Below are 57,671 nucleotides of genomic sequence, written 5' to 3'. Positions count from 1 at the left end.
ATCACTATCATAATCACATCCAGAAAGTTTATTTTGGATATTGTGATCGATAGCATTTACACAGATGATATTGTCACTGAGATTGAAATAATTCTTAATTGCTTCATTATGTACTGACTTTCCTACAAACACATTTGATGGAGCAGTGTGCGGGTTACGAAATCCTACATATTCTTTACCAGTTGGAAATAATGTAGTGTAGATTTCATTGTCGTGTAATTCTAATGACTTTGGTTCATCAATATCAAACTTAGATAGGGCATGGTATAAATATTCGACTGGATTCCCTAAAAGTGTCAAGTAATCTGCATTTACCAAAACCTTACCTTTCTGTACATGTTTCTTTTGTTTGTTGATTTCTTCACGTCTGAATTTCTTAAACTCTTCTGTATTAACAATTGCTTCATTTACATTGTAAATAGCAGAAAGCATTTCATTACTGTTCAAGTTATTTGCTTTATCTTGAATATGTTTGATAAATGTAGCATCATCATTCTTTAAATTCATGATATAACCTTGTTCATTTTCAACTAATTCATCAACTTTTTTCTGACTTAAAGGTAAACTGTTCAAATGTTGATAAGATGTCTGATGAAGAATTTCACCATTTTCACCACGTTCAAATTTTGAACTTTTTTCTGCTTTACACACACCAAACTTTGATCCTTCTGCATCTACTAACCTTCTCCAATAATCATACATGTCAGCTTTACTACCTTTAACATAACTGAATTTTAGAGCTTTCAGCGAACTAGGCGTATAAATGAATTTTACGTTTGATAGTAAGACAGGATTGCCAAATAGGTCTTTCACTTCCCACTCATCATAATTCACTGGAATAGATGAATCATAGTTCTCATTCTTAGGATTAGTCATAGCTTTATGTTGATCAGTGAAGAATTTTTGAATGTTAGTGTTAAATGCTGCACTCTTAAACATATGTTGACGAAGTAATAACATTGATTTACCTTCAGGGAAAAACTCTGCATCTAATAATGATTCACCATCAAATAAACTATTGCTTACTTCTACTGTTTCTGGAAAACTGTCTAATAGTCCAGTTTGTTCATTCTTACGTACCACTGAACATAATTCAGGGAATTTAGAATCAACATCATCAATGATTAGCATATTTTCAGTATTGATTGTTACCATACCTTCTAAACTACTTGTCACAAGAGATTCATAGGCTAAAAGTGAAGCTAAATCATGCTTTTTAGTTAGGGCAAACTTTAATCCCATACGTGACCAATTTTGCATTTTAGCTTTCAACTTCTTATTCACAAAAAGACATTGACCTGTGCGAGACTTCGAAGCACTTCTCTTGTACACTTCAAAATGAATTGGTTTAGTCTTCTTAGTTTTCTTATTGTACTTGTAAATAGTGAACCCTTCTTCATACAATTTGTATCGAAGGTCCTCACTCTTAATTTCTTTCCATTCTGCATTATCCTTATTTGATTGGATATGTTCTTTACGTTCGTTCATTTCTGCTAATTTATCATTTAGCTTTTCTAACTTCTTCTTATCAGTTTCATTCTTAATTGCTTCACTTACATTGTTGATATTTTCATTAAGATTAATTAATAGTTCATCTGCATCGCGAACCTTCTTGTTAAACTTAACATTAATCAAATCATCACTAGTCCATTTAGCTTCTTTAGACTTCTTAACTTTCATTCCTTCTCGTTCAAGTTGGATACTCTCTAAGCTATATGGTAACATTCCTAAATATTCATTTGTGATTCCATGACCTCTATTCATATGAGAGAATAAATCTGCTGCTTCAACTGATTTGAAATATACTGCATTACCTTTTTCCATTTTCGCTACATTTGTTAAGTTTGTCATAATTAATTACCGTCCTTTAGATTAATTGGATTTAGTTTTAATGAACGCTTAATATGTAAAACTGAATAACACTCGAATATGTAAGAAAAAATTAAATTAAAAAATGATAAATCCGTTCTTTGATTTATCATTTTTCAAATACTGTATCTGAATTATGTATCTAGTTATGTATCTAATTATGTATCTAATAGTTAATCTATATAGGGTGTAAATTATCCCCGATAGTTTGATTTTTATCTCCGATGAATTGGTTTATTATCTCCGACATTTTGACAATCATCTCCGATGAATTGGACTTAGTTAGAAATGCTGATCTAATAGGTTTTCTCAAGCTAGCGCTGTTACCTTCCTTTTTATGTATAAACACACTTTTTCCTCGGATAAATATACATGATTATTGTACTTGGTAAATTTCAGACTTTCATTTACGTTACCTTTTTTAACCTCCCATTCACCCGTCTCTTCAAGTTTGTGTTTCTCGATTTTGATGAACCTATGTTTTTTAAGCATGTCGTTGTGCTTTATAACTGTGTTTTTAGTAACTCCAGATTCTTTAGCAATTGTTTCTTCACTTGCAAATGAGTAATGTCTACTTAAATTTGTGTAATTAATATGCGATTGATAGACGTACAACATTCGAATACCTGTATATCCAATTGCATCAATTATGTTGGGGTGTACTACATCACTCGCAAACTGCGTAAACCATTTTACATTTTGATTCTTTGGTATGTACTTTTCATTAATAGTCATTAAAGTTGAAGCTTTTCGTGGAAGCTTATCTAATTTATTTAACATGTACCCCTTCTCATAAAGTTTGTTGTAGGATTTCTTCAATGTGTCATTATCCTTAATCCTCAAGATACTTTTAAGCTTAGAATGATCAATTTTCATTTCCTTTTCTTTGGTATAAGTGTGATGACTAACCAACCTAGCGTATAAAACGAAATCTAATGGTTTTAAATCCGTATCCCTTACAATTTCTGTTGCAATTTGAATCCTGCTAATCTGCTTTGCCATTATGTTATCCTCCGCTTATTTATAGTTTAATTTCGCGTATGTATTAATTGTTTATTTTTTATTTCTTCATTTTTAAGTATGTATTGACTGTGGATAGTACATAAGTGTTGTTAGGAAAGAAGTAAACAAACCTATTTGTACTATTGTTATGCTCTTTGACTTTTAGCAGCTTACACCCATTCATCATGAGGTAACCTGCCATTCGTTGACTGAAGACTACATAATCCTTCTCAAATTCTGCATTAATAATCATTTGAATCACCCTCTCCATTTTTGTAATTGATTTACTTATTCAATTTTCAAAGAACGTTTATAAAACAAAAAGATATTACATAAAATCACCCCCTTTAATTTTCTAGATAAAATCAACCTTTTACGCAGACTTATGTTTTAGACTATCTGATAATAAAGACTCGTAATTATCTAGAGTTTCAATATAATTATCATTAGCTCCAAGATTCTTATAAATGTCAGCCATCTCGTTAAATATGGCTATATATTCCCATGCGTTCGATTTCATCGTTATTTCCCCCTATTTGAGTTTTGAATAGTAAACTACCTAGAATAGTAGTTAATTGTTTTTTCTTAATAAATCAATTAGAAAATTAGACTCAAACAGGATATTAGGTGTTGACTTGCATTTGCAACTCCTATATAATAAAAATCACTAAGCGAGTCTTTTATAGGAAAATAAGGCTTCATTCTTGTTATCCTGTTTGAATGAGACAATGCTTTGACGAATAATGTATAGCTTTAAAGACAGCAATGTGGCGTTGCTGTAAAACTTCATACTAAACATGAGAGTACAATTAGATTGGTACGTAAGAGGAAAGTTTGGCGACGATTCACTTACTCATTACCCGGAAACTTTAGCGAGAGACTGGATAAATAACCCATTCTATAATTGTACTATTTGCGTTTTTATTTGTAAACAACTTTCTGAAAATTTTCGACATTTTCTTCTCCCTCTCCATAAACTCGCTCAATGCTTCCAACTTCAATTTCATAGTTTGCAATTGATAATTTTACATCTTTGAAATCATGATTTACTACTGTTACATCACCTAATGACAAGAAGCCCTCATTGAATGTCTCTTGTGCATAATCTTCTACCTTTTCGTATGATACTGCTTGGATATCCTGCATCATCACTAGATTCATATTTCCACAAACCTTATACTCATTCTCAAATTCATTATAGATTTCCTCAATTTCAAAATCGTTATCACACCATCTAAAGCTCATTTTCTCACCTGTGACTGTCATAAATTCGATATCAGTATTGAAACGTGTTGTAAAGCTGTTAGTGTTAGTTGTAGCTTTCTCCCATGCTTGCTCCATGTTTGCAGCGAATATTGTGTTTACGTGTTCAGCCTTTACTTCTACAACTACATTATAAGTTTTCAGCATTTCCAAACACCTCTTCCTAATTTTGTTATCCGCATCTCAGATAACTTATCCTTATATTACTAGCTAATTTATTCCAAGTCAACTCTTTTTCAAAAGTTTTTTTAGTTTTAATCCTCTACATAACAACATTTGGTTATATCTAACTCAGATAACTTGGTGTATAATGAAAAAGAGGTGATTAAGTGGTGATTAAATTTAAGTTAAAAGAAATGTTAGCAAAGGAAAATATGTCCCTAAACCAATTTGCTAAATTAGCTGGAATTCGCTATGAAGCCATATGGAATATGTGCAATTATGAAGAGCTAGCAAATCAAGGGAAACCAGTGAAGTTAATTTCTGTAAAAGTACTTGATCAGATTTGTGAAACACTTGACTGTAGTTTAGAGGATGTTGTTGAGTACATACCAAACAAAAAATAACCACTCCCGATTTAGGAGTGGTTATTTTACTATTTATAGATGTAACTGTTGGTCAAGTTCTCTTTTTGTAAGCCTTCACTTATCCTTTATTGTAAGCCAAACTGTGATTTTTGAATCACTTTAGCTGGACTACCTTGGAACATTACAAGAGCATTCGCTCCTAAATCTCCTTCACCCATCCACGAATACATTACAGTGTAATATTGATCGCCTTGAGCACCTGTTTCAGAATTAACTTCTCCTTCACTACCAACAATCTGTGCTACTTGTTCCACTGTCATTCCGTTTTGAATCTTATCAAATTCTGCTTTACTCATTTCTGCTGCGTTGGAGCTTGATGCCTCTTCTTGAGCTTGTTGCTCTTCTTCAATTTTTGCACTTTCTTCTTCAGCTTTCTTATTCGCTGCATCTATTTTAGCTTGCGCTTCTTGTTTAATTCGCTCTGCTTCTTCCTCTCTTGCTTTCTTATCTGCCTCAGCTTTTTCAGCCTGTTCTTTTTCAAGAGCCTCTTGTTTTGCTTTAGCTTCTTCCTCTTGAGCTTTCAATTTAGCTTCTAATTCCTTAACTTTAGCCTCTGTTTCTTCTTTGGTTGCCACATCTTCTTTATTAGATTCGGTAGTTGCTTTTTCAGTTTCTTCTTTCTTAGTCTCATCTGCTTTAGTTTCTTCAGATTGAGCTTCTGCTGTTGCTTTAGTAGCCGTTTCTTTTTTCTCTTCTTGCGGCTTAGATTCTTCTTTCTTTACTTCTTCACTAGTTGAAATATCCTCTGTCGTACTTGAGCAAGCAACCAACATTCCACACATAGCCATAGCAAACATAACCTTTTTCATTTTTCTATCCCCTTTTTTAAAATTCATAACGACCTGTTATAAGTTTTCTATGTAGTAATCAATTTTTCCTAGATACTATTTTACTATTTTTTTAGTATTTATTTCAATAATACTCAGGTGATGTAATTCGAAATTAGCAAAAAAAAATACCCCCCTTTAACTTAGGAGTGGTTATTTCACTGTATACCTGTAAATTTTAAGCAGTTCTTCTCTTAATCATTCGTTTAACTTCTTCAAATGCTTTCGTCTCCCCCTCATAATACATTACAATGTTCCAGTCTTCTCTTTTTTCTACATCTTTCATCTTTCATCCAAGCATCTGAGCGAGAAATTAACTTATCAACATATTCAATAAACTTTTTTCTTTCCATTTAATCACCTGATTTTATCATAATTGGAAATATTTATATGAACGGTTGATAAGTAATATTTCTAGAACTCGGTAAGAATATCTGTTGGAATTTGTGACATTTTATTGAACGATCTAATTATTAAATGAACTATTTACCTATACACTAAAGCTTACTTACTCATTAATAGTTTAGTTACAGTTAAATACTCAATAAATCTATTTTAAAACAAAAAGTACAAATTCATTACCGTAAACCGTAGTCATAGGCTTAAAAGCATCGTCAATTTTATCGAAATAAGTTTCAATACTTTGATATTTAAATAATCCTCTGTTGTATAAATCTCTTACTACTTGAGTATAAAACGGGAATCTGTGTTTTAATTCGGGATAAGCATCTACTAATAATGTACTAATATGGGGACTGTTCTCATAGTTCGGTCTATTTCCATGTTCTTCGTAAAATCTTTCAGGGTTATTGCAAAAATAAAGTATTTTCAAATGCCATTCAGTAAATTCACTGACGTAGTTTAAGAACATTATTTTTTCACTTTCATGAACACTTGACTTCGGTGTGTTGTATACAGCGTTCATGAGTGCTTTACGCTTATCTTCTTCATGAGTTTGCATTGCTATGTTATACGCTTTTATGACCACAGAAACAAACTCCTCATTTTCTATTAATTTTTCAACTTGATACCCTTCGTCCTCTAATAAAGAAAGCTTTTCTATAATTTCAGACATAGCTCTTTCTCTCCTTTTTGTCGCTGGATCAGAAAATATTACACCGAACACTTCTGAAACCGCCCCTCCAGCTAAAGGTATTGCGCCTAGTCCGCCTTTTACTATTGCATATCCAAATTCTTTTGCTTTTTCTTTCATTACAGTAGCCCCTCCTTATAATTTATAATTCAATAAACCTCTAAACTTATTCAATCGCTCATCTTCTCAGTTATATTTAACCCTATTTTCGCCAATAGTACACAAAGTCCAAGTCCTGCAATGATACCCTTACCGTCATCTTCCATTATAAAGAAGAAAGTTAAAGCCATCGGTGTGATAAAGAATATTATTAACACTAATGCGCTTTTCATCCACCATACAACTTCTTTCTTCTTGTCCTTTGCTGCAAATATTTTGTAAAAAGGATATCCTACCATGCAGCAAGCGAATAATGGAAAGAATATAATATTTATCAAACTATTAAGCAAGTAAGATATCATAGTAAATCAAAGTCTTTCCAAGTGTTTAGCAACATATCACTCAATGTATCTAACTCATCTATATTGTCCCAATCTGGATATTTAGCGAACAGTCTCGGTAATTCAACCTTCATATAATTCCAAGCTTGTAGTAAGCGCTCATCTTCAACTATATCTTTAACGTAACCTTCTATTTCAAACTCACATTTATCTCCTAACCCTTGCTCAATACCAAGTAGCATAGAAAATGACACTAATATTTTATCCAGACTTTCCATTCTCTCCAACCTTAATTCCAAGTTGTTTGCTGTATGCCATATAAACTTATCTGTTACAGTAGGAGTTGACAATCTTTCTGCAAGGTATTCTCCCCACATCTCATCTGCCTTAAGTCTAAAAATAAAATTTAAGTCATCCACAGAAACCATGCGGTTATCATCTGATTCAGGATAAATATCATAATACTTAATTGTATGATCATGAACATGCACAAACTCATGGTTTATGGCGTGTATGCAAAAATCTTGATAACCTTTTTCACCTGATGCTATTCCTTCCCAACAAGGTTTACTAATGATAACTGATGAATTATTCTCTTTATCAGTTATACGCATCCCTAGGCTTCTTTTTGTTAACTCTATAATCGAGTCTGCTTCGTCTTGTTTAACAAGTTCTGTTAAAACTTCAAGCTCTTCATCACGTTCTCCGATAAGAATAAGCTTTCCAAAGTGACTGAGCCTCAAGTTGAAATTCTTGACTTCTCTTTCGATAATATTCTTTATTTTTGCTTTTCGTTCATTTGTTAGACTTTTATCAGCAAATACTATTTCCATCATTAATTCCTCATTTCAAATACAAACATTTAATAAAAAGGTTAATTGCACCTCTTATAACTAAACTTACCACATGCACAAAAAAGATTAAATATAGTTCCTCATACTTATTCAAACCTCTACATACAGAATGTTTTGGACGTAATACATTTTACAAAAGGAAAAGGCAGGTGGACTTGAGTTGAAACTTAGTTAAAACTGTATAATTTCTATTCAAAACATAAATTCCAGCCCTTAAATTGAGTGTCGAGTTTCTTTTGGATAATACCGTAATAATAACTAAATATTGATTTCTTAATGGTGTAGCCAAGCTTGATGTTAACAATCATTTGTTTAAACGAGCTAATAGCCAATTCAACTTTATCAATAGTTGGATCATAGTCTACGTACTGTTCAGTAAAGTGATTGTAGTGCTGCGTAGAGTGTTTTACACACTTCCATAGTTCAAGAGTTTGCTTAGGAGCGTAATAAGATTTTACTAACTCCTGAAACCTAATTGGAACATCTGGAATTACATTGTCCTTATACGTATCTATTAATATATGGTTAGTTTTAACTTGGCTAGTTTCTTGATTTGGTACGTCAATTGTCTCTGGTGCTTCATTTGTAGAGACTTCAGATGTAACTTGTTTCGTTTCTTGATAACGGTTGAATACATAAACGTTATGACGTTGATTTGAACCACAGAATGTATTATGAACGCTTAAAATACCATACTTCTTTGCTTTACGAAGCATACGCTCAAATGTAGAGCGAGAAATTCCAACCTCGTTATTATGAGTAGCAGACACAATTGTTTGAATTTTAGCATTTGAGATACCAGCATATTTACATGAATATCTAATAAGGCGCTTTAATCCTATTAACTCACTTTTTGTGAATTGATTTTTAAAATCAACCATCCATTGCTCAATGTGATTATTAAACTCCTTTACATCTTTAAAGTTTGATAAATGTACAAATTGCTCAATGTTACCTGACTTCATCACAGATTCCCCCAAAATATGATTTTAGGGTGCACTAAATACACGTATGACACTTGAATTTTTCAAATAAATGTCATATAATTTCATTAGCTTATTTTGTGTATTTTAATACACCACTTAGAGGATGATGGTTGCAGCCATTGTCCTCTTTATTTTTGTTCTACTTTGAATTTCGTTTAATTATTTTCTCCTTTTGTTCCTCAATAAGATTTATCGCATTAAATTTCTCATGTTCATTTCTCACCGTTTCATCAAGAACATGTGAATAAACACTAGCTGTAGTGACGAGGTTGCTATGCCCTAACAACTGCTGAAGCACACGTATGTTACCTGATTGCCTTAGAAACATCTCCGATCCCGTATGTCTCCATAAATGGGGATGAATCCTTTTATTGATACCTACATTCTTTAAAATTTTCTCTAAATGTGCCCTAAATGTTGAAGGACGTAATCTTTTTCCATCATTAGTAAGAAAAATGTACTCACTATTAAACAGGTCATCATTATCTACAATAAGTTCTTGTAGCAGCCTTGCTGTCTTTTTAGAAATAGGTACTATCCTAAATTTTTTAGATTTTGTATTTTGAAAAGTTACTGATCTTTTATCAAAATCAATATCTTGTTTCTTCAAATGCAAGGTCTCATCTACCCTTCCTAATGTGTCTAGAAGTGTATGTAGCAACACATAAGACCTAAACTGAGCATAATAACTCTTATTAAAAGCGTTAAAAACTTGTTTTATTTCATTTACAGTTAGCGTTTCAACCTTATGTTTTTGGAACTTTATATTTCGAATTTCATTAAAGACATTTTCTTTTAGCACTTCTTCACGTTTCAAAATATTAAAAGCAGCACGTGTCTTTTGAAGATAGTTATTTACACTAGATGGCTTTACTCCTTTCTTTGAAACTTGCTTGAATCTACTACTTGTATCAGATTTTTCGTGAAGCAACCAATTAATAAAATCCCTAGCGTCATTTAAAGTGATATCATTTACTCTTGTATCTTTTTCAAAGAACCCAATTAAGTCATTAAAAACGAGATTGTATTGATTTAAAGTGGATTGAGCCATACCTTCTAAAGTTTTAATCTTAATAATTTTCTCTTTAGCTTCTTCAAGATTTATTTGAGCTACTTTTGCTCCCTTTCTTATTCGCTTTGCACACAAAAAAGGCAACCCCCTTTAAATATGGAAGTTGCCTTAACAGTTCAGGTAGTTTTTTTATTATGGACAAATTTTAGTCTCAATGACTATTTACCCACCCTTCAAAACCCTTGCTATATCAACATTTAATAAGTGTTTTTTGAAAAACAATCAGCTGACCTACTTGTTTTTTATCATTCAAAAAATCACCTTACTTAATGTCAATAAATGTTTTTATCCTACTTTTCTACTATACTCCAAACAAAATGACTTTAAAAGAGATAATGGGCTATTTTTTGAAACTCTTGTCAATCTTTTCTCCCTATCAACACAGAAAAACAGCACATCCATGTGCTGCTTCTCCCAAGTTCCTATAATTTATGACACTATATATCCTTAAATAGAATCAAATACTTGACGCAGTTGAGCTGCGCTTTTATTGATCGCCTGCTGAGCGAGTGGGACGAATTCATGAAACCCTAAAAACCCGTGAATCATTGTTTCATAATTTTCATAGGTGACGGGGACACCGTGATTTTTTAATGCGTCCGCGTAGTCTTTTCCGCTATCTCTTAGAGGATCATATTGTGCTGTAATAATGGTAGCGCTCGGTAGACTCGATAAATCTTCTAGTAATACTGGAGCGTTATAGGGGTGCTGTTCTTCTTCTTTATTATTTAAGTACTGAAGGCGAAACCAATCCATGAGATCTTTTGAAAGAAGATATCCTTCGGCGTTTTCTTTCATAGAGGCAGGGTGTTGATTTTTAAATCCTACAGACGGATAAATAAGCAGCTGATGAACAATGGATGGACCTTGTCTTTGTTTTGCTAAAATGCTTACAACCGCAGCAAGGTTACCACCGGCACTGTCGCCACCGACGGCAATTTTATTTGAATCGATATTTAATTGAGACGCATGAGCTGAAATCCAATCCAAGGCGTCATAGGCATCGTTTACTGCAGCGGGAAATTTACTCTCAGGAGCAAGACGGTAATCAACAGACACTACAATACAGTTCGTTTCATTTGCATACGACCTGCATATGGAGTCATGAGTATCCAGGCTGCCTAATACCCAGCCTCCTCCGTGATAATAAACAAGAGCGGGAAATGGCCCTGTTCCTTCAGGTTCATACACTCGTAGAGTGAGCGTACGTTCATTTAATTCAATTTCTTCATTATATACTTTTTTAACTGCTTCTTTAGAAGGAGTTAAGGACATCTTTTCCATTTCCCTCAGCTGTGGGGGTGTAACGTCCTCTAAAGAAGGACGGGGCATTTCATTATATTGATTTAGAAATATTTGAATATGCGGATCTAACGGCATTCTTCTTCTCTCTCCTTTCAAGGTAACTCTATATGTAATGATGAATGAAATTTCAGAAAAAATCCAATATATTGTCTTCTCGGCAGGCTTTTGTTTGTTTTGATTAAAAATGGGTATAACAATTAAATAAAGAGGATGATATTCGTATATATTTTATTCTCACCTATATAAATATAAATATAAATACGTACAAAGGAGGCACACCGATGATTATTGTTTATATAAGCTTAGCTGTTGTTTTGGCATCACTTGCGTATCTTATTTACGCAGGCGTATCATTTAATAAAAAAATCAAGCCAACTGTGAACTCTGTAAATGCCACTTCTCAGCATCTTCAAAACGAAACTGATCATATCAAAGAAAAAACAAATCATTTAAAAGTAACACAAGCAGCGATTAAAACCGATGTACAGTACAAAAAAGATTCGGTCAAATATACAGCCAACTCATTTAAACAGCTTGTGAATAGCTTTAAACGTTAAAAAAGGAAACCTCTATAAAGGTTTCCTTTTTTATTACATCTTTTATTACATCGCCTGAGACGTATCTTTAGGAGGCGCAGCCGTTTTGTTTCGGTGATAAATAGCGTTAATCTCTCCTCCAATAACGAGAATTAACCCCGTTAAAAATAGCCAAAGCATCAGAACAATCACGCCTCCTAAGCTTCCATAAGTAGCAGAATAATTGCCAAAGTTGCTTACGTAAAATGAGAACCCTAAAGATGTCAGCTGCCATAACAGCGTAGCAGCGAGCGCTCCGGGCCATACATGGGCAAAAGGAAACGTTTTGTTTGGCGCTAATCTGTATAATACGGATAAAACAAGTACCATAATGCCGACACCGATAATCCAGCGCAGAATATTTAAAACCACTGTAGTACCTGAAGGAAGAGAAAACCATTCGCTTATCCAATTTAACAAAACCCCTCCGAACACTGGTAAAAGAAGCGATACAACAATTGTTACAATTAATCCAATTGTTAAAAGAATGGACAGGCCTCTTACTTTAATAAACGAGCGCTGTTCTTTCACGTCGTAGGCTTGGTTCATTGCACGGATAAAGGCGTTCATACCGTTTGAAGCAGACCAAATGGTTCCTAAAATCCCTACAGTCAGTAACCCGCCGTTTGGTTGGCTTATAAATTGAGCTACGTTATCTTTAAAGATTGCAGCCGTTTCTCCAGGCATAACGCTTTGAAGGACATCGATTGCCTCTTCCGGTTTAATAGATAGATACGGAACAATCGATATCAGTAAAATAAGCATAGGGAATAATGATAGCATATAATAATAGGCTTGCTCAGCCGCTAGTCCCGTTGCTTGGTCTTCTTGAATTTCTTTACCAAGACTTTTTCCAAATGATAATAGCTTTTTCATGATAAACCTCTACTTTCTCTTTTTTTGTTCTTTTCCCATTTTATGCACTTTTCAACCTTGAAAGTGGAGAATTTCAAGCAAAATCTCAAATCAAACGATCAAGAGAAAGTAGAATGATGTTTCCTACAAAAAAAGTTCCAGCTCAAAAGAGCCAGAACTTTTCATCAGAGTGTTTATGTAGAGCAGACTAGCGAATGTGTCCTTGGGCACCACTTAATTGCTGTTGCGCCATTGCAACAAGATGCTTCGTCATTTCTCCACCAACAGAACCATTTGCACGAGCCGTTTGCTCAGCGCCAAGCTGAACGTTAAGTCTTCCCGCAATTTCCGTTTTTAACTGATCAAGAAGCTGTTCAGCACCTTGAACTAAAATAGGATTACGATTTGCCATGTTTATCACTCCTTTCCTTCAACAGCTTATATAGGTTAATGTTCCTTTCACTTGAAATTTTATACAACATCCCTCAAAAAAAGATCCCTGGCTATTGCCGAGATCTTTTTTTCTTTTTAAGCTTTTTTACACTCGTTCAAGAGGCATTGTGCAGCAGCGGAAAGAACCGCCCGACTTAATAATTTCAGATATATCAACTTCAATTACTTTATAGCCCCGTTTCCTTAACTCTTCATTCACTTCTGTATTCATTGGCAGGCTGATCACCCGCTGATTACCGATGGATAATACATTGGTTCCCATCGTAAACTGCTCTTCTTTTGTTACTTCAATTAAGTCATATTTCATGCGAAGTAAATTTAATTCTTTCTCATGTAAAGCTGGTGAAAATACGAGCGCTTCTGTAGGTGATAAAATATTTAACACACAATCAAGATGAAGATAAGACCGATCAATAGGAATCGGAACAACCTCATACGCTGGAAGCAGCTCTTGGATATGCTCCACGCCTTCTTTACTTGTACGGTCGCTGAGCGCAATAAAGATAGCTTGTCCATCAATCAGCACATCTCCACCTTCAATGGGGTGGTCCGGTACCTGATGGAAAGAAATACCTTGCTGCTGCAGCCACTCTGCTAGCACTTGTTCTTCTCCACTTCGAATCTCGCTTCCCATTTTCGTGACAATAACGGTATCTCCCAGCGTATAGCCAATATCCCGCGTAAATACTTGTTCTGGAAATGGCTCTTGTGCAGATAGCCCGATGACTTCAACCCCTTCTTTTTGAAGGCATTCGACAAATTGACGGTGCTGCTTTGAAGCCAAGCTTTCATCAATGTTTTCGTCCGCATAATGCTTTTGTGTTTCATTAATAATTTCTTCAATTTTCATATATGTAGGTGGGCAAACGACCACACGTTTTAATGTATCATACTCATTTTTACACCCGTAACTATTCGTCATTTTAGCTGGCTGTTTCATTTGCATCTTTTTAAATCCCCCTTCGTGCATTTATGTACAGTGTTCCCTAAATCTCCTGAAACATAAACACGATTTTGCTGAGGAAACACCTCTGCCCATCTATCTAAAAAGCTTTTTCAGGCAATAAAAACAAAAAAACACAATACTTCTTCTAATTACAATAACTGTTAGTATAAAATAGTCTAGTAACTGTACAAAAAATAGGAGGTTAATATGAATAAAGTAGCGAACGCATTATATGCGGGCAGAAAATTTTTATTAATACTGTGGATCATCCTAATTGTCGGATTTGGCTTTTATGCGGCTAAGCTTCCTTCTGTGCTGGGAGGAAACGGATTTGAAATGAAAGGAATGTATAAAGATACCGAGCAGCTTTTAGTTGATAAATTTGATGTTAGCGAAGCTCAGATCATCGTTTTGTTTGAAAAAAAAGACGGAGTTTCTGACTCGAAATTCCAGCAAACAATCGCTCAGTATATGCAAAAAGCAAAGGACAAATCAGACGCGTCGAAAGTTGACATACCAACGGCTTCTAACAAGATGATAAAAGGAAGCACAGCGTATGGAATTATCCACTTTAATCACGATGATGGAACGATGGATAAACGAGTGGAAAAGATCAGAACTCTTTCAGCTGATGAAAAGGAAGTTAGTGTAAAATTAACCGGTGGTCCTATTATTGAAAAAGATATGAATACAGCAAGCCAAGCAGATTTAGCAAAAGCAGAAGCCATCGGTATACCTGTTGCTTTAGTTGTGCTCCTTCTAGCTTTTGGCGGCGTGGTAGCCGCTGCAATTCCTCTTATGATAGGAATTGTAACCGTCGTTACCACCATGGGCGTTGTCTATTTCTTTCATCCGTACACAGAGCTGTCCATCTTTATTTTAAATGTGATTCCAATGATTGGATTAGCTCTTAGTATTGACTTTGCCCTTTTATTTATTAATCGCTTTAAAGAAGAAATCCAAACAAAATCGGTAGAACAAGCAATCAAAATCACCATTCAAACAGCGGGACGCTCGGTCATCTTCTCAGGATTATGCGTATTTATTGGATTAGCGGGAATGCTGTTTATCCAAGTGGATATTTTTCAAAACGTCGCTCTTGGAGGAATGGCTGTTGTTTTTATTGCTGTGTTTTCAGCTCTTACGCTGCTTCCTTCCATACTGGCTATATTAGGTACACGCATTAATCGTTTACGCATCTTAAAAGTCAGTGAACAAGGCGGTCAGTCTAGGTGGCGTTCATTCGCTACATTTGTCATGAAAAAGCCTTTAACTATGACGATTGTTTCTCTTATCATTCTGTTAGTAGCACTTATTCCCGTTCGAGACATGCATCTAGAAATACCGTCTTCAGAAGCGCTGCCAACAAAATACGAGTCTCGTCAAGCTTTTGACACGTATAACGATACGTTTATAAATAAAAACACGGCAGACGTTTATTTTGTGCTAGAAGCTAAGCAAGATATGCTGAATAAAAAGCCTTTAACAAATGCCTTTACTTTTATAAAACAATTAAAAGAAGATTCGTTAGTTAAGCAAGTCGATTCTATTTCTACCGCTTTAAACGTAAAATCGAGTGATCAGCTTCAAGCTATGCTGGAAAACCCGCAGATAAGTGCGCAGGCAAAGCCAGCTGTAGATTCGTTCATTAACGGACATTATATGCTTATAAAAGCTACGCTAGATACAGACCAAAATTCAGATGAAGCAAAAGATTTTGTTCGAAAATGGAAAGACAAACGTTCACTTTTCACCGTTCATATTGGCGGCTATCCAAAATTTGAACAAGAAATATTCGATGAAATTTATGAAAAAGCTCCATATGGTTTGGCTCTTGTTTTATTTTCAACGTATGTCATTTTAATGATTGCTTTTCGTTCTGTTCTCATTCCTTTAAAGGCTATCATTATGAATATTTTAAGCTTAACAGCTACGTTTGGTTTACTTGTATGGCTGTTTCAAAATGGACATTTAGGTCTTACTCAATCTAATATTGCTTTAGTGCTTCCAGTCTTTGTTTTCGGCCTTGTATTTGGGCTCAGCATGGACTACGAAGTCTTTTTGATTTCGCGCATTCATGAAGTGTATCATCAAACCCGCGATAATAATGTAGCAACGGTAGAAGGCTTAGCTTCCACTAGTAAAATTATTACGAGCGCTGCTTTAATTATGATCGTGATTACAGGAGCCTTTGCTTTTACAGACGTAACGCCTGTTAAACAAATGGGTGTAGGAATTGCTTTAGCTATATTTATCGATGCAACGATTGTCAGAATGCTTCTTGTCCCTTCTCTTATGAAATTGCTTGGAGATGCCAACTGGTGGTTTTTCACTAAAAAACGCGATAAGTCCAGTTCCAACGAACAGTTAAAATCATAATAAAAAAACCGCTCAAGTGAGCGGTTTTTTTATTGAAGGCTTCTTTAACGACTTAATTTAGCAAAAGCGATAATGCCTTCTTCATCGTCTAATTCCAGTTCTAGTCCTGCTGCGTATGGGTCTACGTTCATTTCCGTATCCAGCCAAAAGCGCAGCGCTTCAATAATGTTCAAAGTAATATGAACCTGCTTACGATCATGTACGTATGACTCTGCTGAAAAACCGTAGTCATCATCATACATTAGCTCAATCTCTACTTCTTGAGGCTGAACTTGTTTTTTTTCTGCGATATACAAACACATCGCATTGATAATATCTTGTTCAGAAATTTTTATTGTCTCCAAGATTTCACTTCCTCGTTTTTACGCTTGTTGCTACGTACGCTTTGGAATAACTTTACTACAAGAAGAATTAAAGCTACAATCACAAGCATATTTACCATAAAACCTAAAATTGGGCCTAATGGTCCTAAGCTAGATAGCAAGCTTCCGAATAATAAGCCCGCAATTCCTCCCATTAAAAGACCTTTCATTAAGCCGCCGCGCTTTGAGCTAGCCGCTGTACTTTTAGATGATGAGTTTTTAGACGTATTGTTTTGCTTAACAGAGTTGCTGTTATTGTTTTTAAATAAGCTTGATTGGTTATTGCTTCCGCTGTCAAAAGAGCGCTTTCCTGACTTATACCCTTTTGCGCTTGCTACGTTTGAACCGTCATGAATAAGTGATCCACCGACTGGTGAAAACACAACCGCTAATGCGATAAATGCGGCCAATAATTTTTTTACCATTGTTTTCCCTCCACTAAATGACTAACGTCACATATGTTTTTTCATATATGATTTCCATATATGTTCCTACGTTTCATCATACCAAAAGGTTTCACTTTTTTATATAAAAATGCATCAAGCTACATCAAATGTTCACAGGATTAAACATTTGCACGTATTTCTTGTGTATATAAGACTATTCAAGTATAAACCAGAGACCTTCATAAAACTAACAAAGGTCCTTCATCTTCATCAAGTGCAGCTTATTTTACACTTTCCCAAAAACATTATCTAAAGTAACTTTTGTAGAGTTCCTTGGTTTTTCCACTCCTTTAATAATGTCTTATAGGCTATGTGCTACCTTCACCTTTATTACTAATTAAAGGATATACGCGCTTATATGACGAATACCATACGAGAAACAGCGCCGCCTCAAAGATATAGTACAATGCATTTAAAATTGGCTCTGAAAGCTTCTAATGCTGTGCATTTGCAGTTAATTGATGGTCAATACTTCACGTTATCTGCGTGCTCTTTCATAAATAAGAGCTTTCTCTTATATGAATATAGATAGAATATAATCAAAAAGGAGAGATACGATGTTGAATGAACAGCTCCCATTATCAACAGCAAATTTATCAGATGCAATGGAAGGTGCAAACCACTTAGACTTTTCTATTAAGCCATTGCAGCGTCATTACAAACTATTTGGGCCAGCTCTTACTGTAGATACGCCTGCCGGCAATAATTACTCAGTGCTTGAAGCGATTCGACTAGCGGAGCCTGGAAGCGTGCTCGTCATTGATGGAAAAAGCTACTGCAACCGTGCCTTAGCAGGAGATTTCGTAGTAGCCATGGCGAAGCTTGTTGGAATAAGCGGTATTGTACTCGATGGTGTTATACGAGATCAGGAAGACATTGAAAAGCTCAATTTCCCCGTATTTTGTAAGGGCTCTACGATCGCAGCAAGCAGCAAAAAAGAAAAAGGAAAGGTAAACGAGATCATTTCCTGCGGAGGCGTGAAGATCCGTCCTGGGGATTTTATTGCAGGTGACGACGGTGGAGTCATTGTCATTCCCAAGGAGGAAGTCGAAGAAGTATTAGCAAAAGCACGAGAAAAGTGGCAAAAAGATAAAGACAGAGAAAATGAAGTATTAGTTAGCAAAGAAACAGTATATACGTATTTAGATAACGCCCTAAAATAAAAGACCTCCGCTTGGAGGTCTTTTATTTGTCATATTGTAAAAATTCTAATCGATTTCCGAACGGGTCATGGACAAAAAAACGTTCTCTCCCTGCAATAGGCTCTTCTTCAGAAAGAACACACCCCGAATTTGCCAGCTTACGTCTAAGCGTCTTGATATCTTCCACGACAAAAGCTGGATGCGCTTTTTTAGCAGGTATGTAGTCATCTTGAATACTGATATGCACTTCTTGAGTCCCACATTGAAACCATATGCCGCCCCTGTGCCTTAAATTTTCCGGTTTAAGAACAGTTTTCATTCCTAAAAGATTTTCATAAAAATTTCTTGCTTCTTGCTCGCATCCTTCTGGACCAAGAAGCTGAACATGATCAATTCCTAGAAACATCCACAAACCCCTTTCAAAAAACGTCTTCCTAAAAGTTATTAATCAATGACTCTAGGATTATGAATAACCTGCAGTTCTTTTACAGCTTGCTTCATTTCGCTTTTGCAAATTGGACAAGTTGGCTGATCTCCGCTTTTAAAGTTATCTCGAACCCAGCAATTACACGTATCTGATGTACATTCCCAAACTTTTGTTTCTTCAATAACAGCCGGCTCTAAATTTTTACGATTATACATACACATCGTCTCCTTTAAACAGTACTTTTTAAGTGGATAATAAATGAAGATTAACTTAGCGTGTAAATGTGGTAAATGGCGCAAGATAAGTGATACTATACATCCGTAAATCAATCTTTGAGGAATACATACGGCGTCTTGAAAGACTAAAATAAAAATGAAGTTATAACAAAGCAGATAGCAGTTGCTTTTCTTAAAACAACGGGATAGTCTGAAAAGAACAAAAATGAAGATCACAAAAATTATATATTTTACTATTATAACAGAGTTTATAATTTTTTACAAATCAGCTTCCATTTACTTGTCTTTTCAAAAAAAAAGCGAGCACATGATTAGGCTCGCTTTTCATTTCTTATCGAGTTTGTCCGTTTCCACTCATAATATATTTAATTGTCGTAAGCGCAGGAAGTCCCATTGGACCGCGTGCATGAAGCTTTTGAGTTGAAATCCCAATTTCAGCCCCAAATCCTAAAGCTCCTCCGTCAGTAAAACGCGTAGATGCATTATGATACAGTGCCGCTGCATCCACTAAAGACATGAAGCGTGAAACGGCTTGTTCATCTTCTGAAATAATGGCTTCAGAGTGTTTTGTTCCATATGTTTCGATATGGTCAATCGCTTCATCCACACTTTCTACTACTTTCATCGCGATCGCTAAGCGCAAATACTCTTCAGCCCAATCTTTTTCAGCCGCTGGTTTTGCTCCAGGAATTTCACCTACTGTCGCTTTGTCACCATATACTTCAATATTGTGATCATTGAATGCTTGAATCAATTCATCTTTATGAGAATCGAGCCAGTTTTTGTGTACAAGAACCGTTTCTGCTGCGTTACACACCGCTGGTCGATCTGTTTTTGCATTTATCAAAATCGGAATGGCCTTCTTAACGTCAGCTTGTTCATCGATATAAATATGGCAGTTTCCGACTCCCGTTTCTAACACAGGAACCGTTGCGTTATTGACGACCGCTTGAATCAACGAAGCCCCTCCGCGCGGAATTAGCACGTCAATATGCTCTTTCATTGTAAATAATTCTTGCGTAGCCGCACGATCTGTGCTTGAAATAAACTGTACCGCTTCTTTAGGAATTGGCGTTTCATCAAGAGCTTTATGAATAATGTCCACAATAGCTTGGTTAGATGAAATAGCTGAAGAGCCGCCTTTTAACACAATGGCATTTCCAGATTTCAACGCTAGCCCTGTTGCATCTACCGTTACGTTTGGACGTGCTTCATAAATCATTCCGATAACGCCAAGAGGCACGCGTACTTGCTTTACATCTAGACCGTTATCCAATGTCCAGTTAGATAAAACATCTCCTGTTGGATCATCTAACTCAGCAACTTCACGAAGGCCGTTTGCAAATTCTTTTACACGTTTCGCTGAAAGAGCAAGGCGATCCATCAACGCTTCGTCAAACCCTTTTTCTTTCCCGTTTTTTAAGTCTACTTCATTTGCTTTTAAAATATACTCCGTGTTGTTTTCAAGTGTAGAGGCAATCGTTAACAACGCATCGTTTTTTTGTTCTGTTGTTAGTAAACTTAATTGTTTAGCTGCTTTTTTTGCTGAAATAGCTTGTTCTTCTACTGAATACTTTTCATTTGTTTGTAACACCAAATCACTCCTGGATTCGTTTTAGTTTTGTTTGATTTTAAAGTGTGAGGCATAAGAGGTAAATGCAATCATGCAAAGAAAAGGAAGGGCTCCTTTTCTTTACAGCATGTTTGCTTACAAACCGACCGGTACTGGAATTTCCAAGTGACACACTAGACCTTCGCTGTCTACAATCGGTTGATCAATTGGCTCATTCAGTGCAAGTTCATCAGATGAATAATTTGTCACGCCAAGAGCCAGCTCATTTTCGTCTTTATCTAGAATACGTACAACTGCTCGTTCACTAAAGTGGCCTTTAATATATTTAACGTGCTCGCGAAGTAAAGGCTCTTTATCTTCAATAATTGCACGTTTCGCGGCATCTTCGACTACTATTTCCCCTTCAGGACCAGAGTTAAACGCAATCCACTGCTTTTTCTGATTAAGGTTCGCAGAATCATCTTCAGATTCAAAATACGTTCCTGTTGCATCTCCGTCAACTGCTTGTGTTAAGATGTTTGGCACGCCGGCTCTTCCTAAAAATGCTGGAATTCCTGATGCCATAGCGATTTTGAACGCGTCAATTTTCGAGCGCATACCGCCTGTTCCAACTGAACTTCCTGAATCTCCTGCAGATTCTTCGATTTCTTGCGTGATTTCCCCTACGTGAGGAACTAATTTTGCATTTGGATCCTGGCGAGGGTCCGCGCTGTATAAGCCATCGATATCCGATAAAATAATAAGCAGGTCGGAATCCACTAGTCCAGCAACTTTAGCTGAAAGTGTATCATTATCGCCAAATTTTAATCGATTGATGGTTACCGTGTCGTTTTCATTGACAATTGGCACAATGCCGCGTTCTAACAGCACGTTAATTGTATTTCGGGCATTGTTGTAACGATTTTCGTCTGAAAAATCGTCTCTTGTAATTAAGATTTGAGAAGCAACGTACCCATGCGATAGAAACAGTTCTGAATAAGCCTCCATTAACAGTCCTTGACCGATTGAGGCAGCTGCTTGTTTTTCAGGCAAAGAGCTAGGTCGCTCTAAGCAGCCAAGCTTGCGGTATCCTGCAGCTACAGCTCCTGATGAAACCAACAGCACTTCATGACCGCTGTCTTTTAAGTCTACGACTTGATCCACAAGGCGCTCGAGCTTCCGTCTGCTGATTTCACCGTGTGAACTTGTTAATGAACTACTTCCAATTTTAATTACAACCCGCTTCTTATTGTCGGGACTCATCAAATCACTCCTAGTGTGTTCTGTATGTTTTCTTGTTTATGATTATTTTTTTGTGGTGAGGAATTCACGAAGAAGATAAGTGACGCATTAATTAGTACTTGCCACTTTTTGTAGTTGAGCACTCATTTCTTTTGAACGCTTTGATGCTCCTTTGACTGCTTGCATCATTGCTTCTCCGCCGCCGTGTTTAGCTAAGGCGTCTAAACCAGCTGCTGTTGTACCGTTTGGAGACGTCACATTTTCACGAAGCTCCGTCGGCGTTTCATCTCTTTCCATCATCATTCTTGCTGCACCGTAAATGGTTTGGGCGCCAATTTCACGTGCTAGCTCAGGATCGAGACCTTCTTCTTTAGCTGCTTTTTCGATATGCTCCATAAGGAAATAAAAATAAGCGGGTCCACTTCCGGCAATTCCTGTAAAAATGTCCATTTGTGGCTCATCAATCACGTATACTTTTCCGATTGCAGAAAGCAGCTCTTTTGCTGTTAGCACAGCATCCATTGCAGCATATTGACCTGGAGATATAGCCGTTGCTGATTGCTGAATCATGCTTGATGTATTCGGCATCACTCGAATGACCTGCTGTTCATCATGCAATAACTCTTCCATGTAAGAAGACGAAATCCCTGCAAGAACAGATAGGACAAGCTGGTCTTTGTTGATTTGAGGCTTTAATTCGTTTAATGCCTCTTCAGCGCCTTTTGGCTTCATCGCTAGAATAAAAACGTCAATGTCATCTGTTTTCAGCTCGCTGCGCTTTACTGCTGTGATACCATATCTATTTTCAAGTTCGTGCAGTCGCGCATCATTGCTTCGATTTGTTACGATAATATTTTCAGCAGGTAATTTCTTTGCATTGACCATACCGGAAATCATTGCTTCTGCCATTGATCCAGCACCTAAAAAAGCAACTTTTTGTTTTTGATCCATCAAATCTCCCCTGTCATTTGTTCGTATTTTTGTTCTCGTTTCTTTCAACGGTTCCTATAGTAACATGCTGAAAAAGAGTGTCAAGTTGAATTTAACCGTTTTTTTCCTCCTTGAGCGTATAACCTTATGCATATGTAAGCGTAAACAAAACTTTTTTAAATATTTTTTTCTGCAAAAAAAAACGATTTTTTTTATAAAAATACGTTTATATAAAGAAAATCGGGGCATACTATATAGTTTGGACTTTGAAATTTTTTTGCAAAAAATAGAGGAATTTTGAAAACGTTATTTGAACAATATAATAGGTTTGCTAAAATGAACCTATGTACCAGCATCTTGGTTTTTTTAAAAAAATTTACTTTTGATATAAACCACGCTGTGCTGTCGACATTAAAATAAACAAAACGACATACAATTTAGGAAGTGTCTAAACATTATTGGAGGTTCTATTATGAAGAACAACTCGTTTTCTACAGTTCCATCGTCTTCAGAAGGAATAGAGAAACAGGATTTACACGTTGTGGGAATTGGCGCTTCTGCCGGAGGGTTAGAAGCTATTGAGCAGTTTTTCGCTAATATGCCTTCACCAAATGGAATGGCGTTTATTATTGTGCAGCACCTTTCCTCTAAATATAAAAGTTTTATGCCAGAACTGTTAGCAAAAAAAACAGGAATGAATATCAAACTGACACAAGACGGGATGACTTTACAAGAAGACACAATTTATTTAAATCCTCCCCATCATTATGTGACCGTTGTTGATCATACTCTTCGCCTTCGTCCTTATGAAGAAAATGATCAGGTAAAGTATCCGATTGACGCCTTTTTTCATTCTCTGGCTGCTTCAAAAAAACACCGGTGCACAGCCATTATTTTATCGGGAAAAGGAAATGATGGAACAGGAGGAGCAAAAACGATACGAGAGTATGGCGGAACTGTACTTGTACAAGATGAAAGCACAGCAAAGTACAGAGATATGCCCCTGAGCGCTATTGATGCACACCTTGCTGATTATATTCTTTCTCCTGCTGATATGCCTGACCTTGTGCAAACGCATGTCAGCCAAACTGAATTTACATATAATGAAGAAACGCTGCAATATATTTATTCATTAATAAAGAAGAAAACAGGCATCGACTTCTCTATGTACAAAAAAAACACGGTGCTGCGACGACTTGAAAAGAGAATGGCTTTACTCGATCCGCCCTCTCAAACGATGGAAGAATACCGGGACTATTTATGTAAAGAAGCCGAAGAAATCGTCGAACTGCAGCGAGACTTGCTGATTGGAGTGACACAATTTCTTAGAGATAAAGAAGCATTCTCTATTATTGAAGAACAGGTCATCCCTCAATTAGTTGAAAGAAAGATTCATAGTCAAGAAGATGAAATCCGCATCTGGGTAGCAGGTTGTTCTACTGGTCAAGAAGCATATACATTAGCTATTTTGCTTCTTGACTATTTATCAACAATCAACCGTTATTTCGATGTCCGAATCTTTGCTACGGACATCGATCGTCATGCAATCAAAAGAGCTAGTCAAGGTATTTATGAAGAAGCGGAAGTTCATTCCTTCTCAGCAGCTCAGATTAATGAATATTTTGAGCAAACAAAACACGGTGGTTATCAAGTTAAAAAAACAATCCGCAAAATGATTGTTTTTGCCCCGCATAATATAGGAAAAGACTCGCCTTTTGTAAACGTTGATTTAATTAGTTGTCGAAATATGATGATTTACTTCCAAGCTGAACTGCAGCAGCGCATTCTGTCTCTTTTCCATTTTTCTTTGACAGAAGAAGGCGTGCTTTTTTTAGGCCCTAGTGAAACAACGGGAAATTTATCTGATTTGTTCCGCCCTATCAACAGTAAGTGGAAAATATTTAAGCGTTCGGGCCAGCCCAGCCGACAAATTACGGGAGCTTTTAATCTTTCGAAATCCAGCTTGCATGAAGGTGATTTTTCTAGCGTGCCGCTGCCAAGCCAACTTTATAAGCCTCTTCCTTCACTTAAATTAGATGAGATGTACCAGTCAATGATTGATCACTTTATGAGCCCTTGTCTTGTATTAAATGAATACAACGAAGTAATATTTTGTTCAAAAGAAGCGACTCAGCTTATTAACGTTCCTGTAGGGAAAATTAATTATACAATTTTCAAAATGGTTCCAGTTCACGTCTCTTTAGCCATTGGAGCAGCTATTAAACGCGTAAAAGAGCAAGGTATGAGCGTATGCTGTCAGCACATTGAGTTTGTCATAAACAACGTGCAGCGCCGTTTTAATATTACGATATCTGCCCTTCCAACAAATCACTCTCTTTACTTACTTATGTTTGATGAACAGACAGATGGTGCCATTACTGATAAGGAAGAGCCCATGTTTCTTAATCAAACAAGCTCGATTAGTGAGCTTGTAGTAGATTTAGAGCAAGAGCTTCATTATACGCAGCAGCATTTGCAAACGACGATTGAAGAGTTAGAAACAGCAAATGAGGAGCTAAAGTCCACGAACGAAGAACTGATTGCTTCTAACGAAGAGCTGCAGTCCACAAATGAAGAATTGCAGTCTGTTAATGAAGAGTTAATTAGTGTTAACAACCAGTACGAGCGAAAGATTGAAGAATTAACGGACTTAAACAACGATATCGATAATTTATTAATCAGCACAACTATTGCTACCATCTTTTTAGACGAGCAGCTGAATATTAAATTATTTACGCCGGAAACGAAAACAGTAATCAACGTTCTTCATCAAGATATCGGAAGACCTTTCTTTCATATTTCGCATAACTTTAGATATGACCATCTAATCGAGGATGCAATGCACGTTTTAAGAACAAATAACACCCTTCAAAAAGAAATTCAAAGCTATGATAACCAATGGTACAGCATGAAAATGATGCCTTATCGTACAAATGAGAATTTAATTAACGGTGTAGTTATTACGTTTATTAATATTACAGAAATTAAACGATCAAATGAAGAATTGGCTATTACATCATTTGCAGTCGCTCACAGTCCTACGGGCATTTTCATTACCGATCATCAAGGTAAAATTAAGTACATTAATCAAAAATTCATGGAGCAAAAGCATGCCCCGCAGGAAGTATTTGGGCTACACCTCTATGACTTATATACAAAAAAGCTGGGGGTTAAAAGATTCCCTAAGATTTGGAATGAAGTATACAGAGGAGAAAAATGGAACGGAGAAATTTCCTACGTTCAAGAAGACGGAGAAACCGTTTGGGAACAGTTAGCCTTAATGCCTGTTAAAAATGATCAGGATGAAATCATCCATTACATTGGGTTAAGCGAAGACATTTCACAGCGCAAACAGTCGGAAATGATGCTCAAAAATTCAGAGATGTTGTCAGCACTGGGACAGCTGGCTGCTGGCATTGCCCATGAAATACGAAACCCTCTTACATCATTAAAGGGCTTTTTACAGCTTATGATGCAAGAAGAAACGTATAAAAGAGAATATATGGATGTCATGATGTCCGAGTTTAACCGCTTAGAACTAATTATTAGCGAACTGCTCATTCTAGCCAAGCCCGAAGTCGTAAAATATGAAAATAAACAGATAAATTTAATTCTTCAAGACGTATGTACGCTGCTGCATACACAGGCCATTCTTAAAAACATTACTATTTCAACAGATTTTGAAGAAAAATTACCTGTTGTTCATTGTATTGAAAAAGATATGAAACAAGTATTTATCAACATGGTAAAAAATTCTATTGAAGCGATGGATGACCCCGGGTCTATTCTGGTAATATCTAAATTTGATCCAGATACAAATCAAGTAGTCGTCCAAGTGATAGATGAAGGAAAAGGCATGCCGAAAGATCGATTAACACGAATTAGCGAGCCTTTCTATACAACAAAAGAAAAAGGAACAGGATTAGGATTGATGGTGAGTCACAAAATCATTAGTAATCATAAAGGAAGCATTTCGTATGATAGTGAAGAAGGAAAAGGAACAACGGTAGAAATCCGATTGCCGCTTTCTTAATGTACTTTGTTCTTCTGCCTTAAACATTCAAGCTCCTGATTAATTACATCTTGAATGTCAAACAAATGTGTAGAGACCAATTCAATATATTCTCCTTTTCCTGCTTCAATTACGTCGGAGCGGATAATACTTAGGAGGTCTTGAATGGTTAGCACATTTGTTTTCATTTCTCGAAAATGACGCTGAAGATCAACTAGCTGCATTTTTTTCACCGTTTCTACATCTGTTTCCCTGACTGAAAAATCTTGGTTCACTTGTGGTGAGTCTTGCATAAGCATAGAGCGAAACTGTTGAAGAGTTGATTGAACACTCATCATATGCTCATGAATAGGATAGCAGAAAACAGCGTGCAGCGAATGATACGCTTCAGGCTTAAAATGAAAATCAAAAAGAGCAACCGGGTTAGAAAACGTGCGCATATTTACTTCGATTTGCACTTCTTCCTTTCCCTGGAGTGCTCTTTTTACTTTTTCTTGGCTGTCTTCATCAACTAGATCTAAAAAGTTCTGAACAGGCGGGAAATTTTTCGTGACGCTTGGTGTAAATTCAATTATTTCGTTGTCTTTATTGAGTAAAAACATTGGAACCGGGATGTGTTGAATCGGCAAACTGATCATATTTCTTCCCCCATTACTAACATTTTATCTTGCATCGAACTTTCTTTATTATTGATTAGAAGCCAGTCTTTAAAAGCTTGAATATGATTAATGAATATGGTTTTTGAAGATCCTGAAGCCGATAAATCATGCTTGTTGAGAAGCCTGCTGCCTACTAATACAAGAGGACTTTGCGGCATGTTTTCAATCTCAGCAATGTACTTTTGTAAATCAGGTAGCAAATGCACTTGGGAGACAGACAAGCACACTACATCAGGGTCCCATCTTTCAATGCTTTTTAGAGCAAACGGCAGCGGCAAGTTTGCTCCTAAGTTTTTAACTTCCCATCCCTGTTCTCTCATAAGTCCTGCAATTATTTTAATACCTAAGTAATGCTCTTCTCCTTCAATACAAAAAAGAAGTGCTCGATGGCGCTGAAGCAATTGATGCCGTGATAGCTGAAAGCGAGTTAACACATAGTCACAGGTTGCAGTAGCCAAATGCTCGTCCGCGACTGAAATTTTATTTTCTTGCCACCTTTTCCCTATCTCATACATCGCTTCTGTCAGAAACGTGTATACGTCAGTTGAAGAATGGCCTTCTTCTATATATATAGCAATAAGCAGCCAGCTTTTTTGAACGTTTCCTTCTAGCAAACAATCAGCTAAAGCCGCTACATTACGAGAGTAAACGATAAGATCACGCCCTTTTCCTAAAGTTACAATAAATCTCTAGGCAAAACTTCCTTTTTGCACGATCGACAACATGCGTAGACGCCTTTATTTTCATCATAATCTACGTTCATCGGCTGCTTGCATGCTTTACATACAGCATGCACGTAGTTTAAATATTTTTCCATTAATAAACGTGTTGCCCCACTTGTTTTCCCGCAATAATAGCAAACAAACCTTACTTTTCCTTTTTTTGTTATCTCTACTTCTCGCATATGCTGACAAGATTCACAGCGATCCCAGCTGCGAAGATAATTGCTCAAAGAATATTGTGGTTTATTTGTTTCTATATACATTTTCGTTTCTTGATTTCTTGTTTTATCTTCGGTAAAGTCAATTGACCGAATAAGCTGTTTAGCGCCTAGCTTTGACTCAATTCTAGCTGCCATAAACGCTTCATTCTTTCCGCCATAAGGCATATTAATCCATATAGTAGATTCATCGATGATAAGCAGTGACATCGGAACAGGAGATGAAATGACATGAGCGCCGTCAATTCGAACTTCTGTTGGTTCACGAGTAAGAACGGTCAGTTCACCTTTAAACGAATTTAACATATCACGTATTTCTTGAGGAACAAGGGAAGCATAAGGAATACACAATAAAATCTGCTGCCGAGCTTGATATAAGTCTTTTTTTAACTGACTGCTGTTCGATGGATGATACCAAATCAATTTAGGATGCTGAATGACTTCTTTTAAAAATTCCTGAGGCTGGTATACTTTTTGATTTTCGTTAAAGTGGTTGACCAACTTCCATAACGCTCGCTCTTTTGGTACGCGCTGCTGGGCAAACGACTCGTCTGAAAGCATAATGAATTTTCCTTTTGAACGCGTCACCGCCACATTTACCAATCGATCGCTATTTTCATTTGTTAAAAGTAATCCTGGTTTTGACTGCGGCTTTGTATCGACCGTGTCAAAAATCATGATATCTCGTTCTGCCCCTTGAAATTTGTGTACGGTTGCTGCAATTATATCGCTAGCTGGTTCAATATCTTGAAGAAATGCATTGATCAATTTAGCTTGAGACTTATAAGGAGTCACATAGCCAAGAGTAGCCGAAGAAGCTTTGCCTGCCCGCAGCATCAAACTTACCGCCAACACAGCCGTTATCACATTGTAGCGTGAGCCGGAAGCAGCATCTCGCATAGCGGAAGAATGCAAATGACCAATGTTAAGCATAAGCGCTGCTTCATGAGCAAACGGCCGGCTGCTTGCTACTACTTCTCGACTTGTTGTGACAGATGGATGATCTGCTACTCGATTGCTGTAAATATAGCGATTTGTAAAAGCTGAGATATCTTTATGCATTCTTCTTTGCTTCGTCAACATAAAAAGATGCGGGTGTATCTCACCGCTTTCTACTTGCTCTACAAGACCCGTCTGCTCAAATAAATCTCGCTGCAGCCACTTCTTCACTTCAGCATGAGAAGATTGAGATACCGGGGGAAGCTGTTTAAAATCGCCGCATACAACAATTCGTTTTCCTAACGTAGCTGCAAAAGCAATTTGCGGTGCATATGCCATGCTAATTTCGTCTACCACAACCATATCAAATTCACTTTGATAAAGTAATCGGTCAATAGCCGCTTTTGATAAAGTAGTGCCTACAATATACGCTTGATCAAAAACATTTTTCTCCGCTTCCATCCACTTGTTACGAAGGGCGTTTAGCTTTTTGTTAACTTGCTGAAGCTGGTGTGCTCTATTGGGATACCTGCTTAAGTAAACTCGTTCTTCTTGTAAATCACGCATCTCCTGAGCTAAATCCGGATCATCTTCTCCAATGACTTCTTCTACTTTTATATTTTCTAAGCCGCTGCTTTTTGTTGCTCCGTATCGAATGAGTTTTCCTTTTTTCCAAGCTTCTTTCTTTTTTAACTGACGCGCAGTTTCTTGCAGCAAACCGTCCACCGCTGCATTACTGTGAGATAATAAAAGGATCCGCTTTGATTTCCGGTAATAGCTTGCCGCGATTTTGGACAGCGTATATGTTTTTCCTGTTCCAGGAGGCCCCCAAATATAAGTAGTACGATTATAACGCGCTCGCAGTAACACTTCATGAAGAGCGTTCTTAGACGTATACTCCTTATGACGCACAGGACTATCGCCTCTCATAAGACGTTTGATTCTTACTATTTTTTGCTTGTAATCTTTTGATTCCGTGAGTCTATCAATGAGAGCCTGCAATAATTCCCATGGTTCGTTATATATATCGAGTTCGTCTACTTCTTGTCCAATAAACGCATCTATTTTAAGGTACAGATCAAACCCTTCTGTTCCAATCACTTCTCCTTTACTTTCTTTATGCTGGTGGACAAGGCGTACCTGAGCTCCATCAAAAAGGTATAAATCGGCTGTGCGTTCAAACCGGTAAAGATACGCATCCTCCTGCTGCCCTAAGTACTCTCCTTTTCCTACCGTATACTTTTCTCCGCCGTGTTTCTTCATATAATTAATCTCAATTGAAAGTGCGCGCACCCATGCTTTTAAATATGAAGAGATAGAGCGTTTTTCCATAGATGTCTAACTCCCTTTTTATCCGTTCATTTCTAACTTGTCTATTCTATCATGTCATTTGAATATAGCATAGCTTCTTTCTTTTTCATTTTTATAAAAGCAGAATACTTTTTTACTATTCTATCTCTATAGACAAATTAAGACTTTTTTCATCATAATCGTAAAAAAACTGCGTTTTTTCTATCACTTTAGACGTATTGTTACAAACTTGTAATATAAAACCTACCATTTTGTCATGGTTTTGTTACATATTGCTGATAGAATAAGATACAACTATTGGAAATAAAGGAGAAATATTAGATGAAAAAACACATTTTTACATTAGGGGCTACAGCTTTAGTATCAATTGGAATTGCAGACGCAGCATCAGCTGACACAGACACGCATAAAGTAAAAGCTGGAGAAACGTTATTCAGCATCTCACAGCAGCATAATGTAACAGTTGAAGACTTAAAAAAGTGGAATGGTCTTTCTTCGACATTAATTTATGCAAACCAAACATTACAAATTGGATCTACATCTACTGACTCTTCATCTAGTTCAACTCCAACTACGACATCTTCAAACCATACATATACAGTACAATCAGGCGACACGCTTTATCGTATCGCTAAAAACAACGGTACTTCTGTACAGCAGCTAAAAGAGTGGAATAACTTATCTAGTCATTTAATTTATGTGAATCAAGTACTAAAAATAAGCGGAACAGGAACTGTTTCATCATCACCTTCAGCACCTGTACAAGAAAAAACAAACGAAACGCCAGCATCCCCGGCTCCTGGCAACAGTAAAAGTTACAAAGTTCAGCCTGGAGATACAATGTGGAGCGTAGCACAGCGACACGGCATTTCAATTTCTCAATTAAAACAGTGGAATAACTTATCGTCTAATACGATTTACATTAATCAAGTGCTACAAGTAGGCGGACAAGCAGCAGCTCAGGCGAAACCATCAACGCCATCACCTGCTGCTCCTTCAACACCGTCAACTTCAGCACAGTCGACTTCAACGCCGGCACCTGCTCCAGTGCAAGAAAGCAAGTCGGTTTCGAAAGAGATTACGGTTGAAGCAACAGCTTATACTGCTTACTGTGCAGGCTGCAGCGGAATCACTGCTACAGGGATCGATCTAAGGTCAAATCCTAATCGAAAAGTAATTGCAGTTGATCCTCGCGTGATTCCATTAGGTTCTCGCGTATACGTAGAAGGTTACGGAGAAGCAATTGCTGGAGATACTGGCGGTGCCATTAAAGGTACTCGCGTTGATTTATTTATGGCATCTCAAAGCTCAGCTTTAAATTGGGGACGCAAAACGGTAAAACTTCAAATTTTAGATTAATCACTAAAAGCAGAAGCTTGTTAGTCGCTTCTGCTTTTTAATTTTTTTTCAAACATAATCATATCGATAGCTTGCAAGCCATTCTCGTAAATCGGTGGAACATACTGCAAAAAGAAATTCTTTCTGACACCATTTTGATAAAAGCCTGCCTTTTTATAAAATGCTATGTTTTCAAGACTGGAGTCCGCTGTTCCTACAATCATTTTAGAATAATGGTTACACTCATACAATGCTTCTAACTTGTTAATGACTTTGCTGCCGATTCCTTTTCCTCTGTATGCTTCTTTTAAACCGATATTCTTTACTTCTACTGCCGATTCCCCTTCATCGATGAGGCACTGCACAACTCCTATCACCTTCTTTTCATACACAATGGTAAATAAGGAACCTTCATTTATATACGACTTCACCACTTTTTCGTCTTCATCCCCTATTAATAGCAGGTTCAAATAGCAAGCGCGACTGTCTTTATCAATTTCAGCAAGGTCGATATTCATCTTTATCCTCCAAAAAATAAGTCAATAATATTGCTGCCTCTTGAAGATGATTTATTATATAGCTCTGAATATCCGCAGTTCGTGCAATATACCACTGTAAAGTGATTGTGCTGAACGTCTAAGTATCTAGACAGTCCCGTTCCCGTTGTAGCAATTTCTTTTGTTTGTGCTTCTGTATGTCCGCATTTTACACAACCGTTTTTCCCCATTGTCATACTCCTTTATACATAAAATAATTTCTTATTTATATAAACGGTTAGAAAAGGAAAAAGTTTCATTTAATTGATAAATAAAGGAACTAAAGAAACCACATTTTCCATTACCTAGAAATAGAAAATGTGGTTTCTTACTTTTAGTATTAACGGTATGACTATACAGTTGGTTTCTATGACAGGAGTTCTCTTTCCATAATTTCAACGTTTTTTTGATGACATTGTGCGGTGAAATCAGAAGGAAACGCTAGTTTATCATTTAGCTTATCGAGCGCTTCTTTACTGTTTTCTTTCACTGCCGCTTGCAGTTCATCTAAATAAGAGCTGGCCATCTCCACTCGTCTTTGAATTTCAGCTCGGTGATGTGTCGTTTTCCCGTGCCCGGGAACTAGCGTTAGGTTTTGGTGCTTAGCTAAAATGTGTCGCGCAGTGGCAAGCGTGTCGCGGTAATCATTTACACTTTCATATATGTACGGATATTCAAAATCCGATAAATAATCCCCTGCAATCCATATCGAATCATCGACAATCATAAATAGGCCATCATTTGTATGACCTTTTGCAAAATAACAGGTAATGGATGTTTCGCCTAAAGTAATATGCTGTTCATTTTCGGTTACAACAATATCTAACTCTGGGAATATAATATCATGAGATCTTTTTATATAATAGTCATGATCAAACTGCTTAATCATTTGAACTTTTTCTTCTTTGTCCGGGTGATGTTTCAAAAATTTGCTGCCGATAAAGGTGGCATTTAATTCTAAGAAAGCGCCATACCCAATGACGTGATCAAAATCTCCGTGAGTAAAAAACACATACAGGTTGCGGTGGTTTGAGATCTCTTGAACATGCTGTTTAATTTCATTAATTTCGTGAGGAAGCCACGTTGGATCAACAACAATAACACAATCTTTTGTTTCAATCACTGCAGATGTTGTTTGAAACAGCGCGCTTTCAAAAACCGTCATTTGCTCCGTTTTATATTGAATCATGAAAACAGCTCCTTATTTTTTCTATCACCTTTATTATAGCGGAAATAGAAAGATAAGGGCGCGTATGACGATTTATAAAACGAAACTATGCAAGATGTGATAAAATGCGGAACCAGCCAAACAATGAAATCCAAATAGGAATACTAAATAAGGTTCCCCAAAATAAACCTTTCAAAAAGTTCCCTTGATTCATTCTGATCTTCCTCACCTTCATCGTATGTTGGTTTTTAGTCTAGCGCAGCTTGATGAAATTTTAGTGAAAAATAAAAAAAGAAGCAGCTGCTTCTTTTTTTATTTATTATAAAATTGGTGATCGTACTTAATTTTCGGCAGCTCGCGTACTTCCTGCGACATTTCCGTTCCGCACATCGGGCAGTTATAATCAACCGTAACAAAATCTTCTCTCATCCATCCATTACACGATTCAGATTGACACGCATATACAGTCGTATCCATCATTTGATCTACTTCTTCTTCTACAGCTTTTTTTGCAAAATACATGTGCACAGCTCCCTTTTTTTCTTAGTATATGTAAAATTCCCATTTTTTATTTACAGCTTGATTACTTTTTCATCCGGCGTTATTGGACACCACTATTTAATTGTGTATAATTAAATAAAAAGCAATAGACTGGAGGCAACATGAATGGAACAACTTTATAAGCAGCTGCAGCTAGAAAATCAGCTTTGTTTCTCAATTTACGCCACGTCTCGAGAAATTACAAAGGTGTACAAGCCGCTGCTCGATAAATTAGGAGTAACCTATCCGCAGTATTTAGCCCTTCTTGTTTTATGGGAACATGAAACACTCAGCGTGAAAAAAATGGGCGAACTTCTGTATTTGGATTCAGGCACCCTTACTCCTATGCTAAAAAGAATGCAGGATCAAGAATTAGTGATTCGTCAGCGTTCTCATGAAGATGAACGCGTTGTTTTTATTAGTTTAACCGAAAAAGGAAAAAACTTACGTGATAAAGCTTGTCATATTCCAGAAGAAGTTTTTAGTATGACGAATAAGTCACAGGAAGAATTAGAAAAGCTGAAAGAAACGCTGCAGGAGTTATTGCAATCACTGCATACGTACAATCAAAAATAGACCATATAAAATTGCACATAAAAAAACGCCTGGATTTAAGAAAAATCCAGGCGTTTTTTATTTACTCAGCCGTTGTGTTTAACGTTACGTTAACATTTCCACGCGTCGCTTTAGAATACGGGCAGAATTGATGTGCATCTTCTACTAGCTTCTCAGCTACTTCTTGTGAAACGCCTTTAATATGAGCGTTTAACACCACGCCAATTTTAAAGCCATCATCAGTGTGGTCTTTTAGTAGACTTACCTCTGCAGTAATAGACGAATCAATGTCTTTTTTTTGTTTCTTTGCGATTAAATTTAAAGCACCGTCAAAACAAGCAGAATATCCTGCTGCAAACAGCTGCTCGGGATTTGTTCCTTCTTTTTTGTTATTTGGAGAAGGATTTACAAGGGTTAAATCAATAATACCATCATCTGATTTAACTCGACCATCTCGGCCTCCTACCGCTGTTGCTTTAGATGTAAATAGTACGTCTGACATAAGATCACCTCATAGATTATTTTATGTAATTTCATTGCAGACAATCAAAAAAGTCGCAATCAAATTCATTTTGTAATCACTTTGATTACCGTGATAGTAATGTACTTCCCCTTCTATAATGAGTGTAAACCTATTATTTTATACAAAAAAAGAGAGTTACCTCTCTTTTTTTCCTCTTTGTTTTTTTAAACCGCTTTGAATAATGTTATCTCCATATTTTTCACGCAAACTTTCGACAGCTTTGTATAAAGGCTCTTTTTTTGCTTCCTCTCCATATGTAAACAAATCTAACTGTTCTTCTTCCTGAACATGGTGGCTCACTTGAAGAGCAGCTACGCCTAATAAACGAATCGGTTCTCCGTTCCAATGCCTTTGAAATAATACCGCACTGTAATGAAAAAGATCATTTGGCTCGCTAATTGCTGTTGAAATAGTTTGGCTTCGAGTAATGGTTTTAAAATCACTGTATCGTATCGTTAATTGAATCGTTTTGCTTACAACTTTTTTCGCTTTCATACGAGAGCTTACGGAATGCGATAGTTTATTTAAAATAGGGAGAACTTCATGTTCATCTACTGCATTTTGAGACAGCGTCGTAGAGTTTCCAATAGATTTAAACTGTGATTGGCGATCAGGGTTCACCTGTCGATCATCTTGGCCCCATGCTCGTTCTTTCATAACTTCTCCTTTTACTCCGAGAGTTTGTTTAAGAAGACGGGGAGCGGCGTTTGCTAGATCACCTATGGTTACCACTTTAATCGCATTTAGCTTTTCAGCTGTTTTTTTACCGATTCCGTGCATTTCCTCCACCGCTTTTGGCCAAAGAACGGTTTGGACATCTCTTTTTCGAAGGACGGTAATCCCTAAAGGTTTTTGCATATCACTTGCTGTTTTGGCCAAAAATTTATTCGGTGCGATTCCAATTGACACAGGAATTTGCAGCGTCTGTATTAAATGCTGCTGAATTGACTTTGCTATGTCAAGAGGAGAGCCTAATTCAGCACAGTTTGTAATATCCAAATAGCCTTCATCAATGGAAGCAGGCTCTAAAAGAGGTGAAATGGTTACTAAATAATCAAACATGTTTTTGGACACTTGGCGATATAATGGAAAATTAGGTTTTATAACAACCAGCTCAGGGCATTTTCTTTTCGCTTCCCAAAGAGGCATTGGCGCATATACTCCGCGTTTACGAGCAATATAGTTACAGGTTACAACAATTCCTCTTCGTTCCTTTGGATTGCCAGCAATAGCAAGAGGCTTATCTTTGAGCGTATGATCATGTGCGGTTTCAACAGATGCATAAAAAGCATTGGCATCAATATGAAGAATAACTTTGCCGTTTTTAGGGTACATCATTTTCATACTATCACCTCTTTCTGTATAATTAATCCCCGAAAGAAGAACGTACATTCTTATTTATTATAACTCTTTTTTTCTAAGTTGTGCGTACCTATACTTTATTTTTATTTTGAGCGAACACTGTGTGTCACTCTCTCGTATTCTAATGAGGAAAGGAGGAAGAAAACGTGATTGATCAGCTTATCGGAGCCATTAACCAATTAGGCTACGGATATTTCTTTTTTATCATTTTAGTCGGAGCCAACCTTACTCCGATTCCTGACCCAGTATATATTATGCTTGCAGGCAGTCAGGCTACGTCTCCATCCGTTCAGTATATTCCAGCTTTTATACTTACCTACAGCGGAATGATGCTTAGCTTATACCTTAAATTTTTGATAGCCAGCCTGTTTTCAGCTCAGGCGCTGGCGCTATTAAAACGCCCGCGATGGGAAAAGAATGTCATGAAAGTTGAGCGAACGATTCAAGAATATGGATCTCACGCCATCATCGCAAGCTACTTTTTACCAGGAATGCGACATGTGATGCCTTTTTTTCTCGGAGCAAGCGGAATGAAGCATCGTCATTACATTAAAGTCTCATTCTCTTTTGGTTTCATTTGGACGCTCGCTTTATTTATTTTCGGTTCCTTTTTTAATACGACATCTTCTTATACTGATGTGATTGAGATCACTTTAGCTTTTTGTGCGATCAGTTTGATTATCTATGCCGTCCAAAGAAGAAAAATACGAAAAAAACAGCAGTAGTTTGTGTAAAAAAGTTCTTTTTCACAAACTGCTGCTGTTTCATTTATATTAAATGACTTCATTATATCCCTTTACAAAGTATTTGCGCGCGCGGTAAAGAGCTGATTTTAACGTAGTCATCTGCATATTTAATAACTCCGCAATTTCTTCATATTTAAATCCAAATCCATATTTTAATAGAAGCAAATTGCGATACTTAGGATTCAATTTATTTAAAATCGCCTGACATTCAGCCGCTTCTTCATTTCTGAGGACCTGCTGAATAGGCGTATACATAACGGGCTCTTCTTTGTAAGAAGACGTATAGCGGTCTTTCACTATTTTACGTCTTCCTAAATCACACCGTTTATTTAATGCGACGCGAAACATCCAAGCTTTTATTTTTTCAGGATCGACCATTTCTTGTTTTTCTAAATATTTTAATGCTACTTCTTGCGTAATATCTTCGGCATCTTGTCTATTCACGCCATTTTTCAATAAATAAGCCAGCACCTGATTCAAATAATCTTGCAATTCCTCGCCGCACATAATAAGTTCTCCCTTGTTATTTTAGTTTTTCTTTTAGTTCGTTTGGCAGCTCATTTTCATTCAACATGTAAACCTGAGGAGTATCTACTTGATCTTTGTAATAAAAAGCAACAAGATAATCTCCTGTGTCTCGTAAATTAGCACGTTGAAGAAGTATTTCTACCTGCTGATTGTTTTTTACTTTAATTGATTTTTCATCCTTCGTTAGAGATGTAAAATCTTCTTGAAGACGATAGTCGTTTTTAAGATGAGAAGAATTTTTAAACACTTCGGTTTTTACTACGTCCTTTGGCATAAGGCGAGCACGTTCATATAAGTGCTCTTTTTTCAGCCATGCTTCTACTTCGCTATATGACTTCTCCCAAGATGCTTCTTGAACATACTGTCCTTTTCCATCCATGAAATCAATTGACGCCCAGCTTTCTTTTGTGCTGTACATTTCATCAAACGTTTCGTTCATCATCGACTGTTTAACTACATGTATGAGCTCTTGCACTTTTTCTGGATTTGTAATATTAAGTGCACTTGACTTTCCAAAAACAGAAAAACTCACGCTTTTAATTTTATCCGTATTTTTTGTTCGTAAAAGTGGATGGAAATTTTCTTTGTATTCTTTTGTTTCCGCAATTTCTTTATAAAAAGCTTTGTAGTCTGAAAATGGAATAAAGTATTCTCGAACTATTTTCTTTCCATTTTTTAATTTATAAGCAAATACCGCCATTTTCCCGTTTCTGCTCTCTATTTCACTCTGTTTTTCAGGATCCATCTTCTTATCTTTAGATGATGTAATTTGTTTTTGCAGCTGACGAACGCTCTTAATCGTTTCTTTACTTGTATAATAATAAGGAGCTTCGTAGTAGCCACTTCTTCCATCCGCATAGTTTTCAGGTTTATCCGTCAATCTATACATCTCTTGGTCAAAATAAACACTTTCAATCTCTGAAACTGCCGGCACTTTAGTAGAATAGCCAAACACGTCTAAATGAATAATAAAGCCTACAATAGCTGCAGCTATAACAAAACCTAGATACCCTTTCCATTTCGTAAAGATACGCCACGTTTTATTTAAAATAATTTGAGCAACTATATAACCTATTAATGAACCAATAATATAGCCCACGACCATCCATGAAAACTCGCCTTTCATACTGCCAAAGTAAAATCCGCCCAGCATCAGTGAACAAGCCGTTACTCCGTAAACGAACACCGGTTTTAACCAACCAACTGAAATAGTTTGCGTAGCAGCTTCTACTCTTCTTTTTTGATAGGTGATTAAAGCAATGATGTAAAATAAGACGATGAGTCCAATATAAACAAATACACTAGTAGAAAAGCTTTTATGAGCTACCATTTGCGCTACGTGTGAAAATGGAACAAGGCTGTCAATATTTTTACTCATGTAATAGTCATAAGCATAGCCGTACCAGTAAAACTTTACATTGGATATAGCTAAATAAGAGATTCCGCCGGGGAGAAGAAATAGAACGTATAAAAAGATTCCTTGCAGGACAGACATTCCGGTGAACATTCCCGCTAAAACAGTTCCAGTTAGCACAAATAAGTTAATCAGAATACTGTACCCGACCCAGCTTAGAACATCTCTTGTTGTATAAACATTCTCAACCGTTAAAACTCCTTTAACGGCAAAAGTAACGGCTCCCGTAATTAAAATCGGAACAACTAAAACCAACGCGCCCAGAAGCATATTTTGATGAAACAGCGTAGAACGCTTAATTGGTAAACTATGAATATAGTCAGCCGCAATCTTCGTTTGTATATACCTAAATAGGAAAATACCGAGTAACACTGGTACAACAAACATAAACACAAATTCCAGCCCGTCAAATACCTCAAATAACGTGTCTGGTTTCTCTATATAAGGGTCTACCTTTCCAGTGAAAGTGAAAATTAGTTGTAAAGGTAAAGCGAACAGCAGTACTAGCAAGTATACAAGTCCAATCCATCCTACGTTTCTCATAGATTGAATCCACATGCCTCGGTTAAACGATGATGTTTTCGATTGCATAACCCACATCCCCCATTTCATAAATAAAGATTTCTTCCAGCGTAAGTGGCAAGATGTCAAAAATTAAAGGCTTATACGATCGAACTTTGTTGACTAAGTGATTTTCTTTTCCTCGAACAATACAAAGCAAGACGCTTCCTCGTTTTTCTTGATATAAAATGTCCAGCGTGTCATAAAGCGCTAGCGGCACATCTCCTTCAAATGCAACTTGAATTTTGTGCACGTCTGATTTTAAATCATCCAGTTCTTTTTCAATTAACAATTGACCGTGATGCAAGATGCCTACATGATCACAAAGATCTTCCACTTCTCGTAAGTTATGTGATGAAATTAAAATCGTCATTTCCCGTTCTGCCACGTCTTGGACAAGAAGGTTTTTAATTTTTTGACGCATTACCGCATCTAACCCATCGAGCGGCTCATCTAAGATAAGTACATCAGGCATAGCAGACAGCGCTAACCAAAAACCTACTTGACGCTGCATTCCCTTGGACATTCTGTGTACCTTTTTATGTAATTGAATTGGGAAAGCTTCTTTTAATTTTTGAAACCGCTCTTCGTTCCAAGTCGGATAGACGCTTCTATAAAAAGACGCTAATTGCTTAATCGTTGTTTGAGGGAAAAAATAAAGAGAATCTGGCATAAAAATAAGACGTTCTTTTAAGCCAACGTTTTCAAATACTTCCTCGCCGTCTATTGCGATTTTCCCGTGATCTTGCTTGTAAATACCTGCAATGATTTTTAATAGCGTTGTTTTCCCTGCCCCGTTCGAGCCAAGCAGTCCGTAAATAGATCCTTTTTTTATAGAAAGCGTGACGTCTCTTAGAGCTTCCATTTCTTCAAACTCTTTTTTTATCGCCTTCAGTTCAATCACTATCGCTTCCTCCTTTTACTGCTTTTTCAGCCTGTGAAATAAGTGATAGAATTTCATCTTTATCCATCCCTAAATACATAGCTTCTGCCAACAGTTTTACTAATTCTTCTTTCATCTTTTTCACCTTCTCGTTATTTAGTGTATCAACTTGAGGCGTTACAAAACTTCCTTTGCCTGGAACTGAATAAATATAATTCTGATGTTCTAGTTCACGATACGCTTTTTGAATTGTATTTGGATTAATCGTTAATTCTTTTGCTAACAGCCGAACAGATGGAAGCTTTTGATCGGCCTTAAAGACTTCATGAATAATAAGCTCTTTCAATTTATCTACTAATTGCTCGTATATCGGCTTGCGACTACGAATATCTAAATCGAACATAGTCTGCCTCCCTTCATCTACCCAAAATCATGATGTGTGTACTAGGTGTATTAACTGTATTACTTATCGTATTACAGTTAATATTATAGTATGTTTTTTGGAAAAAACAAGTACTTTTTTTACTTTTGTTACAAATAGATGACAAAAAAGTGTTTAATAGCTTTATAGATGAAATGCAAATAACTGTAAACAAATTGCGCGGGCTGCCTTCGTTAGAAGCCAAAGTACTCCTTTAAATCAGCACCTCATTTTGTTTTTCTTACCCAGGTGCCTCTAGTTATTACCATAATAATGTTTTATAATGTTTATAATTAATTTTTTTAATATAAAAGGAGCCATACTCTATGTACTATGATGCGTTAAAGACGTTTGTTTCTGTTGTAGAAGAGCAAAGCTTTACAAAAGCTGCGGAAAAGTTAATGATTTCACAGCCAAGCGTAAGCGTACACATCAAAAATCTTGAAAAAGAATTTCAAACTTCCCTGTTCCTGCGTTCACCTAAAATGTTAAAAATCACACCCAGCGGCGAAATTTTATACGATCGTGCTAAACAAATGATTCAGATATATGAGCATACGAAACGAGATATTTATGAACACCATCACCGTGTCAAAGGAATGCTAACGATTGGCGCCAGTTTTACGATTGGCGAATATATTCTTCCTTCATTTTTAGCAAAGCTTCGTGAACAATATCCTGATATTGATGTAGAAGTGACTATCGGTAATACAAAGGAAATCGCTCAGCTTGTTCGTCATTTCAAAGTAGATGTAGGACTTATTGAAGGACACACGGAAGAGTCCGACTTACATATTCAGTCCTTTATGGACGATGAGCTTGCCATCGTTGCGTCAGTGGATCACCCTTTAGCTCAGCTTAAAAAAGTAGAAATTGATGATTTACAAAATCAGCGGTGGGTAGCGCGTGAAAAAGGCTCTGGAACAAGAGAATATTTAGATCACGTTTTAATGTCCAACGGTTTAAAAATGAAAAGCATGCTAACGATCAGCAGCAATCAAGGAATTAAAGAAGCAATTGTTCATAATTTAGGAATGTCTGTGCTGTCGCTTTGTGCTATTAAAGAAGATGTAGCACAAAAGCACCTATCGATTCTCAACGTTAACACCGCTCCTTTTAAGCGCCGTTTTTCTTATATCTATCCTGCTAACAGCGCTCATAAAAAAGTGGCGGAGCTTTTTATTCAGCTTTTAAACTAAAAAAAGACTTTCCACACTGAGTGGAAAGTCTTTTTTAGTAAATAGCCATACATGTCTTTACATTCTTTTTTAGTGAACATGCGTCTGCTGAGCCGGCATTTTTGATAAGCGAACAGCTAAGAAAAAGGCTGTTGTAAGAAACACACCAATTAAAGCAATCACACCTTTCCAGCCGTACGCACTCCAGCATAATCCAGCCACCGTCCCTCCAATGCTTGATCCTGCATAGTAAAAAAACAAATACAAAGACGAAGCCTGAGCTTTGTCATGCGTTGCTCTTCTTCCTACCCAGCTGCTTGCGATGGAGTGACTTCCGAAAAAGCCAAAGGTCAGCAGCAAAAGCCCGGTAATTTTTATCCATAAAATCGGATGCAGCGTAACGATTGAACCTATAAGCGTAACAGCAATCGTACATAACAGCACTTTCTTCCGGCCATATCGATCCGCCAGCGTCCCCATCCAGACTGAGCTGAATACTCCAACAAAGAAAATAACAAAAATAAAACTTACAAGCGTATGATTCCAAGAATACGGAGGAGCGGATAAAGCGTATCCAATATAATTGTATAAAGCTGCGTTACTTCCAAGCAGTGCAAAACCAATAGCAAAAAGACAAAGCATCCCTTTATCTTGAAGATGACTCCGAAGAGAACCGGTAAGCTGCCTAAGTTCAAATGACCGAGAAGTAAAGTTCTGTGAATCAGGCAAGTTCATAAAAAAAACAAATGTGGCCAATAAGCTGATTGCGCTTACAACATCAAGAGCTACCGACCAGTTAAAATATTCCGTGAGCACCCCTGTCATAAGCCTTCCCGCTACACCTCCAAAGGCGTTTCCGCTTATATAAATCCCCATCGCTTTTCCTAAACTCCCTGGTTCAATTTCTTCTCCTAAGTAAGCCATGGCCACAGAAGGAAGCCCTGCTAAAACGATTCCTTGAATGACGCGAAAGACTAACAGCGTTTCAAAGGTAGAGCTAAATGCTGTCATGATGCATAGCAATGACGCAAAAATTAACGATAGACCCATCAGTTTCTTTCGTCCCCACACTTCTGATAAAGAACCTAAAAAAAGCATGCTAACGGCTAGAGTGATGGTTGTTAACGAAAGAGATAAGCTGGCAAACGCCGGAGATATCCCGAATTCTCTAGAAAATTCGGGTAAAATGGCCTGTGTACAATATAAAATCGAAAATGTGTTAAAGCCTGCTGCAAAAAGCGCAACATTTGTTTTGCGAAAAGCTGATGTTCCAATTACGGTATAACTCACAGTTGGTCACTTCCTTTTTTCTCTAAAAAAAGCATATCACGGTTTTTTTATTCTGTATAATTCATTATGTAAATCGTTTTCATACATTTCAGTAATGAGTGAAGTAAAAATAGGAATGGACAAAAGCCGGAGTATTTTCAACCGACTGTATGCAAGACTGTTATGCTTTCTCGTTTTACGTACACATAAAAAAAGTCGAGCCAGTTTTTCATGGCTCAACTTTTTTAATCTAATACATAAGATGCTAATACTTTTTGCACGTCGTAAATGCTTTTATCTTTACGGAATTCTTTTGAAATCGGCGCGCTAGAACCCGATACCCAGATATTTAATTCCGCATCTAAATCGAACGTTCCAGCAGTTTCTACGCTAAAATGGGTAATCGTCTTATAAGGAATGGAATGATAATCTGTTTTCTTTCCCGTCACTCCTTGCTTATCAACGATAATTAAGCGTTTCGTCGTAAACACCATCAAATCGCGAATGACTTTATATGCTTGTTCCACTCGCTCGTTGGCAATTAAAATGTTTTGTAAATCTTTTTCAGTTCCTCTTATATCTGCTTCTGATGCATTTCCTAATAGTCCATCTAATATACCCATGCTTATCACTCCTTTATATCTACACTACCGCATTTTGTTCTGTCTGGAAACCCAAAACGTTTTTTTAATGAATTAATTTACTTTCACGCGCTTTTTTTGTTAATTTTGCGCTCGTTTTACTAAGAGGCTTATGAAGAAAAATGCCAACCAGCAGCACGCCAAGCCAAATGCAAAGTAAAACGGTAACATCTTTTCTTACAATATCCGCTAACATGCCTCCTACCACTTCTCTCATCATGCTTATTGCGTAGGTAAATGGCAAAAATGGATTGAGTGCTTGAAAAAAAGCAGGCACGACTTGAATCGGAAATGTACCGCCTGCAGCGGAAAGCTGAAGTACAAGCAAAACAATCGCCATCGCTTTTCCTGCATTGCCAAATATCGCTACAAGCGTATAGACAATCGTCATAAACACGAAGCTGCACAGCAAGCCTAAAAAAATAAAAGGCACTTTATCTACGACGTACGTGTTGATTAAAAATAAATCGCCTAGCGTCACAATAAAAGCTTGCACAAGAGCAATAGACAAAAATGTTAAAAGTCTTCCAAGATAGACTTCATAGCTTTTAAACCGCTCTTCATCCGCTACTTCTACGCTTAAAATTGAAACTAACAGCAAAGCTCCGACCCACAAGCAAAGCGTTGTATAAAACGGAGACATAGCTGAGCCGTAGTTCGGAATCGGGTAAAGTCTTTCTTCTTTTAAAAGAACCGGCTTAGCAAAAAAGTCACTTTCTTTTTGCACGTCGTTTTTTAGCAAATTAATAATATCTTCAATGTTTTCTTTTTGCTGAAATTCTCGTATTTTATCCGCTATATTGTGCACATTTTGTTCAATTCGCGGAAAATCTTTTGCTATTTTCCCAAGCTCCTGCTGTCCAAGCAAGATGCCACTCGCTGTTTTAGACAGGACGTTAGAAACATCCGGTATGCTTTTGTTAGCTTCATCAAGCAGTGAGTTTGCGCTTGCCGTTTTATCTTTCGCTTCTTTGATTGCTTGTTCAACAGCAGGCACAATCGTAGAAGAATATGAGTTCGTTAACGCATTTAATCTGGAAACAGCTTGATCGGTGCGAGAGCTGAACTTATCAAGTACGCTTTGATTTGGAACATCCCCATTCTTTGTTTGCTGATGCAGACTGTTTACATCCGAAAGCTGCTGCTGTAAAAGCGTATTTACATCTTTTACGTCATTAATAACAGGTGAAAGAACTTTTTGTTGAGATAACGCATTTAAATCTGTAAGAAGTGTAAGAATCTCTCCTGTGTCAGCAATTTGTTTTGTTAACTGCCCTTTTAGCTGTTCTGCTGCTGCGCTGACTTCAGCCGGTGCTATATCTTTTTCCATCAGCTGATTCTTCAATTCTTGAACTCGGAGAGCTCGTTGCTGAACCCGCTGCAGCGTTTCGTTGATCGTTGGTTCAGCGTTTTTTAAAATTTCATCGCTTTTAGTTAAAAAAGTGTTTAGCTGCTGAGTCATCTGTGCGCCGTCAGCTGTTAGTCTCTCTACTTCAGGAAGAGCGGCCTGGGCTTTTGATACAATGGCTCCAGCTTTTTGAGTGGTGTCATTCGCTTCATTAATTACTTTTTTGATTTCAGGAAGACGATTTTCAAGTTCAAAAATCCGTTGTTCAACTTGTTGAATGGTCGGCAAATCTCGCTGCAGTGTAATACCTAGTTCGTTAAACACTGAAAAAATGGCTCCATTCGCTGTTTTGACGAATTTTTCACTGATCTGTTGTGTTAAGCTGCTGGCTCCTTTACTTGTAATTTTAGGCGCCACTGCGTTTATTTTTTCGTTCACTTTGTAAATAATGACCGGTTTTTCCAAACGATCTTGAAGAACGGTACCAAGCTTTTGTGAAAAATCTTTTGGAATAACAATACTTGCATAATAGTCACCGTGCTTTACTCCGTGATCAGCTTTTTCTTTTGAGACAAACGTCCATCCAAGCGTTTTATTTTTTTTTAACGTTGCAATAATATCTTTTCCCACGTTCACGTGCTGACCTCTTATCGTAGAACCTTCATCTTCGCTCGTTACTGCAATGGCAATACCTTCAGTCCGCCCGTATGGGTCCCAAGATGCTTTTATATTAAACCATGCGTAAAAAGACGGCAAAATCATAAGCGTCAGCACAATGATAATCATCGCCCAATTGGTGAAAATTCTTTTTAAATCCCGCGTATAAATATAAACAGTATTTTTCATATGTCCCACCCAGTTTTATTGTTACAAGTTAGCTTATCCATGTTCGAAGAAACATATTTCTGATACTATAGAAAAAGTTAGATATGGTTTTACTAGAAAGGATGATGAATATGACAGAAAGACTTTATTATAGCAATCCCTACATAAACACATGGGAAACTGAAATGATAGAGACGCGCTCTCTTTCGAATGGCTACGCATTAACGTTAAAACAAACCGCTTTTTATCCAGAAGGAGGCGGGCAGCCTTCTGACTACGGTACTATTGCCGGAATCGACGTAAAAGATGTTTACGAAGAAAATGGAGAAGTCTATCATCTCGTCGATACACTGCCTGCACAAGCGAACGTCACGTGTGAAATTGACTGGCATCGCCGCTTTGATCATATGCAGCAGCACAGCGGACAGCACTTACTTTCGGCTCTATTAATCGATACATATGATATTCACACCGTTAGCTTTCATTTAGGAAGCGAAGCAATCTCTATCGATCTAAATGTACCTCAGTTATCTCACGAGCAGTTATTACACATTGAAAAAGTTGTAAATGACGCTATTTACAGCAACCGTCACATTAAAACGTACGATGTGAAAAAAGAAGATCTGCATACCCTTGCGCTTCGCAAAGTACCCGACCTAGAAGACGAAGTGGTACGCATTGTGGAAATTGACGGCATTGATGTTTCTGCCTGCTGCGGTACGCATGTGAACCAAATTGGAGAGCTTGGCCTTATTAAACTTACGAAAACAGAAAAGCAGCGCGGCAATACACGCCTCTTTTTCAAATGCGGTATGCGTGCATTAGCTGATTATCAGCAGTCTCAAGAAATCGTAGCAGAAATTAGCAATAAATTCAGTACAAGCCGTGAATTAGTTGTAGAACGCATTAAAAAATTGGAGACTGAACAAAAAGAGCTGCAAAAACAACTAGAAGAATTAAAAAATGAAAATGCAGCTTATTTAGCAAGTGATTTAGAAGCCAAAAAAGAAGGTTCATTTCTGTACCATCACTTTGAAAACCGCACATTAAAAGATGTGCAAGCTTTGACAAAGCAGCTGCTTCAAACACCTGATACGACGCTTCTTTTTGCTTTTTCAAGTGATCAAAAAGTCTTGCTGGCTCACAGCGGCAGTGAGGTAAAATGCGGAGAACTTTATAAAGAATTGCTTCCGCTTTACGATGGAAAAGGCGGCGGCGGACCAAAACAAGCTCAAGCCAGCTTTTCATCTTCTGAAAATATGAACGCATTTATTAGCGCGGTAAAAGAAAAAATAACTGGAGCATAACAAAAAGCCTGTCTTTAAAAAGACAGGCTTTTTCCACTCAATCAGCTTACTAAATAGCCAATTAATAATCCAATTGACAAAGTAAATCCAAAAAACGTATTGGTTTGCGCAGTTGCTTTCATTGCAATAAGCTCTCCGCGTACAAATGCCTGTACGGCTTGAATTGGCTTAGGTGCACTAAGAAACACTAAGAAAATCCAAGGGCTAATATCGAAGAATACCACTAATGCAACAGTCCAAATATACGCAATGCCAAACAAAGCAGCTAAAAATCTAATCGCATTTTTAGAACCTAATAAAATGGCTAGCGTACGACGTCCGCCTTTTGTATCTTCTTCTATATCACGAATGTTGTTAGACAAATTAATCGCACCTACTAAAATCGCAATCGGAAGTGATACAAAGATGCTTTCAGACGTTACGGTATTTGTTTGAATAAAAAATGAAATCAATACGAACATCGCGCCCATACAAAGACCTGAAAATAATTCTCCAAACGGCGTATACGCAATCGGAAGCGGTCCGCCCGTATACAAATAACCAATCGCCATACCTACTAATCCAACTAAAGCAAGCCACCAGCTGCTGTTTGCACATATATATACACCTAAAATAAGAGCAATTCCATAAGAAATCAGTGCTAAATTTAATACCGTTTTCGGTTTCATGCCGTGTCTGACGATGGCTCCTCCGATACCTACGGAGTCTTCTGTATCTAACCCGCGTTTAAAATCATAGTACTCGTTAAATAAGTTCGTCGCAATTTGAATCCACAAACATGAAAAAAGCATCGCAAGAAACATCCAAACATTCACATGGCCATAAAACATGGCTAGAACTGTTCCAATTAAAACCGGTACAAACGATGCTGTTAGCGTATGAGGACGAGTTAATTGCCACAAAATCTTCCCTTTACTGTACTGCTCGACTGCAGCTTTGTTTTCTTTGTTATGACTTGTCATCATCCTCTTCCCTTCTATTACGAACCGTATCTCTATTTAAAAGTGCTGCTTTTAACATAATGAATGATAGCAAACTTACTCTAATACAATACACGTCCGCCCAACAAAAAAATCACGGAACTCTTTAAAATATAAGTTCCACTCTATATCATAATAATTTATTGCTCTTTTTACAAGATGACCGCTTATACATTTCCGATTTTTTTCTACAAAAATCTGCTTTGACGCAGAAATTTATAGGAAAAAGATGAAAAGCTTATACGAATAGTGAGGTTGAAACTTAACTAAATCAATCTCATCTAAAGATGAACAAATGGAATAAATGATTTAGTATGGGGTGCTTGGTACACCGCTGTTGATTTCCGTGCATGGCTTCGCTTTCCCCGGGCGGCCGCTGAGCCTCCTCGTCGCTTACGCTTCTGCGGGGTCTCATCTGTTCCGCTTTTTCCGCAGGAGTCTTCGCCTTGCCCTCCAATCAACAGCTGGAAGCAGCGAAACACATGAAACCTATGTTCACCATCAGAATAAAAAGATCCGAACGCTTTATCATTCGGATCTTTCTTCAACTAACATAATTTTGTACAAGCCTCTTTTTTATCACTACATCTTAGTAATTAAAATCTTCGTCTCCGTGTCTTCTGCGGAATCTTTTATGAAAACACGAATCGCATATGGCATGATCATGATTCCAAGGAAGGTCTTTAGAACACGCACTGCACGTTCTTTTAAATTTTTTCATATCTTTTCTTAATACGTTATGGATTTTATCTGTAAGCTCTTCTCGGACACGCTCCCAGTAAATAGCCTCTGGCCTTCTGTCCATTCGATATAGAAATAAAAGATGCAGGCCAATCGCTTTATAAGACAGCTCTAACTTTTCCAGTGAACCTTCTATCATCCTTGGTTCAGGTAACTCTTCTCTGTTAACAATCGCATTCATGCTGGCAACCCACTGCTTTTTCAAAGAGCTTTCTTTGGCTGAAAAAGGCAGCTGTAAGTAGCCATATAAATCAACAATTGGCATTTTCGCTTCAATCAGCGTGTCTTTCACTTCCTCATAAAGTTCACGTTCTTGTGCCAAATTTGATTTTTGTGTCCCTTTTGGATTTTTAAATTTAGCCCACATATCAAAAAACGTTCCGAGGTCATGATGATATTCTTTAAATCTTCTTAGCATATCTGAAGTAGGCGCGATTGAAAATTTACTGATTTGCTCGTCTGTTGAAAATAACAGTTCTCTCATTTGCTTTGCATCTTTAGCAAATGCAACTTCTCCAACATTGTAGAGGCCCTTCCTTCCAGCACGACCTGCAATCTGCTTTAACTCTTGAGAAGTCAACAATCTCCGTTTTTGCCCGTCAAATTTCATGTTTTCTAAAAGGACAATTCGTCTAATTGGAAGGTTTAACCCCATTCCAATCGCATCTGTAGACACAATGACAGTTGTTTCTCTATTAATGAACTGCTCAATTTGTTTTCTTCTTGTTTCAGGCGGCATACTTCCATAAATCACGCTCACTTTATGACCATCTTTTTCTAGCTTAGCCGCTGTCTGGAGCACTTTTTTACGCGAGAAAACAATTAAAGCATCTGCGGGTTTCACTTGTTCAATTTTGAACTTTCGAAGATCTACTTTTAAAGGTATATCTCTTTCGTACTCATGAATTTCTGAGATCACACCGTCTAACATCTCTTCTAACATACTTCGAATGCTTAAACTCCCGATCACATGAACTTGTTTGGCATTAGCTCGGGTGATGGCTTTATACCATGAAAACCCCCGGTCTCGGTCTTGAATCATCTGTGCTTCATCAATTACCGTTACATCGCCAGGTTCTAATTCGCTAAACATTTCTACGGTGCCGGCCATATGCTGAGCGTCTTCAACAATCTTTTCTTCTTCACCTGTTTTTAACGAACAAGCAACTCCGTCTTTGTTCAGCTTTTCAAAAACTTCTAAAGCTAACAAGCGAAGCGGCGCTAAGTAACTACCCGAAGCAGCTTTTTTTAATGACTTTAATGCCGTATACGTTTTTCCTGTGTTTGTATCACCGAGATGAAGAATGTATTCCGTTTCTTTTCTTGGATCCATTTCGTATTCTGCACCAAAAATATAATTTAACTGTCGCTGTTCTTCTTCAATCAGCTTTTTCTTTTCTTCACGTTCACGTTCTTGTTGTAATCTTCTTTCTTCCAGCTGCTGTTGATATCGCTCTTGATGTTCTTCAATCGTTAAGTTGTGATCTGAAACTTCTAGTACATCGGAAAGCTTTTCTTCTACGAGCATTTTTTTATATTCATAGACCAAATCCGATAAATCACTTCTAAGTGCCTTTATAATATCCATTCTTGTTACTGAAGCATTTGTATAAGATTTATATTCTTCTTTAAATGAAACAGGAAGGTCATCCATGATCGTAGTCGGAATGATTTCATAAATCTTATCGGTGATAAATACCTCGTATACATCTTCATACGTTTCAAACAAGATAATCATTGAGTATCTGTCTAATTCTGAGCTTACGCCGCCGGTGAGCTCTTGAAAAAAGTCATGAACCGTTTCATAATCATGACGTGTTAAATCGCCGTTTTCTATTAATTCATCTTCAAGTTCAGTATGGGGCGCATAATTTTCAATATACTTTGAGTTTGTTTTAATGTCTTTTGACAGCTGATGGGAAAGCTGTTCTCTTATATGTAGGTAATACAGCTCTTTGTTTACTTCCAAAATAGGAGCTGCTTCTAAGTTTAACTGTAATTGATATCTGGCTTTTCGATCATTAATACTTTGCTGTCTTTCTTTCTCTTTTCTTTCTTCTTCTTTTTCGGCAAATTCAGCCCTTGCTTCTCCGTATAGAGATAGCCACTCCGCTTTATTGCCCTTTCCGTACTGCTCTTTTAACCAAGAAAAAGCATCAAACTCCATACCTTTTCTCGTTTCTTTAGCAAATAACTTATCGATAGCTTGAGGTTTATACCCTTTTACCTCAAAGCCTTTCTCTGTTAAATATGACTTTCTGCTTTTTTTAGATACAGAAGAAACAACTGCTTTTCTCCACGTAGTTCCCCAGGCCTTTTTAATAAAAGAGTGCCTGTCTGTTAAATAAGTCTCAAAATCCGGACATTCGTCTTGTTCACCTAACACGCTTTTTATATCCTGTAGTAATGTATGTTTAGTTTTTTCAATGGCCCTGCTTTGAATAGCCTCTAATTCGAGCATAAAATTCTCCTTTGGAAAGTTTTCCTACATTTATTATAGGAAAGACCCCTGACAGAATCAAATACATGTTATTACTTTATTTTTAGCTAGATCCAGAACCTCTCTTCTTCCTGCTTTTGCTTATTTCTTAACTATTTTTAACGAAAAAAGCTCCTTTAAACAGGAGCTTTTTAATTTTTTTGATAATTCAGTCTATTTTAAGTGTATATCAAGCATTTTTGTCGATTCCTTTTGAGTAAGAGATTGAAAGCTGTGAAAGTTTGGTTAACAATACATGCAAAACACCTGTAAATAAAAAAGCTAAGATCGTTGCACCTGTGGCTAGCGGGTGAACGTACGTAAAATAGTAGGCAAATACAGCCCCCACTATGTAAGATACATACACATGAAGGTTAAAGCCTTTTGTATACCAGTACAGTTTATTTTCTTTTTCTAAAATAGCTGAAACGTCATAGTGTTTTCGGCGAATGATATAATAATCAACAAGAACAATCGCAATAATAGGAATAAATAATACACCGATCATAAGCAAAAAGCTTTGAAAATTTGTCATCAACCACTCTTTTAATAAAGAACCTAGGACTGTGACAACTCCCATGGTTAGTGCCGGTATCCAGAACCTCTGCTTTGGAAAAATAGATAAATAAGACATTGTCGCGCTATACAATACCATTACGTTGGTTGACAGCACCGATAAAAAAATTACGATGGCAGCTACTAACCCTAACAGCGGACTATATGCGCCAATTAAATTTACCGGGTCATACGTTTGCGTCATATTTCCGAGAATTGAAAAACCAGAAACCGTTGCGCCTAATCCCATCGCAATCAAAGTCGCAACGTTATAGCCTAAATAAGTGCCAGCAATGCCCGTTTTTTCAGATTTACAGTTTCGGTTATAATCGCAAACAATAGGAATCCACGTAAAAGCTGTAGCTACTACAATATCAAAAGCTAACATTCCTGTAATACCAGGATTTTCGCTTGCTTTCATTTGAATTAATTTTGCTGCATCAAATTCGATAAACAAATAGCTAAACACAACGGTTGCTAAAATGACCATAAGCGTAGCTACTAATTTTTCCGTTGCTTCAATACCTTTATGTCCGTATATAGAAATAGCTACTACCAATACTTGAGTAAGAATTGTAAATAGATTGATATTGCTGTAACCGGTCAAAAAAGTAACGGCATGATTTAAACTTAGCCCTGCCATGTAGGCTTGAATCCAGGCCCAGCCGATCAATGTAATAAGATTCACAGCAGCAGGAAGCATAGCTCCTCTTTGTCCAAAAGCTGGTCTCATCAAAACCATGGTTGGAAGACCAGTGCGAGTTCCGATATTCCCCATCAACACGAGCGGTATCGCACCAACTAAAGAGCCAAGCACAATAATAAATAATGCCTTTAAAAAGGTCATATCAGGTACAAACAGCATTCCGGTAAAAACGGTCGTTACTACCACATTGGCTCCTATCCACATGGAAAATGTAGAGAAGAAGCCCATACTTCTTTTATTCATTGCAATCGGCTGCACATCATCATGGGCGAGACCACTTTTTGTTGTCATTCCTATTCCACCTTTTACTTTTATTGATACCAATTGGATCGAGCTAGCTTGGAATTTGTATTTACATGTTTTGTTTCAGTAAAAGCAGCTAATCCTGATGGACCTAACTCCCGCCCAATGCCGCTCTCTTTAAAACCGCCCCACGCCGTTTCAATATGAGGCGTATGGTAGCCGTTGATCCAAATCGTTCCCGCTTGAAGATGTTCAGCAACTCGCTCTGCTTTCATTACATCATTCGTTAAAATTCCTGCAGCTAAACCAAACCTCGTGCCGTTGGCAAGTGCTATGGCTTCTTCTTCACTTGAAAAAGATTGAACGGTAATGACGGGACCAAATATTTCTTCTTGGACGACTTTCATATGCTGCTCCACATCAACGAGCACTGCCGGCTTTATATAGTTTCCACCTTCGCAGTCAATTAACGTTCCTCCTGTTAATAACTTCGCGCCTTCTTCTTGACCTAGCTTGATAAAACCCTGTATTTTGTTCAGATGCTCCTTGCTAATAACCGGACCCATTTCCGTTTCTTCTCTTAAGGGGTTACCAATTTTTATAGCAGCAACAGTCTCCGTAAGAGTAGAAAGAAACGCCTTATAAATAGATTCATGTACGAGTATACGCGATGAAGCTACACACACTTGTCCTTGGTTAAAAAATGAGCCAAACATTGTCCAGTCTACTGCAATATCAATTTCACTGTCTTCAAAAATAAGAAGCGGAGATTTCCCTCCCAGTTCAAGCGAAACTCTTTTCATCTCTTTTGCGCACTGTTGATAAATACGTTTGCCTGTTTCTGATCCTCCTGTAAAAGAGACTTTGGCTACATCTTTGTGTTCAACAAGGGCACTTCCCACTTTACCGTCTCCTGTAAGTAAATTAAACACGCCTTCTGGTATACCAGCTTTTTCACATAGTGAAGCTAACTTTAAAAAAGAAAGCGGCGTTAATTCTGACGGCTTAAACACTACCGTATTTCCAGCTGCTAAGGCAGGAGCCAACTTCCACATACCAAGCAGCAAAGGGAAATTCCAAGGAACAATCAGCGCGCATACGCCGATAGGTTCTTGAATGATTTTACTGTTTGTATCGTCGAACATGTCCTTTGTCCACGGCTGGTTTTCTTCTATTAAATTTGCGTAATATCTTAAACAATTAATCGTATCTTCAACATCTAACTGCGCTTCTTTTATCGGTTTGCCAGTATTTAATGTTTCTGTTTCAGCGAATATACTCGCTTCATTTTCTAATAAATTTGCTAGTTTCTTAAGCACCCCTACACGCAGTGATTTATTTTTCTTCCATTCACTCTGTTCAAAAGCCTGCTTTGCTTTACTTACCGCTTCCTCTACTTGTTGAAGCGACGAATCAAATACTTTCGCTATGATCTTATTGGTTGCTGGGTTGAGTATTTCTCTTTTACATGGTTTTGCTTGCTTCTTATCTACTGTTACATTTACTTGCTCGTTCATCGTCCAACACTCCCTATAGAGAACTCTTATATAAAAGTGGGAAGATAATAGTACCTTCCCACTTTTACCGTCTTGCTTATATTCAGTCGCGTGTTTTTACTAACAGCGCTTCTTCTTCTTTTGCTTTTTTTCTTAACGCGATAAGCGTGATAAATTCATAAACAATGTTCGAGGCCGCTGCTGCTGTAATTTGTCCATGGTCATAAGCTGGCAGTACTTCTACTAAATCAAATCCGACAAAATCAATATTTGTTAACCCACGAACGAATTGAAGCGCATCGTCAATACTTGCACCCGATACTTCAGGCGTTCCTGTTCCCGGTGCGTAAACTGGATCTAAAAAGTCAATGTCAAACGACAAAAATACGGGTCCTTCCCCTACACGCTCATGAATAATTTCTAGCATTCTTTCAACGCCGAGTTTTTTATATTCATTTGTCGTATACAGAGCTAGACCTAAGTTCTTTGCATCTTCTAAATCTTCAATGCCGTACAGACCGCCTCGCATACCAATTTGAATCGAACGCGACACGTCGATTAACCCTTCTTCAATTGCTCGTCTGAACACGGTACCGTGATTGTATTTTTGTTCAAAATAGCTATCCCACGTATCAGAATGAGCATCAAACTGTAAAAGCGCTACCGGTCCGTGTTTTTTTGCAATCGCACGAAGTTCACCAAGGGTCATCGAATGATCACCGCCTAGTGAAATAGGAATAATCCCTTCATTCACAACCGGCGTTAACCCTTCTTCAATTTTTTTATATGTTTCTAAAATATATCCGGGAACCACTGATAAATCGCCGTAGTCCACGCCCGAGATGTAATCAAAAATATTAATCTTTTGTTCTGGGTTATACGGACGAAGCAAAATGGAGAAATCTCGAATAGCTTCCGGCCCAAAACGTGCTCCTGTTCGAAAAGACTGCCCTGAATCAAATGGAATACCCGTCACAATAAAATCCATATCTGCATTTACTTGTTCTACATACGGAAGTCTCATAAACGTTCGAGGTCCGCAAAAACGCGGAGATTCAAATGAATTTTTCGGCTGATATTTTGGCATGATTTATTCCTCCTAATGGGTTTCATTCATTAGCGCCGTATCATCATTTTAGAGACTGACGCTTTTTATTTAGATACTTTTTATTAATGCAAAATGCATGCCAATTTTCATCGCCCTATTTCGGGCAATTATGGACGATTTTTAATTCATAATAGAATCAAAACAAAAAAACTGATTCAGTACTGAATCAGTTAATTCATTTTGAATTAAATTTCCCTTATTTAATGTTGTACTTTCGTAAACGTCTTACAACTGTAGGCTGACTAATTCCTAATGCATTTGCCATTTCATACGTTGTTTGACACTGGCGATAAGCACGGATCAGCCAGTTTTTCTCCACTTCTGCAAGTGCTTGCTGAAGCGTCATTCCTTGAGAGGTTAACACATCTAGAGTCTCCCATTCTTCTTTTTCACTTCTGATCTTTTCTGCATGAAACGGCAGGTCTTGAGGCGAGATGCTGTTTTCATCCGTTGTTAACACGAGGCGTTCAATCGTATTTTCTAGCTCGCGCACATTTCCGGGCCAATGATATTCAACTAATTGATTTAGTGTCTCTGCATGAAAAAATTTCTTCATTTTATATTTTTCATTTTGTTTATGCAACACGTGATAAAGCAGTGCCGCGATGTCTTCTTTTCGCTCGCGAAGCGGAGGAATCGTAATCGGAATAACGTGTAGCCGATAAAATAAATCTTGGCGAAATGTTCCTTTTTTGATCATTTCCTCAAGCGGCTGATTTGTTGCTACAATTAGCCTGAAGTTTACGTGTTTGGCTCGTTCACTTCCAATTTTGGTGACTGTTTTTTCTTGCAGCACCTTTAAAAGCTTCACTTGCATATCAAGTGGCAGCTCTCCTATTTCATCTAAAAAAAGCGTACCGTTATGAGCTAATTCAAACTTTCCTATTTTTCCTTTTGTGCTTGCACCTGTAAAAGTGCCTGCTTCGTATCCAAACATTTCAGATTCAAACAAACTAGACGGAATGGCTCCGCAGTTGATTTCAATAAACGGCTCTTCTTTTCGTTCACTTCCATAATGTAAAGCACGAGCAAAAGCCGTTTTACCAACACCCGATTCACCTAGCAGCACAACCGTCGCATCGCTGTCCGCCACGCGATTAATAATGGACCATACCTTTTTCATCGATTCACTTCGTATGACCATATCATTTGACTGCTGTTCCCGAAGCTCTTCCACTTCTAGCTGATATGTTTTCATTTTCACTTCGAGCTGCTGATAATCTTCTTTTAAGCGCTGAAGCTCTGTTAAATCATGTGAAAAGCTGATTACTCTTTTCATACACTGATGTTCATCATACACGGGAATACCGGTTGCCATTACCACTTTGTCCGTTTCTGTTTTTTGCATCAGCTGTACTTCTTTCTTTTTCTTTAACACTTCAATCGTAACGGAAGGTGAAAATATCCCGCGGTCTTGCAATTCGTATACGGTTTGTCCGACTAAATCTGACACGTCATATCCGTATATATCACGGCAGTTTTGACTCGCTTGTAAAATACACCCTTTTTCATCAGT

The 57,671-nt window shown here is 37.3% G+C and carries 53 protein-coding genes (2 of these 53 only partly in view); 10 read left to right on the top strand and 43 right to left on the bottom strand.

Annotated elements, in window-relative coordinates; all coding sequences use genetic code 11:
* From ACFX4E_RS17275 to ACFX4E_RS17260, 4 genes are all read right to left on the bottom strand, one after another.
* Positions 1-1,851 carry the 5' portion of a hypothetical protein gene (locus tag ACFX4E_RS17275; RefSeq protein WP_377258580.1) on the bottom strand. Its footprint begins 939 nt before the window's first position, so 1,851 of the gene's 2,790 nt are visible here — the first part of the coding sequence; the start codon lies at positions 1,849-1,851; its stop codon lies off the left edge, out of view.
* A gap of 327 nt (positions 1,852-2,178) precedes the next feature.
* On the bottom strand, positions 2,179-2,871 hold the full coding sequence (locus tag ACFX4E_RS17270; RefSeq protein ID WP_377258583.1) for a hypothetical protein: 693 nt from the start codon (positions 2,869-2,871) through the stop codon (positions 2,179-2,181).
* A gap of 58 nt (positions 2,872-2,929) precedes the next feature.
* Entirely contained in the window at positions 2,930-3,124 is a 195-nt protein-coding gene (locus ACFX4E_RS17265; protein ID WP_377579807.1) for a DUF5659 domain-containing protein, read from the bottom strand.
* Positions 3,125-3,792: 668 nt separating this feature from the next.
* Positions 3,793-4,287 (bottom strand): hypothetical protein, encoded by a 495-nt coding sequence (locus ACFX4E_RS17260; protein ID WP_377258589.1) that lies wholly within the window; start codon positions 4,285-4,287, stop codon positions 3,793-3,795.
* 179 nt (positions 4,288-4,466) lie between these two features.
* On the opposite strand from ACFX4E_RS17260, the gene ACFX4E_RS17255 reads away from it, so the two are divergent.
* Positions 4,467-4,700, top strand: a complete 234-nt coding sequence (locus tag ACFX4E_RS17255) for a helix-turn-helix domain-containing protein (protein ID WP_377258592.1) — start codon at positions 4,467-4,469, stop codon at positions 4,698-4,700.
* 86 nt (positions 4,701-4,786) lie between these two features.
* Here ACFX4E_RS17255 and ACFX4E_RS17250 read toward each other — a convergent pair whose 3' ends face one another.
* The 6 genes from ACFX4E_RS17250 to ACFX4E_RS17225 form a co-directional block, all read right to left on the bottom strand.
* Positions 4,787-5,557 carry a hypothetical protein gene (locus ACFX4E_RS17250; RefSeq protein WP_377258595.1) on the bottom strand — a complete coding sequence of 257 codons (771 nt, stop codon included), beginning with the start codon at positions 5,555-5,557 and terminating at the stop codon, positions 4,787-4,789.
* Between the two features lie 541 nt (positions 5,558-6,098).
* Entirely contained in the window at positions 6,099-6,761 is a 663-nt protein-coding gene (locus ACFX4E_RS17245; protein WP_377258598.1) for a hypothetical protein, read from the bottom strand.
* Positions 6,762-7,098: 337 nt separating this feature from the next.
* Positions 7,099-7,917 carry a hypothetical protein gene (locus tag ACFX4E_RS17240; protein ID WP_377258601.1) on the bottom strand — a complete coding sequence of 273 codons (819 nt, stop codon included), beginning with the start codon at positions 7,915-7,917 and terminating at the stop codon, positions 7,099-7,101.
* A gap of 206 nt (positions 7,918-8,123) precedes the next feature.
* Positions 8,124-8,900, bottom strand: a complete 777-nt coding sequence (locus ACFX4E_RS17235; protein WP_377258604.1) for a hypothetical protein — start codon at positions 8,898-8,900, stop codon at positions 8,124-8,126.
* Between the two features lie 160 nt (positions 8,901-9,060).
* Entirely contained in the window at positions 9,061-10,068 is a 1,008-nt protein-coding gene (locus ACFX4E_RS17230) for a tyrosine-type recombinase/integrase (RefSeq protein WP_377258607.1), read from the bottom strand.
* Between the two features lie 372 nt (positions 10,069-10,440).
* Complete coding sequence (locus tag ACFX4E_RS17225) at positions 10,441-11,373, bottom strand: alpha/beta hydrolase (RefSeq protein ID WP_028408570.1); 933 nt, start codon at positions 11,371-11,373, stop codon at positions 10,441-10,443.
* Positions 11,374-11,579: 206 nt separating this feature from the next.
* On the opposite strand from ACFX4E_RS17225, the gene ACFX4E_RS17220 reads away from it, so the two are divergent.
* Positions 11,580-11,855, top strand: a complete 276-nt coding sequence (locus tag ACFX4E_RS17220; protein ID WP_025752355.1) for a hypothetical protein — start codon at positions 11,580-11,582, stop codon at positions 11,853-11,855.
* A gap of 45 nt (positions 11,856-11,900) precedes the next feature.
* Here the strand turns inward: ACFX4E_RS17220 and ACFX4E_RS17215 are convergent, their stop codons facing one another.
* From ACFX4E_RS17215 to ACFX4E_RS17205, 3 genes are all read right to left on the bottom strand, one after another.
* A complete protein-coding gene (locus ACFX4E_RS17215; protein ID WP_016764059.1) occupies positions 11,901-12,749 on the bottom strand; it encodes a YihY/virulence factor BrkB family protein in 849 nt (282 codons plus the stop codon).
* 187 nt (positions 12,750-12,936) lie between these two features.
* On the bottom strand, positions 12,937-13,140 hold the full coding sequence (locus ACFX4E_RS17210) for an alpha/beta-type small acid-soluble spore protein (RefSeq protein ID WP_013056997.1): 204 nt from the start codon (positions 13,138-13,140) through the stop codon (positions 12,937-12,939).
* 126 nt (positions 13,141-13,266) lie between these two features.
* Positions 13,267-14,127 (bottom strand): dimethylarginine dimethylaminohydrolase family protein, encoded by an 861-nt coding sequence (locus ACFX4E_RS17205; protein ID WP_377237956.1) that lies wholly within the window; start codon positions 14,125-14,127, stop codon positions 13,267-13,269.
* Positions 14,128-14,334: 207 nt separating this feature from the next.
* Here ACFX4E_RS17205 and ACFX4E_RS17200 point away from each other — a divergent pair, with 207 nt between their 5' ends.
* On the top strand, positions 14,335-16,506 hold the full coding sequence (locus tag ACFX4E_RS17200; protein WP_377237957.1) for an MMPL family transporter: 2,172 nt from the start codon (positions 14,335-14,337) through the stop codon (positions 16,504-16,506).
* A gap of 44 nt (positions 16,507-16,550) precedes the next feature.
* Here ACFX4E_RS17200 and ACFX4E_RS17195 read toward each other — a convergent pair whose 3' ends face one another.
* Positions 16,551-16,850: a YxcD family protein gene (locus ACFX4E_RS17195; protein ID WP_013056994.1), complete on the bottom strand. Its 300-nt coding sequence runs from the start codon at positions 16,848-16,850 to the stop codon at positions 16,551-16,553.
* The gene (locus tag ACFX4E_RS17190) at positions 16,838-17,293 is read right to left on the bottom strand and encodes a hypothetical protein (protein WP_013056993.1); all 456 of its coding nucleotides are present in this window, start codon (positions 17,291-17,293) and stop codon (positions 16,838-16,840) included. Before ACFX4E_RS17190 ends, ACFX4E_RS17195 begins: the two co-directional genes overlap by 13 nt.
* 578 nt (positions 17,294-17,871) lie before the next feature.
* Here ACFX4E_RS17190 and ACFX4E_RS17185 point away from each other — a divergent pair.
* Positions 17,872-18,477: an RraA family protein gene (locus tag ACFX4E_RS17185; protein WP_098333203.1), complete on the top strand. Its 606-nt coding sequence runs from the start codon at positions 17,872-17,874 to the stop codon at positions 18,475-18,477.
* 22 nt (positions 18,478-18,499) lie between these two features.
* Here the strand turns inward: ACFX4E_RS17185 and ACFX4E_RS17180 are convergent, their stop codons facing one another.
* From ACFX4E_RS17180 to proC, 5 genes are all read right to left on the bottom strand, one after another.
* Positions 18,500-18,862: a VOC family protein gene (locus ACFX4E_RS17180; RefSeq protein WP_028408575.1), complete on the bottom strand. Its 363-nt coding sequence runs from the start codon at positions 18,860-18,862 to the stop codon at positions 18,500-18,502.
* A gap of 38 nt (positions 18,863-18,900) precedes the next feature.
* Positions 18,901-19,098 (bottom strand): cold-shock protein, encoded by a 198-nt coding sequence (locus ACFX4E_RS17175; RefSeq protein WP_013056990.1) that lies wholly within the window; start codon positions 19,096-19,098, stop codon positions 18,901-18,903.
* 352 nt (positions 19,099-19,450) lie between these two features.
* Positions 19,451-20,713, bottom strand: coding sequence for a glutamate-5-semialdehyde dehydrogenase (locus ACFX4E_RS17170; protein ID WP_377237958.1), 1,263 nt, complete (start codon positions 20,711-20,713; stop codon positions 19,451-19,453).
* A gap of 114 nt (positions 20,714-20,827) precedes the next feature.
* Positions 20,828-21,934, bottom strand: coding sequence for a glutamate 5-kinase (gene proB, locus ACFX4E_RS17165; RefSeq protein WP_013056988.1), 1,107 nt, complete (start codon positions 21,932-21,934; stop codon positions 20,828-20,830).
* Positions 21,935-22,021: 87 nt separating this feature from the next.
* A complete protein-coding gene (proC, locus tag ACFX4E_RS17160; RefSeq protein ID WP_013056987.1) occupies positions 22,022-22,864 on the bottom strand; it encodes a pyrroline-5-carboxylate reductase in 843 nt (280 codons plus the stop codon).
* A gap of 451 nt (positions 22,865-23,315) precedes the next feature.
* Here proC and ACFX4E_RS17155 point away from each other — a divergent pair, with 451 nt between their 5' ends.
* Entirely contained in the window at positions 23,316-26,876 is a 3,561-nt protein-coding gene (locus tag ACFX4E_RS17155) for a CheR family methyltransferase (protein ID WP_377258610.1), read from the top strand.
* Here the strand turns inward: ACFX4E_RS17155 and ACFX4E_RS17150 are convergent.
* Genes ACFX4E_RS17150 through ACFX4E_RS17140 form a run of 3 tightly spaced genes read right to left on the bottom strand, consistent with a single transcriptional unit; the run spans position 26,873 to position 30,725 of the window.
* Positions 26,873-27,493 (bottom strand): hypothetical protein, encoded by a 621-nt coding sequence (locus tag ACFX4E_RS17150; protein WP_028408578.1) that lies wholly within the window; start codon positions 27,491-27,493, stop codon positions 26,873-26,875. The two genes, ACFX4E_RS17155 and ACFX4E_RS17150, sit on opposite strands and share 4 nt — an antisense overlap.
* A complete protein-coding gene (locus ACFX4E_RS17145) occupies positions 27,490-28,167 on the bottom strand; it encodes a cobalamin B12-binding domain-containing protein (RefSeq protein WP_255257664.1) in 678 nt (225 codons plus the stop codon). Before ACFX4E_RS17145 ends, ACFX4E_RS17150 begins: the two co-directional genes overlap by 4 nt.
* Before the next feature lie 23 nt (positions 28,168-28,190).
* Positions 28,191-30,725, bottom strand: a complete 2,535-nt coding sequence (locus ACFX4E_RS17140) for an AAA domain-containing protein (RefSeq protein WP_377237960.1) — start codon at positions 30,723-30,725, stop codon at positions 28,191-28,193.
* Positions 30,726-31,025: 300 nt separating this feature from the next.
* Here ACFX4E_RS17140 and ACFX4E_RS17135 point away from each other — a divergent pair, with 300 nt between their 5' ends.
* Positions 31,026-32,063, top strand: coding sequence for a LysM peptidoglycan-binding and 3D domain-containing protein (locus ACFX4E_RS17135; RefSeq protein ID WP_221840514.1), 1,038 nt, complete (start codon positions 31,026-31,028; stop codon positions 32,061-32,063).
* A gap of 20 nt (positions 32,064-32,083) precedes the next feature.
* On the opposite strand, the gene ACFX4E_RS17130 is transcribed toward ACFX4E_RS17135, so the two are convergent.
* The 4 genes from ACFX4E_RS17130 to ACFX4E_RS17115 form a co-directional block, all read right to left on the bottom strand.
* Positions 32,084-32,560 (bottom strand): GNAT family N-acetyltransferase, encoded by a 477-nt coding sequence (locus ACFX4E_RS17130; protein WP_377237961.1) that lies wholly within the window; start codon positions 32,558-32,560, stop codon positions 32,084-32,086.
* 2 nt (positions 32,561-32,562) lie between these two features.
* Positions 32,563-32,769, bottom strand: a complete 207-nt coding sequence (locus ACFX4E_RS17125) for a zinc ribbon domain-containing protein (RefSeq protein WP_013056980.1) — start codon at positions 32,767-32,769, stop codon at positions 32,563-32,565.
* A 176-nt stretch (positions 32,770-32,945) separates the two neighbouring features.
* Positions 32,946-33,767, bottom strand: a complete 822-nt coding sequence (locus tag ACFX4E_RS17120; RefSeq protein WP_337134014.1) for an MBL fold metallo-hydrolase — start codon at positions 33,765-33,767, stop codon at positions 32,946-32,948.
* 291 nt (positions 33,768-34,058) lie between these two features.
* On the bottom strand, positions 34,059-34,268 hold the full coding sequence (locus tag ACFX4E_RS17115) for a cold-shock protein (RefSeq protein ID WP_013056977.1): 210 nt from the start codon (positions 34,266-34,268) through the stop codon (positions 34,059-34,061).
* A 144-nt stretch (positions 34,269-34,412) separates the two neighbouring features.
* Here ACFX4E_RS17115 and ACFX4E_RS17110 point away from each other — a divergent pair, with 144 nt between their 5' ends.
* A complete protein-coding gene (locus ACFX4E_RS17110) occupies positions 34,413-34,862 on the top strand; it encodes a MarR family winged helix-turn-helix transcriptional regulator (RefSeq protein ID WP_098333212.1) in 450 nt (149 codons plus the stop codon).
* Between the two features lie 61 nt (positions 34,863-34,923).
* Here the strand turns inward: ACFX4E_RS17110 and ACFX4E_RS17105 are convergent, their stop codons facing one another.
* Entirely contained in the window at positions 34,924-35,343 is a 420-nt protein-coding gene (locus tag ACFX4E_RS17105) for an organic hydroperoxide resistance protein (RefSeq protein WP_098314918.1), read from the bottom strand.
* A gap of 156 nt (positions 35,344-35,499) precedes the next feature.
* Entirely contained in the window at positions 35,500-36,708 is a 1,209-nt protein-coding gene (locus tag ACFX4E_RS17100; RefSeq protein WP_102812682.1) for a DNA polymerase IV, read from the bottom strand.
* Positions 36,709-36,872: 164 nt separating this feature from the next.
* On the opposite strand from ACFX4E_RS17100, the gene ACFX4E_RS17095 reads away from it, so the two are divergent.
* Positions 36,873-37,451 carry a DedA family protein gene (locus ACFX4E_RS17095; protein ID WP_014460178.1) on the top strand — a complete coding sequence of 193 codons (579 nt, stop codon included), beginning with the start codon at positions 36,873-36,875 and terminating at the stop codon, positions 37,449-37,451.
* A gap of 48 nt (positions 37,452-37,499) precedes the next feature.
* On the opposite strand, the gene ACFX4E_RS17090 is transcribed toward ACFX4E_RS17095, so the two are convergent.
* From ACFX4E_RS17090 to ACFX4E_RS17075, 4 genes are read right to left on the bottom strand one after another with little or no spacing between them, the layout of a single operon-like run.
* Positions 37,500-37,979, bottom strand: coding sequence for an RNA polymerase sigma factor (locus ACFX4E_RS17090; RefSeq protein WP_013056972.1), 480 nt, complete (start codon positions 37,977-37,979; stop codon positions 37,500-37,502).
* A 16-nt stretch (positions 37,980-37,995) separates the two neighbouring features.
* Positions 37,996-40,005, bottom strand: coding sequence for a DUF6449 domain-containing protein (locus tag ACFX4E_RS17085; RefSeq protein ID WP_377258613.1), 2,010 nt, complete (start codon positions 40,003-40,005; stop codon positions 37,996-37,998).
* The gene (locus ACFX4E_RS17080) at positions 39,980-40,879 is read right to left on the bottom strand and encodes an ABC transporter ATP-binding protein (protein ID WP_048020984.1); all 900 of its coding nucleotides are present in this window, start codon (positions 40,877-40,879) and stop codon (positions 39,980-39,982) included. Before ACFX4E_RS17080 ends, ACFX4E_RS17085 begins: the two co-directional genes overlap by 26 nt.
* Entirely contained in the window at positions 40,872-41,261 is a 390-nt protein-coding gene (locus tag ACFX4E_RS17075) for a GntR family transcriptional regulator (protein WP_013083081.1), read from the bottom strand. The genes ACFX4E_RS17080 and ACFX4E_RS17075 overlap by 8 nt, the downstream gene beginning before the upstream one ends.
* A 344-nt stretch (positions 41,262-41,605) precedes the next feature.
* Here ACFX4E_RS17075 and ACFX4E_RS17070 point away from each other — a divergent pair, with 344 nt between their 5' ends.
* Entirely contained in the window at positions 41,606-42,478 is an 873-nt protein-coding gene (locus ACFX4E_RS17070) for a selenium metabolism-associated LysR family transcriptional regulator (RefSeq protein ID WP_028408587.1), read from the top strand.
* Between the two features lie 69 nt (positions 42,479-42,547).
* Here ACFX4E_RS17070 and ACFX4E_RS17065 read toward each other — a convergent pair whose 3' ends face one another.
* From ACFX4E_RS17065 to ACFX4E_RS17055, 3 genes are all read right to left on the bottom strand, one after another.
* Entirely contained in the window at positions 42,548-43,747 is a 1,200-nt protein-coding gene (locus tag ACFX4E_RS17065; RefSeq protein ID WP_377237962.1) for an MFS transporter, read from the bottom strand.
* 224 nt (positions 43,748-43,971) lie between these two features.
* Positions 43,972-44,349, bottom strand: coding sequence for a PH domain-containing protein (locus ACFX4E_RS17060; protein ID WP_014460184.1), 378 nt, complete (start codon positions 44,347-44,349; stop codon positions 43,972-43,974).
* A 64-nt stretch (positions 44,350-44,413) separates the two neighbouring features.
* On the bottom strand, positions 44,414-46,561 hold the full coding sequence (locus tag ACFX4E_RS17055; protein ID WP_377237963.1) for a YhgE/Pip family protein: 2,148 nt from the start codon (positions 46,559-46,561) through the stop codon (positions 44,414-44,416).
* 110 nt (positions 46,562-46,671) lie between these two features.
* Here ACFX4E_RS17055 and ACFX4E_RS17050 point away from each other — a divergent pair, with 110 nt between their 5' ends.
* Positions 46,672-47,847, top strand: coding sequence for a DHHA1 domain-containing protein (locus ACFX4E_RS17050; RefSeq protein ID WP_377258616.1), 1,176 nt, complete (start codon positions 46,672-46,674; stop codon positions 47,845-47,847).
* A gap of 41 nt (positions 47,848-47,888) precedes the next feature.
* Here the strand turns inward: ACFX4E_RS17050 and ACFX4E_RS17045 are convergent, their stop codons facing one another.
* The 7 genes from ACFX4E_RS17045 to ACFX4E_RS17015 all read right to left on the bottom strand — a co-directional run.
* The gene (locus ACFX4E_RS17045; RefSeq protein ID WP_025752322.1) at positions 47,889-48,809 is read right to left on the bottom strand and encodes a 1,4-dihydroxy-2-naphthoate polyprenyltransferase; all 921 of its coding nucleotides are present in this window, start codon (positions 48,807-48,809) and stop codon (positions 47,889-47,891) included.
* 299 nt (positions 48,810-49,108) lie between these two features.
* Positions 49,109-49,375, bottom strand: a complete 267-nt coding sequence (locus tag ACFX4E_RS17040) for a hypothetical protein (RefSeq protein ID WP_377237965.1) — start codon at positions 49,373-49,375, stop codon at positions 49,109-49,111.
* Between the two features lie 41 nt (positions 49,376-49,416).
* Positions 49,417-52,029: a helicase-related protein gene (locus tag ACFX4E_RS17035; RefSeq protein WP_377237966.1), complete on the bottom strand. Its 2,613-nt coding sequence runs from the start codon at positions 52,027-52,029 to the stop codon at positions 49,417-49,419.
* Positions 52,030-52,237: 208 nt separating this feature from the next.
* Positions 52,238-53,599: a purine-cytosine permease family protein gene (locus ACFX4E_RS17030; protein ID WP_377237967.1), complete on the bottom strand. Its 1,362-nt coding sequence runs from the start codon at positions 53,597-53,599 to the stop codon at positions 52,238-52,240.
* Positions 53,600-53,619: 20 nt separating this feature from the next.
* The gene (locus ACFX4E_RS17025; RefSeq protein WP_377237968.1) at positions 53,620-55,068 is read right to left on the bottom strand and encodes an aldehyde dehydrogenase family protein; all 1,449 of its coding nucleotides are present in this window, start codon (positions 55,066-55,068) and stop codon (positions 53,620-53,622) included.
* 82 nt (positions 55,069-55,150) lie between these two features.
* The gene (gene speB, locus ACFX4E_RS17020; RefSeq protein WP_098432754.1) at positions 55,151-56,134 is read right to left on the bottom strand and encodes an agmatinase; all 984 of its coding nucleotides are present in this window, start codon (positions 56,132-56,134) and stop codon (positions 55,151-55,153) included.
* A 217-nt stretch (positions 56,135-56,351) separates the two neighbouring features.
* Positions 56,352-57,671: the 3' portion of a sigma-54 interaction domain-containing protein gene (locus ACFX4E_RS17015; RefSeq protein ID WP_377237969.1), read on the bottom strand. Its footprint extends 57 nt past the window's final position; only the last 1,320 of its 1,377 coding nucleotides appear in the window; its start codon lies beyond the right edge, outside the window; it ends in the stop codon at positions 56,352-56,354.

The organism is Priestia sp. YIM B13491 (assembly GCF_042787605.1).
GTDB lineage: Bacteria > Bacillota > Bacilli > Bacillales > Bacillaceae_H > Priestia > Priestia megaterium_E.
This window is presented reverse-complemented; position numbering and strand designations above follow the sequence as displayed.

What these genes read in the sequence shown, in the direction of transcription:
- ACFX4E_RS17050 (WP_377258616.1), top strand. Translation starts at nt 46,672, where the DNA reads ATGACAGAAAGACTTTATTATAGCAATCCCTACATAAACACATGGGAA.
- ACFX4E_RS17085 (WP_377258613.1), bottom strand. Translation starts at nt 40,005, where the DNA reads ATGCAATCGAAAACATCATCGTTTAACCGAGGCATGTGGATTCAATCT.
- ACFX4E_RS17235 (WP_377258604.1), bottom strand. Translation starts at nt 8,900, where the DNA reads ATGAAGTCAGGTAACATTGAGCAATTTGTACATTTATCAAACTTTAAA.
- ACFX4E_RS17270 (WP_377258583.1), bottom strand. Translation starts at nt 2,871, where the DNA reads ATGGCAAAGCAGATTAGCAGGATTCAAATTGCAACAGAAATTGTAAGG.
- ACFX4E_RS17090 (WP_013056972.1), bottom strand. Translation starts at nt 37,979, where the DNA reads ATGTGCGGCGAGGAATTGCAAGATTATTTGAATCAGGTGCTGGCTTAT.
- ACFX4E_RS17045 (WP_025752322.1), bottom strand. Translation starts at nt 48,809, where the DNA reads ATGACAAGTCATAACAAAGAAAACAAAGCTGCAGTCGAGCAGTACAGT.
- ACFX4E_RS17070 (WP_028408587.1), top strand. Translation starts at nt 41,606, where the DNA reads ATGTACTATGATGCGTTAAAGACGTTTGTTTCTGTTGTAGAAGAGCAA.
- ACFX4E_RS17105 (WP_098314918.1), bottom strand. Translation starts at nt 35,343, where the DNA reads ATGTCAGACGTACTATTTACATCTAAAGCAACAGCGGTAGGAGGCCGA.
- ACFX4E_RS17035 (WP_377237966.1), bottom strand. Translation starts at nt 52,029, where the DNA reads ATGCTCGAATTAGAGGCTATTCAAAGCAGGGCCATTGAAAAAACTAAA.
- ACFX4E_RS17200 (WP_377237957.1), top strand. Translation starts at nt 14,335, where the DNA reads ATGAATAAAGTAGCGAACGCATTATATGCGGGCAGAAAATTTTTATTA.
- ACFX4E_RS17210 (WP_013056997.1), bottom strand. Translation starts at nt 13,140, where the DNA reads ATGGCAAATCGTAATCCTATTTTAGTTCAAGGTGCTGAACAGCTTCTT.
- speB (WP_098432754.1), bottom strand. Translation starts at nt 56,134, where the DNA reads ATGCCAAAATATCAGCCGAAAAATTCATTTGAATCTCCGCGTTTTTGC.
- ACFX4E_RS17190 (WP_013056993.1), bottom strand. Translation starts at nt 17,293, where the DNA reads ATGGTAAAAAAATTATTGGCCGCATTTATCGCATTAGCGGTTGTGTTT.
- ACFX4E_RS17185 (WP_098333203.1), top strand. Translation starts at nt 17,872, where the DNA reads ATGTTGAATGAACAGCTCCCATTATCAACAGCAAATTTATCAGATGCA.
- ACFX4E_RS17215 (WP_016764059.1), bottom strand. Translation starts at nt 12,749, where the DNA reads ATGAAAAAGCTATTATCATTTGGAAAAAGTCTTGGTAAAGAAATTCAA.
- ACFX4E_RS17115 (WP_013056977.1), bottom strand. Translation starts at nt 34,268, where the DNA reads ATGTATTTTGCAAAAAAAGCTGTAGAAGAAGAAGTAGATCAAATGATG.
- ACFX4E_RS17155 (WP_377258610.1), top strand. Translation starts at nt 23,316, where the DNA reads ATGAAGAACAACTCGTTTTCTACAGTTCCATCGTCTTCAGAAGGAATA.
- ACFX4E_RS17140 (WP_377237960.1), bottom strand. Translation starts at nt 30,725, where the DNA reads ATGGAAAAACGCTCTATCTCTTCATATTTAAAAGCATGGGTGCGCGCA.
- ACFX4E_RS17180 (WP_028408575.1), bottom strand. Translation starts at nt 18,862, where the DNA reads ATGTTTCTAGGAATTGATCATGTTCAGCTTCTTGGTCCAGAAGGATGC.
- ACFX4E_RS17025 (WP_377237968.1), bottom strand. Translation starts at nt 55,068, where the DNA reads ATGAACGAGCAAGTAAATGTAACAGTAGATAAGAAGCAAGCAAAACCA.
- ACFX4E_RS17100 (WP_102812682.1), bottom strand. Translation starts at nt 36,708, where the DNA reads ATGAAAATGATGTACCCTAAAAACGGCAAAGTTATTCTTCATATTGAT.
- ACFX4E_RS17265 (WP_377579807.1), bottom strand. Translation starts at nt 3,124, where the DNA reads ATGATTATTAATGCAGAATTTGAGAAGGATTATGTAGTCTTCAGTCAA.
- ACFX4E_RS17250 (WP_377258595.1), bottom strand. Translation starts at nt 5,557, where the DNA reads ATGAATTTTAAAAAAGGGGATAGAAAAATGAAAAAGGTTATGTTTGCT.
- ACFX4E_RS17125 (WP_013056980.1), bottom strand. Translation starts at nt 32,769, where the DNA reads ATGGGGAAAAACGGTTGTGTAAAATGCGGACATACAGAAGCACAAACA.
- ACFX4E_RS17245 (WP_377258598.1), bottom strand. Translation starts at nt 6,761, where the DNA reads ATGAAAGAAAAAGCAAAAGAATTTGGATATGCAATAGTAAAAGGCGGA.
- ACFX4E_RS17075 (WP_013083081.1), bottom strand. Translation starts at nt 41,261, where the DNA reads ATGTTCGATTTAGATATTCGTAGTCGCAAGCCGATATACGAGCAATTA.
- proB (WP_013056988.1), bottom strand. Translation starts at nt 21,934, where the DNA reads ATGAGTCCCGACAATAAGAAGCGGGTTGTAATTAAAATTGGAAGTAGT.
- ACFX4E_RS17055 (WP_377237963.1), bottom strand. Translation starts at nt 46,561, where the DNA reads ATGAAAAATACTGTTTATATTTATACGCGGGATTTAAAAAGAATTTTC.
- ACFX4E_RS17175 (WP_013056990.1), bottom strand. Translation starts at nt 19,098, where the DNA reads ATGTATAATCGTAAAAATTTAGAGCCGGCTGTTATTGAAGAAACAAAA.
- ACFX4E_RS17135 (WP_221840514.1), top strand. Translation starts at nt 31,026, where the DNA reads ATGAAAAAACACATTTTTACATTAGGGGCTACAGCTTTAGTATCAATT.
- ACFX4E_RS17120 (WP_337134014.1), bottom strand. Translation starts at nt 33,767, where the DNA reads ATGATTCAATATAAAACGGAGCAAATGACGGTTTTTGAAAGCGCGCTG.
- ACFX4E_RS17150 (WP_028408578.1), bottom strand. Translation starts at nt 27,493, where the DNA reads ATGATCAGTTTGCCGATTCAACACATCCCGGTTCCAATGTTTTTACTC.
- ACFX4E_RS17240 (WP_377258601.1), bottom strand. Translation starts at nt 7,917, where the DNA reads ATGATGGAAATAGTATTTGCTGATAAAAGTCTAACAAATGAACGAAAA.
- ACFX4E_RS17060 (WP_014460184.1), bottom strand. Translation starts at nt 44,349, where the DNA reads ATGGGTATATTAGATGGACTATTAGGAAATGCATCAGAAGCAGATATA.
- ACFX4E_RS17110 (WP_098333212.1), top strand. Translation starts at nt 34,413, where the DNA reads ATGGAACAACTTTATAAGCAGCTGCAGCTAGAAAATCAGCTTTGTTTC.
- ACFX4E_RS17205 (WP_377237956.1), bottom strand. Translation starts at nt 14,127, where the DNA reads ATGCAAATGAAACAGCCAGCTAAAATGACGAATAGTTACGGGTGTAAA.
- proC (WP_013056987.1), bottom strand. Translation starts at nt 22,864, where the DNA reads ATGGATCAAAAACAAAAAGTTGCTTTTTTAGGTGCTGGATCAATGGCA.
- ACFX4E_RS17225 (WP_028408570.1), bottom strand. Translation starts at nt 11,373, where the DNA reads ATGCCGTTAGATCCGCATATTCAAATATTTCTAAATCAATATAATGAA.
- ACFX4E_RS17220 (WP_025752355.1), top strand. Translation starts at nt 11,580, where the DNA reads ATGATTATTGTTTATATAAGCTTAGCTGTTGTTTTGGCATCACTTGCG.
- ACFX4E_RS17030 (WP_377237967.1), bottom strand. Translation starts at nt 53,599, where the DNA reads ATGACAACAAAAAGTGGTCTCGCCCATGATGATGTGCAGCCGATTGCA.
- ACFX4E_RS17130 (WP_377237961.1), bottom strand. Translation starts at nt 32,560, where the DNA reads ATGAATATCGACCTTGCTGAAATTGATAAAGACAGTCGCGCTTGCTAT.